Source organism: Bradyrhizobium sp. Kon10 (assembly GCF_055807395.1).
The window spans coordinates 1-57,671 of sequence record NZ_JBVVOZ010000029.1 but is presented as its reverse complement, the minus strand read 5'-3'; the positions used below and the strand labels follow the sequence as shown (position 1 = coordinate 57,671).

Sequence of the window (57,671 nt, the reverse complement as noted above, 5' to 3'; positions counted from 1 at the left end):
TAGCCATTCAAATCTGTTCTTCATCATCAGTGGAACATCTGCACGGTTGTCGGTTGATAGCCCTGACCCTGGGTCAGAAAGCGCCGCAGCTGCTCCCTGCCCTGATCCTGAGCGACGGCCCGCTGCGCGGATTCTAGCGATTGCGCACGCCCTTGCGCGGCAACGGTCGCCGTGAGGTCCGCAAGCTGCTGGGCTTGCAGTGCAAGGAGCTGGTTGCCGGCCTGATTTGCCTGCAGAGCACCTGACGCGCCCTGGCTCGCCGTGACCAGGACCGACATCTGGGTCCGGTTGGTATCGAGATTGCCGACGACGGTTGCCTGCACCCGCATGGCGTCCTGCAGGCCGGCAACCGCATTCTGCCAGCGTGTCTGGGCGTTGGCGACGAGGAGCCCATTGGACATGCTCCCGGATGCCGGCGCATAAGTTGTCGAGAACGCGCGATCGATCTGCTTGACATCGTAGGCAATGCGCTGCGCTTGACCGAGCAGCTGCTGCGTGCGCTGGATCGATTGCTCGAGCTGCTGCAATGACGAATACGGCAGGCTCGCCAGGTTCTTCGCCTGATTGATCAACATCTGCGCTTCGTTTTGCAGCGAGGTGATCTGGTTGTTGATCTGCTGCAACTCGCGCGCGGCCGTGAGTACATTCTGCACGTAATTATTGGGATCAAACACGATCCACTGTGCTTTCCCTTCCCGCGGCGCTTGAACTACGGCAATGGCGATCATACTGGCCGTTAGAAACGAACGGAGACGGTTCATGACAGACCTCCTTCCTTGGCGAGCTGCGGAATGAGATTGCAGGCCCAACTGATGTCTCGCGCCTTGAGCCAGCCGGTGACGAATTCGTCGCGTCCATACTCGGCAAGCACCCGCTCGATGAGGGCCTGATCGGACTTCGACGACGCGGCCGCAAAGGCGAGCGCGATCTCGCCAAGACCGAGCTCGAACAGGCGGTTGCCCCGGCGCGACTGGCAGTAGTAGTCGCGCTTTGGCGTCGCGCGGGCGAGGATCTCGATCTGCCGGTCATTCAGTCCAAAGCGCCGGTAGATCGCCATGATTTGCGGCTCGATCGCGCGATCATTGGGAAGAAGGATCCGGGTCGGACAGCTCTCGATAATGGCGGGCGCAATTGCGGAGCCATCGATATCGGCCAGCGACTGGGTCGCAAACACGACGGAAGCGTTCTTCTTGCGCAGCGTCTTCAGCCATTCGCGGAGCTTGCCGGCAAAATCGGCATCGTCCAGCGCAAGCCAGCCCTCATCGATGATGAGAAGGGTCGGACGACCGTCGCAGCGATCCTCAATCCGGTGGAACAAATAGGAAAGAACCGCCGGCGCGACACCGGTCCCGATCAACCCGTCAGTCTCAAACACCTGGACGGAGGTCTCGCCCAGCCGCTCACCTTCCGCATCCAGCAGCCGCTCAAACGGACCGCCGAGGCAATAGGGTTGTAGCGCCCGCTTCAAGGCATTGGATTGCAGAAGAACGGACAAGCCCGTCAGCGTCCGCTCCCCAACTGGCGCCGAGGCGAGCGAGGTCAAGGCCGACCAGACATGATCCTTGGTCTCGGGCGTGACCTCGATGCGCTCGCGCGCAAGGATCGATGCGATCCAATCGGCTGCCCAGCCCCGCTCCGCGACGTCCTCGATGCACGCAAGCGGCTGGAGCGCCACGAATTCTGCCGAGTCTCCACCAACCACGCCACCGAGATCATGCCAGTCGCCACCCATGGCGATCGCCGCCGCACGGATCGACCCGCCGAAATCAAAGGCAAAGATCTGGGCTTGCGGATATCGCCGGAACTGCAGCGCCATCAGCGCGAGCAGCACCGATTTCCCGGCGCCGGTCGGTCCAACGATCAGAGTGTGTCCGACATCGCCGACATGGAGCGCAAAGCGGAAAGGGGTCGATCCTTCCGTCTTGCCGAAGAACAGCGGAGGCGCCTTGAAATGATGGTCCCTCACCTCTCCCGCCCAGACCGCAGAGAGCGGGATCATGTGGGCGAGATTTAGCGTCGAGACCGGCGGCTGGCGCACGTTTGCATAGACCTGTCCCGGCAGGCTGCCGAGCCAGGCCTCAACGGCATTCACTGTCTCGGTCATGGAGGTAAAGTCCCGGCCCTGGATCACCTTTTCAACAAGGCGTAGCTTTTCGTCCGCCGCGTGCGGATCCCTGTCCCAGACCGTGACGGTTGCCGTCACAAAGGCCTCTCCGATCTGATCCGAGCCGAGCTCCTGGAGTGCGTGATCTGCATCCATCGCCTTGTTGTGGGCATCGGTGTCCAGAAGCGTGGACGCCTCGTTGGTCATCACCTCCTTCAGGATCGCGGCAATCGACTTGCGCTTGGCAAACCATTGCCGCCTGATCCTGGTCAGGAGCTTTAGAGCATCCGTCTTGTCGAGCATGATCGCCCGGGTCGACCAGCGGTACGGGAATGCGAGGCGGTTGAGATCATCGAGGATCCCGGGCGTCGTCGTCGTGGGAAACCCCACAACTGTCAGGACACGCACATGCGCGTCACCCAGCATCGGCTCAAGCCCGCATGTCAGCGGCTGATCGGCAAGCAGCGCATCGAGATACATCGGGATTTCCGGCACCCGAACGCGATGCCGCTTGGTCGAGACCGTCGAGTGCAGGTAGGTGAGCGTTGCCTCGTCATCGAGCCAGCCGCATTCCGGCATAAAGCCCTCAACGAGCTGCAGCACGCGGTTGGTCCGGTCGACGAAGCCACTCAGCACCTCGCGCGCATCCGCTCCCGCGCTGCGATGGCCGCCCTCGTACAGGAGACGCTCTGCCACAGCTGCACTCTCTGCAGGCGGCAGATAAAGGAAGGTCAGGTAGTAGCTCGATTCATAATGGCTGCCGGCCTCCTCGAATTGCGCTTTCCGCTCCGCATCAACCAGGGCGGATGCGACATCCGGGAATGTGTCGGGCGGATAGCGCCCTGCCGAATGGCGTTGCGCCTCGACGAAAACCGCCCAGCCCGATCCGAGACGCCGGAGCGCATTGTTCAGCCGGCTTGCGACCGCAACAAGCTCGGCCGGCACGGAACTGTCGAGGTCCGGTCCCCTGAACCGCGCCATCCGCTGAAGTGAGCCGTCCTTGTTCAAGACAATTCCCTCGTCGACCAGAGCAGCCCAGGGCAGGAAATCAGCAAGGCGCGTATTCGAGCGGCGGTATTCGGCAAGATTCATCATGGGACTATTCTCAAGCGCTGAGATGACCGGGAACACGAACGTGCCGGCGTACGACTTCGACGAATTCCGGATCGCGTTTTGCGGCCCAGACCGCGGCCATGTGGCCGATGAACGCCAGCAGAAGGCCGGCCAGCCACAAGCGCAGACCAAGGCCAAGTGCTGCAGCCAATGTGCCGTTGAGAATGGCAACCGATCGCGGTGCACCGCCCATCAGGATCGGCTCGGTCAGCGCACGGTGGAGGGGGGCGACAAAGCCCGGGACTGGCTCATCCATCAGATCACCACCCCGCCGCCGAACGAGAAGAACGACAGGAAGAAGCTCGAGGCGGCAAATGCGATCGACAGACCAAACACGATCTGGATCAGCCGCCGGAAGCCGCCCGAGGTGTCACCGAATGCGAGCGAGAGACCGGTCACGATGATGATGATGACCGCGATGATCTTGGCGACGGGTCCCTCAACCGATTGCAGGATCTGGTTGAGGGGCTGCTCCCAAGGCATGTTCGAACCGGCGGCCCAGGCCGTGCTACTCACCAGGTACAGACAAGCGAATGCCGCAACTGACGTGAAACCTCGCCCGTAAGATGATCGTACGTTCATGACTGATCTCCGATTTTCGAAAGGGTGTAGTCGCCTGATGAAGCAAGCCCGGTGACAGAAGCGAGTTCGCTCAAACGCCGTTCGGCACCACGGCCAGAGAGCACGGCGATGACGTTGATGGTCTCGGCGATCAGCGCGCGCGGGACCGTGACGACGGCCTCCTGGATGAGCTGCTCGAGCCGGCGGAGCGCGCCAAGCGCGGTGCCGGCGTGAATCGTGCCGACACCGCCGGGATGTCCAGTCCCCCAGGCCTTGAGCAGATCGAGCGCCTCGGCTCCGCGCACCTCGCCAATCGGGATACGATCAGGGCGCAGGCGAAGCGACGAGCGCACCAGATCAGACAGCGAGACCACGCCGTCCTTGGTGCGCAATGCCACGAGGTTCGGCGCCGTGCACTGAAGCTCCCGCGTATCTTCGATGAGAACGACGCGATCCGAACCTTTGGCCACCTCCGCCAGAAGCGCGTTCGTCAGCGTCGTCTTGCCCGTCGATGTGCCGCCCGCGACCAGGATGTTCTTGCGTGTAGCGACCGCATCGCGGAGCGCGTTCGCCTGCTCCAAGTTCAGGATGCCGGCAGCGACATAGTCGTCCAACCCAAACACGGCAACCGCAGGTTTGCGGATCGCGAAGGCCGGCGCGGCGACGACCGGCGGCAACAAACCTTCGAAGCGTTCCCCGGTCTCCGGCAGCTCAGCCGAGATTCGGGGCGAGCCGGCATGAACCTCAGCGCCCACATAGTGCGCGACCAGCCGGACAATTCGCTCGCCGTCGGCAGCGGACAGACTCTCGCCGGTATCGGTAAGGCCGCTCGACAGCCGATCGATCCACAGCCGGCCATCAGGGTTCAGCATCACCTCAACGACGGACGGATCTTCCAGAAAGCCCGCGATTGCCGAGCCCAGCGCCGTGCGGAGCATGCGCGCTCCGCGCAGCTCGGCTTCCGAATGAAATGAATGGATCGCCACGACTGCCCCCAAGTTGACTGAGGCAGCTAGCGTTCAGCGGCCTCACATGAGGACAACTAGAAAAAGCAGAACCTGCGCTAGAGCAACAATGGGTCCAAATTGATCGTAGCCTGGCGTAGAAGAAGAAAGATTCGGGACGAACGTTTTGGCGCGCCGAACATCATGACCCGGGACATCAGCCCGGCGACAGCAGGCTTCACCACTCCGCATGGTCGTCCGCCTCCAGGATGGCGAGCTCGGCTGGTGCAATAACGGCCTCAACCGAGTTCCAGCCTCCCGCCGATTGATGTGTGACCGAAGCGCCAGCCTTCCGTTTCCGGCCCTCGAGCCACGGGACGGCGAACCAGACCAGCGCCGCCAGCTGCAGCAAAGCGTTCACACCGAACGCGCTCTGATAGGCCGTTAAAGGATAGTGCCCGGCCTCCAGCGGCCATTGCTCCAGAATCAGTCCCGTCCCGTACTGCACGACGAAAGCCCAGCCAAACTGCAGGACATTCAGACCGCCATTGGCGCGCGCAACCAGCTCGGCCGGGAAATAATCCGCTATGATGGCGTAGGTCAGCGCAGTGGCTGATCCGGCCACCGACACAACGCACCACGGCAGGAGTGATGGCCAGGGCGGATGCAGGATCAGCACAAGCTCCGCCACGACAAACATTGCCGCGACCAAACCAAACAGAGCCTCGGTCTTCTTAGCCCGACGGCGCACCCAGTTGGCAAGGACGCCCAAGACCAGAGCGCCGAGACTCAGAGCGACCGCCATCACGAACAATTCGTTGACGAGCCTCGTTCGATCCAGCCGCTCCACATCGGAAAGCCAGGGCGCCGCCCATAAGGATTGCAGTGCCCAAGCGGAGCCGATGCAGGTCGCCGATAAGGGCGCCATTCTCCAGAACCGCGCATCGGAATAGACTGTTTTCAGAGTGGCGGACTTCGTGCTGCCTTGTGGGCCCGCGGCTCGTTCGGGAACCACGAGATAGATCAAAATGGCAGCAAGCGCGCTCGTGGCGGCCAGCACGCCGAATAGACCCCGCCATCCGATCCAGTCCAGCAGCACCTCGGCAGGAGCCGTTGCGGTAACGGCCCCCAATGAGCCCAGCATGATCATATAGCCATTGATCAGCGCCAAACGTTCTCTTGGAAACCAGAGGACAATGATTTTCAGCCCGGACATCAGGGCCGCTGCACTCCCAAGTCCGACCATCGCGCGAGCAAAAAGAAGGGACAGGAATCCGGTCGATAGCCCAAAGAGCGCGGCCCCCCCTGCAGCAACAGCCAAGAGCACGCTCTGGACCCGGCGCGGCCCGAAGCGATCAAGCAACATGCCGAGCGGAATCTGGGCCGCCATAACGACCAGGAAATAGATTGACGTGAGCAGCCCGATATCGGCAGCGCCAAGCCCGAGATCAGAGGCGAGGCGCCCAGCAATGAGCGTATTGATGGTCCGGAACAGGTACGAAAGGTAGTACCCGGCCGCGAAGGGAAGAAACACGCACGCGATGAGCCGCCACACTGGAAGTGGCTCAACTCGTGCCACAGGCAATATTTGCGACCCAAGCTCCTTCCGCACGCTTCTGGCGGCTGGCCTAACAAAAGGAGTTGGGCAGGTTTCGAAAGTTCGGATTGCTGCCGCCCTCCTCGGCGGCAGCGCTCGGCTCGGAGTTTCCATCCGCCGCGACTGCGGACAGACCTTCCTTTCTCGGCGGTTCTTCTGCCGCGAGCTGTGACGCGCCAGCATGAGCTTCACCGGCAGGTTGACTGCGCCTGCCCAGCCGATCGATCGTCTCCTGGATCAATGGCTGACCGAGCCGGACCCGCCGTTCGACCTGCTCCGCCAATACCTTGAAACGCTGCTGCCCGAGCAGGCACGCCTCCCGCTGCCCGGAGGGCAGCATGGGCGGCGTCACGGTGAGGTGATAGCGCGCATGCAGGGCTACCGTCTCGGCGATGATCGCGATCTCGTGTTCGAGCCTGGCCATCTGGCCACTGATCCGGTCCAGAGCCTCTTGAACGAGCCCCTCGATGGGCGGTGCATTCAGGAATCGTTCAAGCGCCGTCTCGACGACCATGCTCTTGCCGAGGCCCGGGCGTTCGGTCGCAAGTTCAAGCCGCTGAAACATGCTCTCGGACAGCTGAACGGTGACCTTCTTGGTTCGCGCTCCTTCGTTCGAGCTCGGCTGCGCATCGCTGTCGGCTTGATTCACAATCGAGCTGGGCTGACCTCCAAGCTCTCCATCGATTTGCATTGCTTGTTCACTCCCAACTTGCGGCCGCGACCTTTCCGCGCACCGCGGCACGCGCGGCGTCGATTTCGGAATCGAAACGGCTGAATCGCCCCCAGCGATTACGACTTGACACAAGGGCCGATCCGAACGTCAGTTCAACCGCACCAACATCTGCGTCGTAGTCTGGCGTAGCCAAAGAAAGACAAGGCGGTCTCAAGAAGAGCTGGATTTGTAAGCCTCTGTCATTCGCGAGCAGCTAACGGCCTGTTGCAGCGGGCCGGGGCGCCTTGAGTGACGCGCCGATCCCTTGCGTGCTTCGTGGCGTGCTGCCGACCTGCAGTCGGCTTGTCTGACTCAGCGCCGCACCCATTGCCAGGAGCTGCCAGAGCATTGGAGGTGCGTACTGATTTACTCGTGCTTCTCAGAGGCGTGCATGTCGATGCTTACCTCTTTCAGGACGGTGGATCCGCTTGCAAGCCGCCGTCCGAGCGCCTCAACAAACCGATCGTAACGCTCCGCGCCCTTGGCGCGCGCGGCGGGAGTCGAATGTTCGGGGAGCGCCGGCGTTGAGGTCAGCCAGAAACGGATGAAGAGCGCGATGGTCTCAAGCGTGATGCCATCATTGCGCTCGAGGCGCTCAAGCAGGCGCGCGATCCGGTCCAGCCGCTTGGCGATCGCCGCCTCACGCCGATCGGAGTCATCGGGAGAAAGAAAGGCGGCAATCGCGGCCTCGGCGACCAGGGACTTGGGCTGACCGCGGCGTTGTGCGAAGGCCTCCAGCGTTTTGAAGCTTTCCGGATCGAGATAGATACTGAGCTGGATCTTTTTCACGCTGCCCGCTCACAGATCCATCCCATCGTCCGCGTCGAGGCTGACGGTCCGCGCAACACCCGAGCGGCTCAGAGCTTGTGCCTGGACGGCATCGGCATCACCCTCATCGAGGTCGGTGTCGAACTCGTGTTCGCCGAGCGGCGCCTTGACCTCGATCTCCTCATGTTCCGGCAATTCTGGCTCGCGACGCAAACCACCGTTCGCCTCGTCACTCCTGCGCTTGCGTCTGGTCAGTAGCTCGACAGATGGCGGAATTGGGGCGCCGGCCGACCAGTCATCCGGTCCTGCCGACAAGGTACGCGGATCGAAGCGGGCTGGCTTCAGCACACGTCGCTGGAACTGCGGATCCTCATAGTAGCGGGCTTTCGTAGCGCGGACCGGGTGCACCCCGGAAATCATCACAATTGCCTCTTTAGGCGAGAGTTGCATGACCTCGCCTGGCGTCAGCAGCGGCCGCGAGGTCTCCTGACGGCTCACCATCAGGTGTCCAAGCCAGGGGCTCAAACGGTGCCCAGCATAGTTCTTCATGGCACGCAACTCGGTCGCAGTTCCGAGCGCGTCGGAGACGCGCTTGGCAGTACGCTCATCATTGGTCGAGAAGGCGATCCGGACGTGGCAATTGTCGAGAATGGCATGGTTCGGCCCATAGGCGCGTTCGAGCTGATTGAGGCTCTGGGTGATCAGGAAGCTGCGGATGCCGTAGCCCGCCATGAAGGCGAGCTGGCTCTCGAAAAAGTCGAGCCGGCCGAGCGCTGCAAACTCATCGAGCATCAGAAGGAGTTTGTGCCGGCGCCGGTCTGGATCCAAGCTCTCGGTCAACCGCCGCCCGATCTGGTTGAGGATGAGCCGCATCAAGGGTTTGGTGCGAACGATGTCGGATGGAGGCACCACGAGATAGAGTGAGACGGGCTCGGCGCCGTCGACGAGGTCGCGGATGCGCCAATTGCTTCGCGCGGTGATCTTGGCAACCACCGGATCGCGATAGAGCCCCAGGAAGCTCATCGCGGTTGAGAGCACGCCGGAGCGCTCGTTCTCGCTCTTGTTGAGAAGCTCGCGCGCGGCCGAAGCGACAACGGGATGAACGCTACCTCCAAGATGCGGGGTTGCAAGCATTGCGGTGAGCGTAGCGTCGATCGGGCGGGAGGGATCGGACAGGAAATTGGCGACGCCTGCGAGGGTCTTGTCGGCTTCGGCGTAGAGGACATGCAGGATTGCACCGACAAGGAGAGAGTGGCTGGTCTTTTCCCAGTGGTTGCGGCGTTCGAGTGCCCCTTCCGGGTCGACAAGGATATCGGCGATGTTTTGGGCATCTCGCACCTCGCAATCACCACGACGGATCTCGAGAAGCGGGTTGTAGGCGGCGCTGGCCGGATTGGTCGGGTCGAACAAGAGCACTGGCCCAAATCGCGCGCGCCAGCCGGAAGTCAACTGGAAGTTTTCGCCCTTGATGTCATGAACAATCGTGGAAGCCGGCCAGGTCAAAAGAGTCGGTATGACGAGGCCAACGCCCTTGCCAGAGCGCGTGGGAGCAAAGCAGAGCACGTGCTCAGGCCCGTCATGCCGCAGATAATGGCCCTTAAGCCGGCCGAGCACGATGCCGTCAGATCCCAAGAGACCCGCCCGCCTGACCTCGCGCGCATCCGCCCAGCGTGCCGAGCCATAGGTGGTGACGTCCCTCGCCTCTTGCGCCCGCAAAACGGAGAGCATCATCGCTAGCGCAATTGCTGCGATGCCACCGCTCGCGGCAATGGCGCCGCCCTCCAGGAAGATCAACGGTGCGTAAGCGTCGAATTTGAACCACCAAGCGAAGAAGGCTGCCGGCTGGTAAATCGGCCAATGCCCAATCCTGAACCAGGCTGGTCCAAGCTGCGGTTGGAAGGCGAGCCGCCATGCGGTCCATTCGGTAGCCCCCCAAAGAAAGGCGAGCACGACGAGACAAACCAGGATGACCTGATGCCATATGATCTTTGTTGCGGACATGGATTGGAGATGTGGAGGCATTCATGGGGTGCGCACAAGCGGTGCCGCCCGTGAATCGTACTCGCGCGCGTCAGGGCGCAGAAATCAGCGGGTCAGGCGAACGGTCGCATTCGTGAAAGAAGATCCCCAGCGGTCCGGTACATACCGCTGATACTAGCCACAACATGCAATGATCCATGTCGCGCTCCGAAAACGACTGGAAGAGCCGGCGATTATCCTATCGTTGTCTGACGCCGCGGCTACGGCGTCAGCGTTTGCTCGATATGGCGGATTCGCCCTTGCTCCGATCAACCGGCGCTGGTGGCGCTCTTTCGGAAGTTGTTGTGCTCGACACGAGCGACTTGGCTATGCCCAAGGTCGGGCCAGGATGCTTCCCAGAAGAGAGGGCACGGAAATAAGTTCAATCATTAAGAACGCCGCGTTCATCGCATCAGCCGGGGCCTAACGACGCTTTTTGGCCCGATATGCCATTGATGCGCAGAAATCCCGCCAGCGACATCGAATATCGTACGGCGCGCACGGGTTTGCGCAGCAAGCAAAGTCGCGCCGGGGACGATGGCAAACAGGCGTCTGAACAGATTGGCATCATGGCTTGCCGGCGCTGCGACCGTGGTGTTTGCCTGCAACGGCATCGCTGGCGCGACCGACTGCCCGCGGCAGGACGCATTGGGAACGTCGCGCGTACTCGCTGTCGATCCGAGGGCCTATCCGCGCGTGGGATCGAATGAGTTTCCGACGACCCTTCCTCTGGCAGATCACGAGGTCGTCCTCACCTTCGATGACGGTCCGAGGCCGCCGAATACACAAAAGGTGCTGGAAGCACTCGCGCAGGAATGCGTGCGGGCCACATTCTTCCTTGTCGGCAGATCCTCGGCAGAATTTCCCGAGCTCGTCCGCCGCATCGCCTCACAGGGCCACAGCATTGCGCACCATAGCTGGTCGCACCAGATGATGTCCAAGATGCCGTTCGAGCAGGCAATGGACGACATCGATCGCGGCATTGCGGCTGATGAACTGGCGCTCAAGGGCGTGTCGACCAACGTCCCTTCGACGCCATTCTTCCGCTTTCCCTATTTCGACTCGTCGCCTGCAATGCTGGACGCGTTACAGTCGCGCGGAATCGTCGTGTTCGGAACCGACCTTGGGGCGAGCGATTGGGAAGACATAAGCTCAGACCAAGAGCTCATGAACGTGATGGTGCAGCTAGAGAGCGCGAGAAAGGGCATCATCCTCCTGCACGATGCCCAAGCCCGCACTGCCGCGATGATGCCGGCGTTGCTGCGATATCTGCACAAGAACGGTTATCGAGTCGTGCATTTGGTATCGGCTGCCCAGGCCGAGAAGACAGCTGAGACGCGCCATTAGCATGCGCCTTTTCGACATCACCTGTGGCAGCTTCCTGATGATGTCCCTTTTGAGTTCGCTGCAGGCTGGTGATGGCCGAGAGTGGAAGCTGCTCGATTTCCGATCCTAAGGGGGATTCGAATCTCAATTGGTGCAATGCATGCTGAGTTGACAGCTAGATCCTGCGTCCGAATGGCAATATCCGTTGCATTCTAGCTGGTGAGCTGATCTCGGCGTGTACAAGGGTTGGCCTAAGGTCGTCTGCCTACATTCCACTGTACGAATTGATGAAGCCAACCGCCTCAACATTGAACGGGTAGGATGGTCTCAAAACCTCATGAACTCTGCCAGCTCTCGTTGAGAAATGGAGATCCAGTCGTCAAGCCGGACCCTCAAGATTGCCCCTTTGACGCGAACAGGGTTCGGGTTGAATAGGAACGATGTGCGGCTCAATGATAGCCCGTCGTGCCCAGCAACTGCCGGCGGCCCCAAAGCAGAAATCGACGGGTCAGAGCGCGAGCCCCCGTTTGCGTCCAAAGCTCCACTCGACATTGGCCGGTCCCGCGATGCCGCTTACTTGTTTTCCCAGTTGGTGCTCAAGTGAAGGCGTCCACGGCACGAGCTGGAAACCAAGCCCATTGTCGATCATGGCGAAACGCCCAGAGGCCAACGATAGGCGCCGGCGATAGACCCCCGAAATCTGCTCACCTGCCTCAGTGGGCAAATGCGCAAGCCCTGATTCCTCGGCCAGACGTCGTCCGACGGCTGCCAACTCACGGCGGCGAAGGGTCTCGACCAGGTTACGACCGAGCGTGACCTTTTCGCCGTTACGGCGGGTGAGTCCCTGCTCTGCCAGGACGTCGATCCGCCGCTCGAGCGCGGTCCGCACCTCGGCGCCAAAGCCAGCGCGTGAGAGATCGGTAGGCTCGCGTGCCACAAGCTGTCGGTCGAGCCAGGTCGCTCCCTCCGCCGAGACCTGCTGCTCCAGCGCCACCTCCGAGCGCACAGCGAGCGCGATCCGTGCTCGACCGCGCGCATCGTCAAAGCGCCGGACCTCCACAATGGCGCCGATCGGCCCCTCGCCAGCCGACTCGATATCGGGGAGTTTCAGGTGATGCACGCGCCCGTCGATCCCGTCGATGATGGCAAACGCCGTGCCCCTGAGCTCGTCGTCGAGCCCGCGCGCCATAAGACGCCCGATGACCGGTTCGCCATGGCGTTCGCCTTCGAGTGCCCAGGACGAGGGTGCGCGTGCCGTGCCCTCTTTCGCGATTGTATTGTGCAGCCGCTTGATGATGTCGCCGCGCTCACCGAGCGCACGCAGCCGCGGCTGGGCGTCTGCGGCCAGTACCCACTGCGCAGGACCGGCGGGCGCGGCTACGCCGAGCCGCTCGAGTGTCCGCATCCGCCCGATGCGAATCTCCCCTAATGGGTCGCCCCCGGAAATCCCGTCTGGCCTCAGATCGATCACCCCGTCCGCCGCACCCGCTTCCCGGGCAAGCGCCCGGTCGAGCCTGGTCCAGCGTTCTGCCGTCACCTCCGCTTCAAGGGAGTGGCGGATCTCGAGCTCCGATCGCGGGCCAAGCTCGCGCGTGAGGAGATCGCCGGCCCGGGCGCGCAAGCCTGTCGAGATATAGTCACGGCTGATGACGAGGTCATTTCCGTCATCCGCGCGGCCGCGCACCAGGATGTGGACATGCGGGTGCTCGGTGTTCCAATGATCGACCGCAACCCAATCGAGCCGGGTGCCGAGGTCGCGCGAGGCCTGATCCATCAACTCCCGGGTAAAGATTCGCAAGTTCGCGAGCTCGCCAGCATCGTCGGGCGAGACGATGAACCGGAAGTGATGCCGGTCGCCCTCGCAGCGCTCGGCGAACGCGCGGCCGTCGGCGTCATCGCCTGCGGCGTCAAAGAGCTTGCCCGGTGTCCCTTGGCGGGTGACCCCGTCGCGCTGGAGATAACCGATATGCGCGCGCAGCGCGCCCGGCGAGCGCATCCGGCGCACGACCCGCGCCTTGACCATGGCGGATCGCGCACGGTTGTTGAGGAGCCGCGTCGCGGCAAGGCTCGCCGCGCGACCGCGCCCAAACTTGCTGCCACGGCTGCGGCTGCCCCGCGAGAGACCGCCGGCCTTCTGAGCAGCCTTGAGCGCCTGCGCCAAGAACGGCTTTGTCCGAGGCGCGCGCGTCGAACGGATGCGGCCTGGGCGGATGCGGAAATCGTCGTGACCGGTCATCTTGCCCGCTGAAACGTGTCGAAAACCGAACGAGAACAGGGAGTTGCCGCAAATCGCAAGTTGCGGCGGCCATTCGCAATGTTGTCCGGATCATTGAAATCGATGCAGTTTCGCCCACAACCGACCGGCCGCACCTTGCGGCTTTTATCCTGCCCTCCCCGGTCGCTCACTCCCGGCCCTCTGCCGACCACACTCAACGTTGCGACGAGCTTCGACATCATGCGACGAAATGCGATTGCGATCATCGGGACTGCACCTCGTCTGATCGCCGCGCAAACAGGCCCGTCCCGCGAGGCACGAGTGCAGTTGCACCCGCCCTAGGCGCTGCTTTCGACGAATTCATCGTGCGGATACCGGATGCCGAGTTGGTGTCAGCCGATAAGCTCTTGGACCGCTCAACAACGAGTGGCGCTTGCTGCCACGCGGCGAAGCGTCTGGCAGCCGAACCACCGCTGTTGCGCTGCTCAATACCGATCAATGGTGCAAGTCGAGCGATGTAGATCTGTGTTTCATCCGGAAGCGCTCGACCGGTGGCCAAGTGCTCCTCGTACCGTCTTGGTCCAGCATTGTAGGCTGCGAGAAACCCTTCCGATCCGAAACGATCGAGCATCTCGCGAAGGTACGCTGCCCCAGCCATAATGTTGTCGTGGGGATCAAACGGATCGATACCGAGATCGTGACGAACGCTCAGCTCGACCCAGGTCGCTGGCATGATTTGCATCAACCCGAGCGCTCCCCAAGGCGATATAGCGTGCGCATTCCCGCCGCTTTCGGCCTGCATGACGGCACGAATCCAACGCTCCGGGATCGCGAATCGATGCGAGGCTTCGGTCACGAACGCGGTGTATGCACCGCCTGGAAGCAGGTTTGAGGAGCGCGCTGCTTGTGCGCGCGATCCAACCTCCGCTCTGCCGGCCGATGTCGCTCCGAACGTCAGCAGAATTGCCAAAAAGCAAGCAGCGGCTCGAGATAGCAATGTGCGGACAGCCGCCAAGGACAGAGCTCTTCCCGGCCGGCACTGAGACGGCGCGAGAGGGCCGCGAGGCGCGCCGAGTGCCGACAATTCGGCCGGGATGGAGGAATGACGGCGCGATCGGTCGACTAGAGAGACCGCAAGCCATTGGAGCAATGCCGCCATTTGTCAGTCCTCCCTGGTCCACACCGGAACCGCGTGCCCTATGACGGCCGATCTCGGGAGCGGTCCGAAATATCTGCCGTCAAAGGATTCCGCCGACTGCCAGTTCATGAGAAAGACCTCGTCCTCAGCGACGACCCGGCAGCCCTGCCAGGCCGGCAATGGCCTGCCACGGCGGTCGCGCTCGCGTGCCTGGCCCATTTCGATGCCGTCGACGACGATTGTTAGTCCCGTTCTGCAGACGGTTTGCCCGGGCAACGCCAGCACGCGCTTGAGCATTGGAAGACCGCTCGGCAAATAGCCGTTGAAGTCGAGGAAGCTCGCAAGCGGCTCCGGTGCCCGAACGGCCACGAGCTCAGTGATGTGCAATCGTTCGGTCCCTTGCAAACGGTAGAGACCGATCGGCACACTTCCGGAAGCGTTCCAGATGTACGACGGTGAGGTGTCGGTGACCGGCCAAAGCGCGAGCGTTGTGGCCCCACATATCGCAAGAATGATCCTTAGCCGCCCCATCAGAACACCACCCTCCGCCGGTGGAGCCACGCCTGGTGGCGCGCACGCGTATAAGGTCGTGGCGTTTCGTTGACGGAAAGACGATTGTGGATGTGATGCCAATACTCGGGCGCTGCATCGGCAGGTTCGATGCCGAGTGACTCCACTGCGTCGATCAACTGGAGAACGCGCTCGACCTTTCGCCAGCCCGCCAGTCGCAGTAGGCTTTCGCCGCCGGGGCTGACCCAAGGCACAGTCGAATACCGCTGCCCCGGTGTGATCGCGCGCAGAATGTCGATGCGAGACAGGATGGTTCCAAAGTCATTGGACGACCAGCGCACGAACGCAAATATGCTGCCCGGCATAAACGAGAGAATGCGCCGGTGCTGGTCAATGATCTTCTCCGATACAGGCTTGCCGAACCGGATTCGGTTCTCGATCCGCTTCTCGAGCCACAAGAGTTCAACACTTGTGAGATCGCTCACCCGGCCACTCCATCGTTTTGAGAGGAATTTCGGACATGCCAACGGGTGCGCTGTCGCCAGCGCATCGACGTCAGAGCCTTGGTTTCGGCAGAACGGTTGCGATGAAGCGTCGATGATCGGCGTTGTCCAAGCGTTGCAGCGCTCCTGCTGCTGCCAACGATCGCAGCCGAGTGGCTCCAATTCGTTAGAAGAAATCTGAAGTAGAGCGGGTTAGCCGGGGTGCTGACCAGTGGCTCCTCGCCCGTCGCATTGCGACGATGATGCCTCGCGAAGATTCGCGAATAGAACGCGCGGCGCGCTCCGGCGGTCGGCAATGGAGGCGTATGATGGATTTCTATGCAGGGCTGGACGTGCCGCTGGAGGCGACGAACATTTGTGTGGTCGGCGGCGACGGCGAGGTCATCTGGGAGACGAAGCTGGACACCGATCCGGACGCGATCGAACTGTTGCTGGCGGAGTGGGGAATTCATCTCAAGCGCGTCGGCCTGGAAGGGCTCTCGTTCAGCGCCTGGCTGTTCACGGCGCCTGCCGAAAAGGGGCCCACGATGATCTGCATCGAGACCGGTCACGCCGAGGCGGCGCCGAACGCGATGCTGAATAAGACCGCCCGCAACGATGCCAAAGGCATTGCGCAGATGATGCGCACTGGCTGGCTCCGTCCGGTGCATGTCAAGTCGGAGAGCGCACAGGCGTTGCGCGCGCTGCTGGTCGCGCGCAAGGCGATGCTCGGGAAGGTGCTGGACATGGAGAATTTGATTCGCGGCCTGTTGCGGCCGTTCCGCCTCAAGGTCGGCGAGATCTCGGTCGGCCGTTTTGACGCGCGGGTGCGCGATCTCTTGGCCGGGAAGAAGGAATTGGAAGCGATCGTCGCGCCGCTGTTGAACGCCCGTTGCGCCATGCGGCAGCAGTTGGCAAAACTGCACCGCGTGGCGCTGACGTTTCGCGCGACCGTCGATGATCCGGCGCGATTCAAGAAGTCGACCAACGTCGGCGCCCGTTTCGGGCTGACGCCGCGGCGCTATCAATCCGGCCGGACCGGCCGGATTGGCAGCATCTCCAAATGCGGCGATGAGCTGACGCGAGCGATGCTGTACGAGGCGGCGATCGCGCTCCTTACCCGCGTTCCGAAGAACTTTAAGCTGCGGCTGTGGGGCCTGCGGCTGGCGAGCAAGAAGGTTCTTAAGCGCGCGGCGACCGCAGTGGCGCGCGCGCTCGCCGTGGTGCTGCAAAAGATCTGGACCAGTGGCACCACCTTCCGGTTTGGCGCCGGCGCCAAGCGCGGCCGGGTCGCTGAGGCGGCTTAAGGGCCTCCGCGACCCGGCCGCTTCCACGCGCGCCTTCTCCTTCCGCCACGGCGGAGCGGCGTCTCCCGCGACGGGGATGTGGGTGAGATCGCAACTTTTCTTGCCGGCGACTTCATGGACACCTTTGAAGCCATCATGCACGACGCTGGCTAGCCTGACCGCCCATTCTCCAGATTCAGGCATGTGATGACCGTCGGGCCGACCACGGAAGTTAGCAAGTTCTCCTCGACGAGCGAGCTGCCGCAAAGCAAAGCGACGATCGTGATGCGGCGCTGCCGATGCTGGTGATTGCGTGGTTTTGCGCGCGATCGCGCACGCGCGCGAAGCTTGGAGAACGGATTCGCATTGCAGGAAGGTCTTGCGCGTGACAGCATAAGCGCATGAGGCATCCTCGTTGCACGCACGACCGACTTGTTCACAACGCACTGATTCACAACAAGAAGTTAGTGTCAGTACGTTAGTAAAGTTACGGGAGCAAAAAGTCTCGACGCCGCGGAAACTTAGCTGTGATTCCGGTCCCCGATAGCACGAGCATCGCGTCCCCGATGGCACGAGGGTTCTGGTCCCTGATAGCACGAGCGAATTCACAGCTTATCCCCAGCAGGAAGGACGACGCCGCGCTTGCGCAGTCGCTTGCTCGACGGGCCGATGAGGACTGGTGCGAAATTCAATCGCTCTGCGCCATTCGGATGATGCGTGATGATGAGCCGATAGCCTGGCAATGTCTGACGACGGACGATCTGACGCAGGTCGTAGGCAAAGTGTTTGAACGGGGAGAGGCTTCCGGACTTCGCATGCAAGTGCACGAGATCGAAGCTCCAGCCGCCATTCTGACGGCCGCCGTGCTTGCGGACGAGGCGATAGAGCCAGCGCTCCAATCCACCTGTCAGATCGAAATAGGCCCGGTCAATCGTCAGCACGAGCGCTTCATCGAGAACGCCCGTGTAGAACCAATCGGGCAGGATCAGCTCGATTCCACGGGCATGCCCGTGCAGATCGGCTGTCTCTTTCCATTCGTTGATCCAGGAGAAGCGATGCCGCCGCCGTTCGCTCGGCTGGCGGATCGATGTCATCACGGTGGTCGATTGCAGCCGGTCGAGCGCAGCCTTCAGGCGGTCGTAGTCGCGCACGCTGGTGCCGCGGCCGATGAAGCTCAGGATCTCGTAAGGGGTCGCTGCCATCAGCCGTGACGTTTTCAGGCCGGCATCACGGGCTTCGACAATCTGCGAGGCAGCCCAGATCAGAACGTCCGCGTCCCAGATCGTCGCCATGCCATGTTCCGGCACGGCTTCGACACGAATGGTGATGGTGCCTGCGCGGAAATCGATGGGAACATTGCGCCTCGATTTTGCCAGCGAAAAGAACGGGTAAGCCATCAGGTCTTGTGCGTCCCGGGGCGCCAGATCGCCAGGGAGCGCACGAAACAGATCGAGTTGGGCGCGCTCTGACCGCCGCCTGCTGCTCGCAGTAGAGTTGCTGTCCGGCATGGGTCAGCGCCGCTCCTTGCCGGCATAGGGAACGGGTGTGTGCCGTTTCGCGGGCAGGACCGTGCCTGTGCCGGGATCGCTGGTGGACGTTTTGGCGCCGCGGTCAACCCACGCCTTCAGGTCCTCGAGCGCATACACAACGCGACCGCCGAGCTTGCGGTAGGTCGGGCCTGTCCCATAGGTGCGGTGCTTTTCCAGGGTTCGGCCGGAGAGTCCCAGAAAGCGCGCCGCTTCGGGCGTGCGCAGGTATCGCGGCGGCAGGCCGGCGTTCGGATCGGGCATTTGCAAGGCTCCGTGCTCGTCTGGAGCGCGGCCGGCTCGGGCCGCGCGTCGACGGTCACGATGGCGCAGTCGGAGTGCTTAGGGGGATGCCGAAGATCAAGCGATGATTTTCGGCACCCCTGCTCTACTCCTTACGAGACGAGGGACGTAGCAGTGCGCGATAGCCACCGCGCATCAGAGCCAAGCCAGCCTGCACCAGGCGGATGGTCCGGCTGCGCAACTCGTGGGTTTTCCAGGCGCGCTCAGGGATGCGTTTCCGGCCGAACAGCACCTCGGCGATGACGCGATAGGAAGCACCTTCCATGCGTCCATCGAGCGCTCGCAGCACCAAGACGAGTCGTGCGCGCCGCTGCGCGGAAAGCTGATGAAGAGGAGGTCCCGGCCGGCGGCCCTTGATTGCGCGCCACAGCCGATGTGAGGCATGGGCGCGGATCTCAAAGTCCGCATCGAGCGGCAGTTCGGCAGCATAAGTGATGCCAAACTGCGGCGCCTCTTTCAGCCAGAGATGATGTTGTGCCCCTTGAATGCGCAATACGGCATGCCAGCCGTCAGATGCCTGTCTGATGGTGCCCGATGAAAGGTCGGTAAGCCGTAGCCTCGCGCCGACCGCTTTTGAGCCGGACGTGCTGCGAACGAGCGGCACCACGGTAGGCAACGCCTCAGGTGCCCAGAAGATTGTCTGTTGGTAAAAGGACCCCTGAGGGTCATGAGCGAAAGCAGACGCCCCATCTCCTTCGGAATTCGGAGGTCATCTGCGATCGATTTTCACGATAGGAAGCTCGATAGTTAGGGCTGCGCCGCAGTGACTCCCAGGCGAAATCCGCCATCTCGCCCGACTTGATAGCGTGCTGATACGCCTCCGGTGATCGCCAGTCGAACTCGGACATTGCTGTTATCCCCTGCCGTAACTCGATTGCCGCGCAATGTTTATGAAGCTTGGGATTGTCGGGGAAGTCACCAATTATGCATTGCGTGATGCATGCAGGCGATCACGCGTCAGCGAGGAAAATCTGTTCTCGAGCGCGAATTCTTCATGACAGATTTTTCTATTTAGGCGCGCCGCCGCGAAGCAAGTCGCGGTAGCCGTGGTCTGCCATCCATTTTGCGCGGGCCAGATGACTATCAAAGGCATTACGGGCGCGAGCAGGTTCGCGATCCGGATCGATGTGCAACACGATCCGGGTCACTTCTTTCCAATCCGAGCCATCGGCTTCGGCATCAAGAAGTCGCCAGTACGTCACGAGATGCTGCTCGTCATAGGTCGTCAACACCGGCTCATGCGGCGCGACATCCGCGACATCGGGATCTAACGGTGGCTTCGTCATGTAGGCTTATGCGCGCACTTCGCTAATCTGCATTGTAAGCGAAACTTACCAAAATAGTTCGGTTATAGCCAGTGGTTTGATGGTCTGCCTAATGGCTGTTTGAGCGCATGAAAGCTCGTGCGCTCGTGGCCTGGAATGTGCGCCGGATCCGCGTGGATCGCGGTATTCCGCAAGAGCAACTGGCCTACGACGCCGGGATTGACCGCTCATATATGAGCGGCCTTGAGCGGCAATCTGAGAATCCGACAATTGATCTTCTCGACCGAATCGCCGAGACGCTGGGTGTTCATTTATCTGAGTTCTTTGTTCAGCCACCCAAGGGAGCGGCGACACCCAAGACATTGCCTAAGGGTCGCAAGTCAGCGCGTCCACGTTCCAAGAAGCAATAGCGTTGGGCGAGTTCAAGCCACGCGGACAAGCGCCACGTAAGTGCGTGTCTTAAACTCGAAAATCAACTGACCAAGCCGGCCCAGCTGCAGCTTTGCTCAGTCGGCATTTCTTCAAGAGGAAGCCCCGCCCGAGCAGTTCGGGCGGGGCTTGGTGGAGAGATTCTTACTCGCCGTTCTTGCGGGGCCGCGACCAGAGCAAGGTGTAGCCTTCGCCGCCTTCCTCATCGAACAGGTTCGCGTAGATCGGCGCGTTGAACGAGGGGTCGTCGAGCTTGAGCGAGAGATAGTCGCGTCCCTCTTCGGAGCGCTTCGACCAGGCTGCCCCGATCTCAGCTCGACCCACGTAGATGCGGTGGCTGGGAGCGTTGTCGTTGGAGCGGTTGGTCTCGGCGACGATGCGGACGCCCTTGGCCTGGAGGCTCAGGGTGATGATCTCGCCCTGGAAATCGTTGCCGACCTTTTTGAAGGAACCGATGTTAGCCATGTCTCTTCTCCTGTTGTGTTTCGAGCCCGCGACCACCGCGGCCTCGATGGCGATCTGCAGGCCGAAGACGATCGGCGACGCACCCGCTCGCGGGCCGCAGCGCAGCGGAGGACGCCGTTGTGGCGACTTTCTTGTCTCGCGAGGAATGGGCGAAGCCCAGGGGAAGAAAGTCGCATCAACGGCGTTGCGGCTCAGACGATCGAGGCGCAGCCGGTCTTCGGCCAGATCAAGCCATCAAAGAGGCCGCGTGGTCCGCGTGCTGAACCGCAATCTTGAGAAGACTGGCGAATCTCGGTTGCGCTGAACAAGGGTTTGGTACGGTTCGGCGCAGAAAGAGAAACAATCTGCCGCAAAGGGCGGTATCGTCCCGGAAGGAATGATCGAGCGGAGCGCGCCGCTCCACCGCAGCTATGTGGGCCGGACAGAGACCGGTACGGCTTGCTTAAGCGCCCCGAGGAGGGAACGCGGTTGCCTCTCCCTCAAGCTCGACGACTCCTCGTTCAACGTGACGCCTTGTGCCGTCTTGCTCGGCCGATGATGGCGACGAAGCCTCACCGCTCGTGGGCGGCGGCTGTGAGAACTGGTTCAGGCGCGTTCTCCACCACCCCGGCCGACTCCGACGGGAGGGTCCCCGCGAAAACGGTCAAGCGCGCCCATGCCGTGCCGCCGATGCAAACCGCACCTCCGCAAGCGAAGGCCTCGCGCCAAGCCAGTGAAGGCACCCCGATTTGCGAAAGGGCAAACACCACATGATAACCAGCGATTGCCGCAGGGACGGCGAACGCGGTTGCGATAGCGACGCGCAAGGTCAAGGACCGACTGACGGCGACGGCGACCTGACCGGCGGCAAGCGTCAGCGCACCAGAAGCAATTGCGATCAGCAGTGCTCCGAAGACGCCCGCGCCATCACGAAATGCCGACATCCCGACACTGAGTGCGACGAAAAACGGCAAAGCGTACACCGCGAGCGCAAAAATCGCCCAGCAGAACAAGCCGATGCCGAGTGTATTGAGAACAAGCCCAAGCGCGAGCATGGTGGTGGCTCCATGTGCATAGATGTACCGGTCGCGCCTTCCACCACCACCACGGCGCGGACTCGGACGTAAAATCGAAACGAGGCGGAGTTGCGGCGTGCAACTCCGGCCTGGTTGTCTCCAAGTCAAGCGCGACGGCGCTCACGCGCCGCCGAACTTCCAAACGGGAATGCCGAGCCGCTTCGCCTTGTCAGCGAGGTTGTCCTGAATTCCCGTGCCCGGGAAATGCATGACACCGATCGGCAGAAGCTCGAGCAGTGCATCGTTGCGCTTGAACGGCGCCGCCTTCGCATGCTTCGTCCAATCGGGCTTGAAGGCGATCTGAGGCACCTTGCGATTGGTGGCCCATTTCGAGGCGATCAGTTCGGCGCCTTTCGGCGACCCGCCATGGAGCAGGACCATGTCGGAGTGCTTGGCATGAACCTTGTCAAGGCGATCCCAGATCAAGTGGTGGTCATTGAAGTCGAGCCCGCCGGTGAGTGCGATTTTCGGCCCCGGCGGCAACATGACCTCGGTCTCAGCGCGGCGTTTTGCTGCGATGAAGTCACGGGAGTCGATCATCGCTGCGGTTAGCGTCCGGTGGTTGACCAATGATCCCGACCGAGGACGCCAGGCCGAGCCGGTGTGGACCTCAAATCGCTCGATGGCGTGATCCCGGAACAGTTCCAGGCAATTGCGGCGCTCGATCAGCGTGATGCCTTCAGCCGTAAGGCGCTCGAGTTCGACCGATCGCACTTCGGAGCCGTTCTGCTCGCGCTGGCTCTTGTGCTGTGCCTTCTCGTTGCCGTCGAGCTCGCGTTCGATGCGGTCGAGGGCCCGATGGAACAGGTTGACGGTCGACCAGAGCAGATCGTCAAGGTCCGGCTCAAGCCGCGTGTCGTTCAAGGTCGCAACCAGGGCGTCGAAGATGTCAGAGACAGCGCCGGCGATGATTTTTCCCTCGGGCAGCGGCCGTGGATCGGGCTGGTCGTCGAAGGGGCGGTAGCCGAAGAGCTGAAGTTCGGTGAGGACGTGGTCGATTGGGGAAGAGGCATGCGGCGGTTCGATAGCGTCATGGTCGGTCATGGGAAGAGGTCCTTTGCCGAATCGGCCGCGACCATCGCGGCCTTCGTGGCGATCCTCTGACGGCGGGCGGACCGGGCCAGAACCCGACAGGGCCGAAGCGACAGCGAAGGATGGCGGAGGCCGGCTATTTTGCTTCGCGATGCAAAGCGCGCGGCCAACTGCATGATGTTTCTTCACATCGCGGGCGCGCGGCGGAAAATAGCCGGACGCAGCCATTGCCGGCCCGGGCCGCTTGCCGTCCGATCGCCCTCTAGAAGGCCAAGGTCGCGTCCTTTTCCGGCAATGGCGTCACCTATGATCGGTCTATCAACGTCGATCGAACACCGGGAGCTATTCCGCGGCCACCGTGGACGAATGCAGGAAGCGAACGACGTCCTCTGGCACGAGCTGAAATCGCAAGGCTGCTCGGAGGGCATCGAGACCGAAGATGTGCAGATCTTCGTTGAAGTCGCCCAGCCGCGGTGACAGCGGGATCGCTTCAACGCCGGCGTCCTCCGCGCGCTGGGTGAGAATCGCCTTTACGGCATCTCCGGCCGCATCGTCGTCGCGGGCGATATAGAGCCGTCGCAGGCTCGAGGGCAGCAACATGGCCGAAAGGTGATTGGCTGAAAGCGCGGCCGCCATTGGCATAGTCGGCAGCACGTAGCGCAGCGACAGCATGGTCTCAATGCCCTCGCCAGCAGCGACCACGTCGTCCACTACGCCGAAGCGAACGGCGTTGCCGAGCAGGTCGCCCATGGCCCGACGTGGCGTGTCGATCGGAGCCTTACCAAGCCGCACGCGATCAAAGCCATCCGGGTCGAGCCAGGTGCGGTGCACGCCGGTGATCCGGCCATCGAGGTCTGTGACGCGGGCGATCATCGCCGGCCAGGTTTCGGTCGCTAGGTGTTCGTCGGGCCGATAGTAACAGCGTGGGTGGAAGCGAAGGCTGCCCCCATGGTGGATGCGGACGATGCCACGACGCCGCAAATAGGTTTCGGCCAGCGTGCCTTCGATAGGGCTGGACGTCGCAAAGAGCCGACGGGCGGATTCTTGCGACCCGGTCGGAATTGGCGAACGAACGGGTTTCGGAGCCGGCTGCTGCGCTGGACGAGGCAGCCTCAGAAAGCGCCTCGCTTCCTCGGCGACCTCACGAAAGTCGCGCAAGGCGAGGCTTTCGCGAATGACGTCGAGGAGGTCGCCATGCTCACCGGTCGCAGCATCGGTCCACTTGCCCGCCGGCCCCTTCGGCGATTCCTGGAGCCGCACGAACAGTGAGCGGCCTGGGGTGTTGTGGACGTCGCCGACCACCCAGTACCGCCCGGCCCGCTTGCCATTGGAGAGATAGTGTCGGCACACCGCCTCCGCCTCGCGCGCGAGGCGGCGTGCCAGCTCAGAGGCATCGCGGGACATCACGCGGCCTCCCGCTCGCTGATGCACGCGACGGGATAGTGGTCGAGCACCTTCGCCAGGATCTCGACGCCCCTTGCGTCCGTCGGCACGAACATGCGGAGCTTCCAAGAGATGATCTCGCCAAAGAGGCCGTAAGCCCGCAAGCGATCGCGCATCGTGTCGATGAAGCCCGACAGCTCGATACGGTACGCGCCCATCACCCGGGCGCGGCGAAGCTGGAGCCCCTGCGCAAGCTCGAGGGAGGTCCGTCCTTCCATCAGCGCGGCAAAGGCAGCCTCCGGCGTCAACACCGGAGCGTCTGCCTCAAGGACGTTCGCAACCCAGGTCGCTGAAACCTTGCGGCCGATGATCCGCTCGCCCGCATCGGTCTGAAGCCAATAGACCCGTGTCGACTCGTTCGGCAGCCGCTTCCAGATGGGCAGCAGCAAGCCGGCCACGACGTGGATCGTGCCTTCCGTGAACTCGGGGACCTCCGCCAGCTCTGCCAGCCAGGCCGCGGCGAAGCGTTCGCGGTCAGCTTCGCCCCAATGGCTCTCTGCCATCATGTTCAAGGGGACGTTGTGCTGCTCCATCGGCCGGATCAGGCGGACGCGCCGCTCGATCTCGCCATCGTCGAGCATTGCGCTCGCCGCCGGAACCTGCACGGCGGCCCGTCCCGAGCGCTCATTGATCAGCAGGACGGCACGAAGATCGGAAAGACGACCAAGAGCGTCATCCAGGCTCACAGGATGATTGCGCAGGCGCTGGGTGATCGTGAGAAGCCGGGTCTCGGCGCCAGTGCCGGGATGAACGTAAATCGTCCGCCGGTCGGTGACGACAAAGCTCTCGGCCCGGAGCGTTTCCAGCCCGAGGTCATAGGTGCCCGATGCAACCGCCCCCTCGATCCGAGCCGTTAGCAGCTGCTCGAAGACGGTGAACAGGATGTTCTGAAGATCGATCGTGAGCGCGAGCAACCTGTTCAGGAAAGTCGTGATCGGCGGCAGGTCGTCCCTGAGCCCATTGGCATCGGTCAGTTTCAGGCCGGTCGCATCCTCAAACCGCTCCAGCGAGCAGCCGCCGACCTTGCCGCGCGCCAGCAGTGTGTAGAGCTGACGCAACGCATCGCGGCCGTACTGGCTTTCGAGATTGTCCTCGGGCCGGAACAGGCCCTGCCCTCCCGTCTGACGCTGACCACGCGTAATGGCGCCCAGCGTATCGAGCCGGCGGGCAATGGTGCTGAGAAAGCGCTTTTCGGCCTTCACGTCGGTCGCGATGGGGCGAAACAGCGGAGGCTGCGCCTGGTTGGTCCGGTTGGTACGGCCGAGCCCCTGGATCGCGGCGTCCGCCTTCCAGCCGGGCTCGAGCAAATAGTGGACCCGCAGGCGGCGATTCCGCGCCGACAGCTCGGCATGGTAGCTCCTCCCCGTGCCGCCCGCGTCGGAGAACACGAGGATCCGCTTGACGTCGTCCATGAATGCGGACGTCTCAGCGAGATTGGCCGAAGCGGCCCGGTTTTCAACCACCAGCCGGTCACCCTTGCGAATGATGCGGCGCGAGCGGCCGGTCACCTCAGCGACCATCTCGGTACCGAAGCGCTGGACGACCTGATCCAGCGCCCCCGGCACCGGCGGCAACGAGGCGAGCTTCTCGATCAACCGATCGCGACGTGCGACCGCCTCCCGGCTCTCGACCGGCTGGCCATCGCGATAGACAGGCCGAGAGCAGAGGTTGCCTTCAGAGTCGGTGAACGGCTCGTAGAGCTGGACCGGGAAGGAATGGGCGAGATAGTCGAGCACATACTCGCGTGGGGTAATATCAACCCGAACGTTGCCCCACTCCTCGGTCGGCATCTCGGCGAGCCGACGCTCCATCAGCGCTTCGCCGGTCGAGACAATCTGGATGACGGCGGCATGGCCGGCGTCGAGATCACGCTCGATCGAGCCGATCAAAGACGGCGTTTTCATTGAGGTCAGGAGGTGGCCAAAGAAGCGCTGCTTGGCGCTCTCAAAAGCAGATCGCGCGGCCGATTTGGCCTGGCCGTTCAGCGTGCCGGTCGCGCCGGTGATGTTCGCGGCCCGCATCGCCGCATCGAGATTGTTATGGATGACGCTGAACGCACTGGCGTAGGCGTCATAAACGCGAACCTGCTCGGGCGTGAGCTGGTGCTCGACGAGCTCGTACGCGACGCCCTCGTAAGAGAGCGAGCGGGCCGCGTAGAGACCGAGCGCCTTGAGGTCGCGCGCCAGCACCTCCATGGCCGCGACGCCTCCCTCCTCGATCGCCTCGACGAACTCGGCGCGGGTAGCGAACGGGAAATTGTCACTGCCCCACAAGCCCAACCGCTGGGCGTAGGCGAGATTGTGGACCGTCGTGGCACCGGTCGCGGAGACATAGACGACGCGGGCATTCGGCAAAGCGTGCTGGAGTCTGAGCCCCGCACGCCCCTGCTGGGAGGCCGGCTGGTCGCCGCGCTCACCCTTCTGGCCTGCCGCGTTCTGCATCGCGTGGCTCTCGTCGAAGACGATCACTCCGTCGAAGTCGGAGCCCAACCATTCGACGATCTGCCGAGCGCGCGAAAGCTTCTCGCCACCCTCATCGGTGCGCAGCGTAGCGTAGGTGGTGAAAAGGACGCCTTCCGCGAGCCGGATGGGTGTGCCCTGCCGGTAGCGCGACAGCGGCGTCACCAGCAACCGCTCCATGCCGAGCGCGGACCAGTCGCGCTGCGCATCTTCGATCAGCTTGTCGGATTTACTGATCCAGACGGCACGGCGGCGGCCCTTGAGCCAATTGTCGACAAGGATGCCTGCGACCTGCCGGCCCTTGCCCGCGCCGGTGCCATCGCCCAAGAACCAGCCGCGGCGAAAACGCACGGCGTTTTCTGCGTCGTCGCGTGCGGCCGCCACAACGTCAAAGGTCGCATCCACCGTCCAGGAGCCCGCAAGAAACTCGGAATGCGCCTCGCCGGCATAGATGACGCTTTCGAGCTGGGCGTCGGACAGGATGCCATCCGCCACGACATTGGCCGGCAGATGTGGCCGGTAAGACGGCTTCGGCGGCGCGACCGAGGCCATCGCGGCGGACTGCACGAGTTTGGTCGGATGCGAATGCGCGTCCGGAATACGGATCGCCTGCAGCGCGTATTCCTCGTAAAGCGCATCGGTGAGCCGCGCACCTTCCGGCGACAACCATTCGACGGTCTCGTAGGTGAGTTCAACGCCGTCTGGCGCACCGTCTCCCGAAGTGGACGACGGCCGTGGCGCAAAGGCGCTGATCCGCCGCAGCGTCGCAGGGCGCCTGGTGGCGTCGACCATGGCGGGGGCGGCAACAGCCAACCTTGGTGGCACATGCTGGCTCACCCAGTCGAGCAAGGTGGCGACATCGCCCGCCATGCCGAGCGAGGCCGGAAAGACTTTTGGGTCGCCGGCGGGCCGCTTCTCGATCACCAGCAGTCGTGTGTCGGTCTGCGTTCCGTGCTTGGCATAAACGGTGCCATCGATAGCGGCAGAAAACATCACCCTGCCGCGCTGCTGGAGGCGAACGAAGGCATCTCGCCATGCCGGATTGTCCGGCGTAAGGCTCGCGCCGGTAATGGCAACCAGACGCCCGCTATCGCAAAGACGCGCCAGGGATGAGGCGATGTGCCGGAAAGCCGCGTCCGCCATCCGTCGATCGACGTTCGCCAACGCGGAGAACGGCGGGTTCATCAAGACGACGCTCGGCACGACAGCCGGATCGAGGTGATCATCGATCTGGGCGGCGTCGAATCGCGTCACCTTAAGGTTGGGAAACAGTTCATCGAGCAAGGCCGCGCGGGTCTCGGCCAGCTCGTTCAATACCAATGCGCCGCCAGCAAGCTCGGCGAAGATGGCGAGCAAGCCGGTCCCCGCGGAAGGCTCCAAAACCCGATCGGACCGCGTGATGCCCGCCGCGGTACATGCGGCAAGCCCCAGCGGGATCGGCGTCGAGAATTGTTGAAGGGCCTGGCTGTCCTCCGAGCGGCGTGTGTGGGTGGGGAGAAGACTGGCGATCTTCGCGAGCATCGGCAGCATCGCGGCCGTCGAGCCAGCCTTGGTCCGGATGGCCGGGCCAAACTTGCGAAGGAACAGAACGGTTGCCGCCTCGCAGACATCGTAGGCGGCCTTCCAGTTCCAGACGCCAGCGGCGTCGGAAGCGGCAAAGGCAGCTTCCATGGCACTACGCAGGACAGCGGCATCGATGCGACGGCCGCGCTCGAGATCAATCACGAGCTGTCGCGCGGCCCTGACGGCGGCGGAGGTGCGAGTTGCAGCTGCACGCACAGAGAGCGGCGCGTCGGCAGCGCCGCCGGCGAGAGATTCGGTCATGACAGGGTTCTTTCGGAGAGCAGGAATGGGTCGAACCATCAGGCGCTCTCCTTCAGACCCGACGGCTCAAACCCTTCCAGGCCCGGCTCTCCCTCTCAGCCCTCGCCCATAAGAATGGGGACCGGCGCGACACACCGGTCCCCAAGCAATTGCCGGCACGGCCGGAGCCGTCCCTTCTACGATGTCACTCAGCTGCGTCGAGTTGTTGTGGATCATCTTCGCTCGCGTTGTTCCGATCCTCGTCATCGCTGAGGAATTCGGGCAGCGAGCTCGCTTCACTCTCCTGCTCCCCTGACGCCGCCTTGGGATCGACAAGACGCAGCGGCTCCGGCAGCCAGCCCGAGCCATCGAGAAGGCGCTCGGCCTCCTTGGCCATGTCGGCCTTCTTCAGGTGGTCGATCAGTTCCGCGGACGATCCGCCTGTTGCTTCCCGCACCGCCTCCAGAATGCGAGGCTTGGTGACACGGCCGAGATAGTTGTCGACGGAGGGCTTCCACCCCGCTTGAACCATGTCGAGGCCGACGGCGCGTGCCAGCACATCAGCCTGGCGAAGCCGGGAGCCAACCCCATGGGCGGAGACGCGGCCCTGATTGTAGCGGTTGGCCGGCTCATAGAGAGCGTTGACCGCAAATGACGCACAGTGGGCGAACAGGGATGCCTGTGCGGCGCCGTCGAGGGCTGTGAGCGCATCCCAGAGATCGTTCTCGCCCTTCGGCAACCGTGCTTTCCAGGACTCGTGCCGCGCCTCGACGGCCTTCGCCGACGCGCTTTCCCTCAGGCCAGGCGCTTGAGCCGGAAAGGCTGGCGTCCGAAGGCCGATCTCAAGACAGCTTCCGGACGATGCGAACCGGTAAAGGGCCGTCAGCACGAAGTTGTGCAGCACCGCCTGGAACGCAATCGCAGGATTTTCTGCCAGCGCATCCCGCAATGCCAGCGTGCGGTGCGCCGTCAGCTCGGTGATCAGCCGATCCGGCAGCGGTTTGGTCGCGTCCTCATCATCTTCTTCCGCGTCAGCGGCGCCACTCGCGACCGCGATGACCGTGCGTTGGACGGAAGGACCAGCCGCCTTCCCCTCGACCCATTGTGGGTCGGTGGCCTGCCCGACATCAGGATCGTCTGCCGGCACGTCATCCTCCGGCCGGACGTAACCCCGATCGACCGAGAGGCGCCCTTCGGAATCGATGCTGACGAAGACGCCAGCGCGGGCGATCTCCGCCGGATCGTAAATCATCGGCCGGTCCTCGAACGCGATCAGTGCCGTCTCGATTTCGCCGAGACGCTGATCGATCTCGTCGGGCAACTCGTCGGCATCCTGATAATCGGATTCAAGCTTGGCTTGCTCCGCATTGAGAGCGTCGAGGGTAGCCTGCTCCTCCGGGGAAAGATCGACAGGTTTGCCCTCGATTTCGCGCAGGCCCTCCGTGTGGCCGTAGGGGAATTCGACGGCAAGCGAAATCCACTTCCAGCCTTCCGCCGCAATCGTCTCGGCTTCGGCTTTGAGCTTTTCTGTCACGAGACGGTCGAGCAAGGCGACGTCCTGGAGCCAGCCGCCATCATCGTGCTCGAACAGGTCCCGCAAAACGCCGCCACCAGCCTGCTCGTAGGCATCCAGCCAAATGAATTGAACGCGGCGATCGGACGCGCGCACGGTATTTTCCGTGAGCATTCGCCGGATCTGATAGGGCTCGTCATAGCCGGATCGGCTGACGTTCTCCCAGACCTGCTCCTGCCTGGCCTGGTCGGCGGTAACAGAGAAGGCCATGAGCTGCTCGAGGGTCATGCCCTCTTCGGCATAGACCTCGTGCAGCTTTGGCGACACGGACGCCAGCCGGAGGCGTTGCTTCACGACGGCCGGTGTCACGAAGTGCCGGGCCGCGATATCCTCGTCGGATAATCCAGCCCCACTCAAGGTCTGGAATGCCCGGAACTGATCGAGCGGATGAAGCCCTATCCGCTCGTCATTCTCTGCAAGCGAGTCGTCTTCAGCGATGCCTCCCTCGCGCACGACACAAGGAACGGCCTGCGTCTTCGCCATGCGCTTCTGCTTGACGAGAAGCTCCAGCGCGCGATAGCGCCGTCCGCCGGCCGGCACCTCGAACATGCCGGTCTCATTGCCTTCGGGATCCACAACCGCCCGCACGTTGAGACTTTGCAGCAGCGTACGCTGCGCGATGCTTTCGGCGAGCTGCTCGATGGAGATGCCCGCCTTCACGTGCCGGACGTTGGACTGGCTGAGCACCAGTTTGTTGAAGGGAATGTCACGCGAGGGGGACAGCGTGATCTTTTGGACAGCCTTCGTCATATCGATTCTCCACGACGGGCGGCCGTGAGCCTCTCTCTCGGCCTCCAACCCGTCGCGAAAACCGCCGCTCCCCTCTCACTCTCTTACCCGCGGTTAGCGAGAAGAGCCTCACGCCGCCTCCTGCTCCCCCGCTCGGTCGTGATGTCGACAGTCACTTCCGGCAGAAAGCCAAGGAGATAATCCGCAACCTTGCTGGCTTGCGAAGCAGCTCGCACGATCGCGCGATTATCCTCTCGCAGCACCTCCAACCAGGAGCCGATATAATCGGCGTGCCGCACCGTCGGCACGATACCGAGTGACGCGCAACCGAACGCAGACGCGATTTCCGCAACCAACTCCTCAAAGGCATACTTCCTGGTACCAAAGCTGCCTGACAAGTCGCGGTTGAGACGTGACGGATGACCGCTGGCATGCGCCAGCTCGTGCAAGGCCGTTCGATGCCAATTGATCGGTTCGAAATAGGCTTGCGGCGGCGGCACCTGCACATAATCTTCCGTCGGCGCATAGAAGGCGCGGTTGCCGCCGATGCGGAAATCGATGCCGGTCGCCTTGATCAGAGCATCGACCGTCGGCTCGATCATGCCGGGTGGCGGTGGTGGCGCAGCGGTTACGATGTCCGAAGCCAGCCCAGCGCATTGATCGAGATTGAAAACGGTGAAGCGCTTCAAAAATGGAACAGCTTGTGCCTCCTCGCCGGTCTCGTGTGCGCGGCGCTTTTCGTCGACCGGCACAAAACGGTCGGCATAGACGACGATCGTGCCGCGCTCGCCCTTGCGGACGTGACCACCGAGCGACAGCGCCTGGCGGAAAGTAAGCCAGCTCTGACCGGTGAATCCACGTTCCGTGGCGGCACCCCAGAGAATTAGAATGTTTATGCCGCTGTATTGGCTGCCGGACGTGGCGCTTTTCGGCATGGCCAAAGGCGCCTTCGCCGCCGCGGTACCCCAAGGCTGCACCCACGGCACGCGGCCGGCCTCCAGCTCGGCGATGATCTTGTTGGTGATGTCGTCATAAAGGTTTGCCCGGTCCTCACCGGTGCGCGCCCGAGAATATTGCCTGGACATCGCGGATCTCCGCGACGGGGACCGCGAGCCTCTCTCGCAGCCTGTAACCCGTCACGGCAAAACCCGGCCAGCACTCTGACTCTCGCCGCTACCTGCGAGAATGCGACACTCTGCGAGGCAGCCCGCCTTCCATCGGAAGTTCATGGGAATTGCGTTGAGCTACCCAGGGCCGCAGGCCCGACCAGGCGTGCGCCAGGGGCGCATCGCCTCAAGGGAAATGGCTCCCGGAGAGCGTGAGCATAGCGACCCGAAGGGGCACGCGGGTCCGAGTGCAGCGACGAGACCGGTTCAATAGCGGCACCCGGGAACGGGGCAGTGATAGCGATCGCCGCAGGCGAGCCCCTTTTCCGAGTGCCCCCGGCGAGGAGCTCCGCATCCCCTGCGCGAGGGATCGACGCCGCACGGCCGAGACGCAAAGCGGCTCGGTTTACGAGAGCCCGGTGCGGCGACAGCCGCACGCGCGCAAGGGGAAGAACTCCGCTAAGGCTCGAGTCGGAGTCAGATTTCCTCGCGCGCATGCGTCTGCACGTCATAGATCCTGATCTGAAGCATGGGAAAACGTTTCTTCAGTTCTCCGCCACCTGCCCTGGCGCCGTCTCTGGTTGTAAATTCGGCTTTGAGCCGGCCGTCCACTTCAAGCGCGTAACCAGAGGCCGGCAATTCACGGTTGGCTGCAACCATTTCATTCCCATTGTGTGGTAAGTATCGGGAATGATGGATACCGTGAGTCGCCCGAACCACGCTAGAGCCGTCTGCCTAAGCGGCGTGGATCAGCCATTGCACGTTATGGGTTCGTCGATATCCTCGTCACCTGAATCTAAACGCGAAAAGCATGCCTTGCCTCTTTCCGGCCGCCGCAAGCAGTCCGGCACAGCCGGGCTCACGATTTTCCTTTGAAATTAAGCTCTTCAGGGGCCGGCTCTGCGTCCATCGACCGCCAAGCGCCATAGTGACGAGGACCGTGACTCAGGCCGCCGCATAAAGCCCCGCCTGCGCGACGGTTCAAAAAGCGTCGGAAGCAGGAAGACTAGCGCATCGAGCACGCCTGTCAGCAGGTCGTGAGTAGCTGGACAGGACCGATGGGGGTGGAATCCATTGCGGTAAAAAACATGTCCGCTTGCCGCAGCACGTGAGGGGCTCCCACAGCATGGCATCGAGCACCATCACGGCCAGCGGGCTGCCGCCTCCAAGCGAATGAACAACAAAACAAGGCAACAGCAGGTTTTTAGTCTGGATCACCGCAAATGCCAGTCCCACCGTGACCGCAGCGGACAGACTTTGACGCTCCTCGAGCAGATGGCGGGACGCTTCACGCGAACCGAACTCTAGGAACGGTTTCAGTTCGCCCTGACCCGGGGAGCACACGCAGAATGCGTCGAGCCAGGCAGGCCCAATAGGCCGGCTACAGCAGCGCTGCCGAAACGATACATGGCCATAAACACCTGTCCACGGGGAGACCAGCCTTATTGAGGAAGGACGAGCGGGTGAATGCCATGCGCCAGTCGCGCCAAGACCTGGCTGGAGGAACCCACTCCCTCCGGCCAGCAACAGACGCTCTGCGAGGCCGACAAGCCATCGCGCTCCAGGCTTACGTCCCGGTCGAACCGAGAGCGCGACCCTACTCACGCGGGATGTCAACCGGGCAGAAAGCTCAACGCTTAAGCTGCACAGCCGGCGCATCCATTTCCATGAGCAATAGCTCGATCACGCTTGTCGATCACGCGTCAGCGCAATTGCTGTCCTTGTCGCTGGAATGCGTAGGTTGGATTCATCCCGCAATAGGCCAAGGTACCGGATGCCGTGGCCATGCACTGGTCATAGGTCGAGAACTGGCAATTGCCCGGATATCCCCAGGCGCGTCCCTGCAAGCAATAAACGTCCTGCCGAGCCGGTGGAATGTACGAATGCCCCCGCGAAGCGGCAAGCGAAGGCGATCCGAAGCCGGCGAGGATCGGAAGTGCAAGCATACAAAAAACGAGAAGGTTGCGCATTGGACTGTAGCCTCCGTTAGATCTTCGAACAGAGTCTAAATGTGATGTTTTTAGTTTTGGTCAATGCCAAAAACACTTGGTGCACCGCTTGGCCGATCGCGTTCGAGAGAACTCCGATCCTCAGAGAGTCCGAGATTAGAGCAGGATTCCTGCGGCTTCTTAAAAAGCAGTGCAGCTTTCAGGCCTCAGAGGAGCGAAAACCCTGAGGGAATAGTCGACCCGAGCTTGCAAATTATCGGTTCGGGGTGATCCAACTCTAGGGCTCGGTTATCTCGAACGCCGAAATATCCCGCCCGTTTGAGCATGTATCACTTGAGAAGAGGCCCTCGAGCGGATCTGGCGGGGCCAGGAAGATTCAGCGAGCTTGAACTCTCCTAGGGCTTCGTCATCGGCCTGATCCGACGCAGCAGCGACTCGGCATGTTCCTCGCGCTCGCGCATGAAGCGCTCTTGATGGGCTTTGAAGCTCTCGATCCGCTTCCTGATCTCATCGCGCTCGCTGCCGCCATAGTTGGGAAAACTGAGCTCATGCGGCACAACGTCTTTTTTCAGCTCAGGCCTCGGCCTCTCGATCTCCACCTTCAGCGATTTGGTGAACGCCATCGTTTCAGCGACCAGCGCGTCGAGTTCCCTCTTCCAATCGTGCATTAACGCCCCCCGTGCGGCACCGCCGGGCTGGCGGGCCAATTCCGTAAAACCAACCAGCGACTGTGGCGCCGAGGCCGATCGCATCTAGATCGGCCCAATTCTATCCGATCATCCCTGAAAAAGGCCGCCGACGATCTCGCCGGCGGCCTTCCGGGTTGAAAATGCCATCGTGAATAAATGTAGTCCAGCCCCGGTGGCAGCGAGGATAGACTCGTAACGCGCCGTTTTCTAGTTCTACAGATTAGGTTGCTTAACGCAGCTCTTGCCGGATTTATTCAAGTCGGCCACGCATCGAGTGTCCTATCGCGGCCATGCCTGCAGTTGCAGGCGCAGTCACGCACCCGGAAAGATTTAAGTCGGCGTCTGTTACTCAAAGTTTGTTGTTGCTGACAACGTTCGAGAGGACAATTTGCCGGGCCGATCCTGTTCAACCGTCACGCGCTTACTTCCGTCACTTATTGAGAATGCCGCGACGTGGCCCGAAGTACGTGACTTCCAGCAAGACCCGCCCTACAGGTCGGCCGCTGTTGCTTGCCAGCCTAGTGCCTCTCACCAATGAGAGTGGGGTCGCCAAGATTCACGTTCAAATCAAGCTCGATCGTGGTGTCGTGCACCGGCGCCGCACCAAATCACTTAGCTCCGCCGACACGCTGCTCCCAGATCTGGGAAGATCGGTTCTCGGATCGGAGCAACGGGCTGAAATCTCTCTGACGCACACGTCCGCTGCTCCAAAGATCCCAGGTTTGCACAATCAATGCGGTGGAATTCATCGAAAAAGATCGCCCGAACGCCGAATTCGAGCGCCATCGCAACTTTGCACGTCGTGTGCTGCCGGCCACGAGTGGGTGTTACCCAAATCCGCTGGGTGTCGCACCGCTGTTTTCGCTTTTCTACCATCGAGTCGAAGTCGACGGTTCTGTGATTCCCGGTTTTGACATCAACTCGTGGCTGGCCCGGATAACAAGCCGATTTTCACGTAACCACGCATCAACTGCTGGTGCTGCACGGGCGCGAAACGCGCTCTGCACTTCCCAACAACCTTGCAGGACAATATGGAAAGATTTCTCCGGCCCGCCCGGACCGATCAACTGGTGGTAGATTGACCAATTCTGTTGATTATATCGTTTGGTGTGCGATGTTCCCGGAAAGCAAACCGGGGGCACAATGCTACGAGGCAATCAGCGATTCATCCTGTTTTTTGATCTTGCCATGACACCTCATCCATCAGATGCGCCGGCACTATCGTTGGCTGAGTTCATTCCTTACCTGAAGAAGAGGCAGGCGAGCGATCTTTGCTTCCAGGTGATTGATAACGAACGGCGCGTCATCAGGCTTTCGGCTCTGAAGGAGATCAAGCTCTCGAATGGCGCTGCGGCGATCGCGCTATTGTTTTGCCTTGGGGATCGGGACAAGGCCGATCCAGGCTTCACGAATTTCAAGACCGGAAAGGTCAGGATCCCAAAGCGCGCCGATGACGAAGCCGGCGGCCTTTCCGTCCATGCGGTGATCTCGCTGAAGCCTACCCAAAAAGGCGGTCATCTGTACCGCATGGTCTACGAGGATGTCTCGGGCTTTGGCCGTTCCTTGATTCAAGGATTTTTGCGAGCAGAGTTCAAAACGATCTCTGATGATCAGGGGCTCACGTTCAAGCGGGAGGGCTCAAAAGAGCCCTTGAAGACACGTCCGATGGTCGACTTGACCGGACACGCCTCTGACCGCCTGAAGGACTCGATCAAGGAAGGTCGGCTGCTCCACGTCGAGTTGATCAACTACCGCGAAAAGAACCTGGGTTTCGACGAATCCCAGTTCATTCGATCCGTGCGGCGTGACCTTAGCCTCTCGATCGCGAAGGCATTGCCGAAAGGTGAAGCGCTGAACCTTATTGAAAAACTGAAGGAATATGCGCGCAAAAACGACTATGAAGCGATGCGCGTCCGATGGAAAGAGCCGCAAGCAAGCAAAGCTCACAGTGCCAAAGTGGACACCGCCAGGGTCGATGCTGGAGAGGCCTTGTTTGTCAAGTCTGCTGAGGTCACACTGCGGCAGGCTCTGCCGGACATCTCCGACACGATGAGCGATGAACTGATCTCGAAGATCAAAAACTTCGTTGGATAGACAGCCATGTGGCGGATCCTCGTTCCTCTGCAGTATCTGAGGATAGCTCACCCCGAGAAGTGGAAGTTCGACTACGGCCTGCCGATAGTTCTGGGGGCGTTCTTTGCTCTGCCTGCCTTCTCATCCGAATTCGTGAAGGACGCTGTTGGGTCGCTGGACATCATCGGGAAGCTGAGCAACTTCCTCGGCGTACTGACCGGGTTTTTCATCGCTGCGCTGGCCGCAGTAGCGACTTTCGGCAAGCAGGAGATGGATGACCCCATGCCTGGCGAACCGCCTGTTCGGCTCGAGCACACGGTCAACACGGAGAGCTATTTTGAGAACTTGAGCCGTCGCCGCTTTTTGTCGTTCTTGTTTGGCTACATGGCGTTCCTGACGCTGGTGCTCTACGTGGTTGGTTACGTCTATCTCCTCACCGACAAATATTGGTTGTCTGAAGCGGCCGCGACTTGGCGCCCAACCATCTTCCGGGTTTTCTGGTGCGTGTACGTATTGGCCTTGGCGAACCTGCTATCGAACACGCTTCTCGGTCTTTTCTACCTGACGGATCGGATTCATCGACCGAACCGGGTCGCTCGATGGGGGGCATCGGACGGCCCCCCAAAAGCTGAGCCTTGAAGCGGGATGGTCGCAAAACCGGTGAGCTTAAGACCGCTCATTTGTTCGCCCTCAGCCGATGTTTCCAGGCGAGCGGAGCCATGCTCACGTGCCGATCGCGCCAAGCCTACCGGCGCCGTTACTTCACCTTCTGCAGCTCTAGGGCCGGCCCGCCTTTCGCACAGCGATCACGCCGTTGTTTAGCGATCTGCGGGTCATTCCAGCGCGCATGGTGTCGCGGTGCTACAACCTCATTGACACAGCTGCGAGAGCTGCCGGCGTAAAATGCGAGAACCATCGCAGCCTGTCCGACCCGGAACATCCCTCCCGGTACTCGAGGCTCGTGCTCGCATGATTTTCAGCTCTCGACCCGCGCCAACACTTGGCCTGGACGACCAGCTTCTCCGCTATCTCGCTGCCAATGTCCCGACGCGAGATCGCCGACGATACTGGTTTGGACAATCGAAACCGTGTCGCATGCACCATCCCGATTCCATCATGAGCTGTGGTCGATTTCGTCGGCAGCACGCAACGCCTGAACATGATCCTCGACGGGCGGCGCCTCGCGAGCTTCCACCTGCGCTAAACGTGATCTGCGAGCCGCCCAGTTCGCCTGAAGCGATATGGGATTGCCGAAATGCTGGTCGACCTGTAAACGATCCTGCGCAGACACCTTTCGGGGGTGGGGCCCGTAGCTCAATGGTTAGAGCCGGCCGCTCATAACGGTCTGGTTGCAGGTTCGAGTCCCGCCGGGCCCACCATTCCTCGAAAAATCAAAGCCTTGGTTCCGGGATGCCCGCAGGTGGGACATTTCGGTGAGGCATTTCGTCGTGTTTGTTCCGTCCTATCTGGCTGTGTCACGTCACGGCATCTACTATTTTCGATGGCCATTGCGCATTGCGGCTTCGCTCAAGCACAGGTCGTCGAGCGTAAAGGTTTCGCTACTAACCCCCGATCCGAAGGAAGCATTGCGCTTGTCACGGGCATCAAGCTATTCCGCTCAACAACTCGTTCATTACGGCACCGAGCGCGGAATGACATTTGAAGAGATACGAAGGCTGCTGACTACACACTTCAGTCAGATGTTAGCACAGCGCAAGCTACAGATACCCCCCGCAGCGCCCCGACAACTGTCCCGCATCAGCCAGCCACCAGACCTTCTTTACTATTCATGGAAACAGCACAACCGCGCGATCCGAGGGGCGAATCAGTTATAGTTCGCATATCTCATTCTAAGGGGAAGACAGGAATGTCGGATCACGTGAGGCATATTGGCGTTTCGCCGCCACCGCGCCCAAGCAGTCCCAATCCGGGCACTCACGTTCCTATTCGCCCCGCGCCGGCCCCATCATCGCCGCCACCGAAGAAGTGAGCGAAGGGACGGACTTATCGCTTGAAGCTACGACGGCGGGCAACGACGCGTTGCCCGATACCGAAGGTTACGTTTTTGGTCCAAAGTTTGATGCGCTTCGCTGCGCAATATATCACGTGGCGCGAAGAAATTTCTTCGACCTTTCCAATAGGCTTCTAAACTTCCTCGTTATCGTGCTTGGTGCAGGGGTTGCGGGAAAGGCAGCGAAACTGATTCATTTCGAAGAAGGCTGGCTGGAGTTTGGAGTACTTATATTTGCCACGGCTCAACTCACGTTCGACTTCGGGTACCGCGCGCGAACACACGAGTTTCTACAGAAAAAATACAACGATATGCTGGCCGAAATCGAACTTGATCCCAAGCCAAGCGAGAAGCGCTACAATGCAAAGCTCTTCACCATTGCAGGTGACGAGCCGATGCCGCTCCGGGCCTTAGATGCCCTTGCTTACAATGCAGCCTTGGATGCGACCACAAGCGACCCGGACATGAAGCGTCGCAACCGAGTGTGGATTCCTCCTCATCAGCGCGTACTTAGACACTTCATCGCGTTTCATGCCTATGAGTACAAGTTGGAATCTGAGCACGTTTCCATTTGGAAAAAGCTGCTCGGAAGGCGCAACCTCGAGAGCGCTGTATGACCCGTAGAGGCCCAACACAGGTCGACGAGCCGAAATCTCATGCCAGCGTTCGTCCTCCGCCAAAACGATTTAAAACAGCCAAGAAGACCAAGAAGGTCGCCAAAAAGAAGAAGTAATGGCTCACAGCATTGAAGGTCCCAATGCGCATAGCCTTTCTTTCTCAAGGGCTGAGAGATGGTGAAACGTAGTTATCGGATCAGACCGCCGCCTCGTCCCACGCGGCCCAAGCCTAGCACGCTGCCACTGCTCCCAGCAGGACCGCAGGCTAGGGTACTGAGCAAATCACAGCTGATCGAAAAGATTGCTGTCAGTACCGAACTTTCCAAGAGAGACGTTAAGAGCGTCATGGAGACGCTGACCGACGTCGGCCATAGGGAACTGAAACGGAGCGGCGTGTTCCTCGTCCCCGGCTTCGCGAAATTCGTGGTGGTCAAGAAACCCTCCACCAAGGCGCGCAAGGGCACCAACCCCTTTACGGGCGAAGAGATGATGTTCAAAGCCAAGCCGGTCCGGAAGATCGTCCGCGTGCGACCGCTGAAGGCCACTAAGGATGCGCTGTAAACAGATCCCCACGATCTGACGTTTTCGTGCAAAGAACCCGTCGAGCGGGAAGCTCGGCGGTTTTTTAACCACCAACCATACCTCATGCTCGGGTACGGCTTTCCGATTCCTCGCGACTTCGTCGATGATCGTTCAAAAGGCGATTAGTCCAACAAGCCGAAACTTCTTCGGAGATGCCTTCTTATGCGAGGCCTTCCAAGATCCTGGAAACGCCCATTTTGACTGCATTTTTGCGGTCGCTGGCGCATGCGGCTTAGGGGGCATACTTTGCCTGGTAACCACCCTTCGGACCTCGCCAATATCTATTTTGGATCAAATGATTTCAGGAGTTTAGCGGCGCCATAGGGGACGAACTATGCCCGGTGCCGCACCCAACGAGATTGTGGTCGGCTCGAGGCGACCGTTGCACCCCGTCCACTATACGCGGACACTTTCACGACGGCGTTTTGCTAGCATTATGCTAGTAAAACACAGCGCGATCAAATTTTCGTTTATCTTTTCAGAGGCTTACGTGGCACCCCAGGTGTGGAAAGGTAACCCAAGTTGGCAACCCTGTGCGCCCTTCGAAATTGATGCGGACCGTTTGGCCTGCACGTCCGGCTCGGCGCATCCTATGTTGCTTTGTGCAGCAGTCGCGATCCCTTCGTAGGCGGAAAATGCTTTCGCTTGCGTTGGCCTAGAATAGCAAACGGTCGATCTCGGCGATCCGGCGCTGCTCCACGTCTGAGGTGGAGAATTGGAGCCTGTCGCGAACGCGTTCCAAGTACTTCGATCCGCGCCAACTCTTCGCCATCGAGGCAGCCAATTCGCGCCAGATTTTCGGATCGTCCACGAGGTGGGCGAACTCCCGCGGATCTAGTTCTCGGTCGACGAATCTGTCGATCACAGCTTGCCGAACTCGCCAGCACCGATCCCATTCGTTCCACGGGGCGACCCACGGCAGTTCTTGATAAAGCAAGCTCCACCCGGCAGAAGGCAACCGCCCCTCCGCCAAAGCTCGATATACCGCCTCGAAGGAAACCTTGATAAGCGCCGCTTGAGCGCAAGACTGCCAGCCGAGAGCACGCGCCAACAGGAACGCCTTCAGATAGTCTTCATCCTCGCGGTTGAGCGATCCCCTCGCCCGCGTGAATGCCTCCAGCCACGGGTCTATCCCGCCTGCACTTCTAATCGCATCCGGATAAGTGACCCGCGCGACAAGCAGGAGGAGCGGCCTGAAACTCACCCTCCCAGTCGACAAAGCATGATTCAAGTCGTCGCGACGACTGCCGAGCGCGCGCAGCCACGCTTCGAGCTTGGACTGTTCGACATCATCCGCGATCCGCTCGATGGCCTCGATCACGGGACCCGCCCCGAATTTCCGGATGCAGTCGTGGGCGCGATCGACGCCGCCGGCGATCATGCCGGCTACGATGGCCGCGGCACCGTCTGCCGACGATGAAATCGACAGAGCCTGTTCTACATTCAACCCCGGAATCGACCAGAACTTCGGATTGACGAGTAGGTCTTGTCGCCGGTCGGCGATCACTAGTGCGACCGACGGCTCACGATTGATCCCGGCCAAGAGCGCTTCGTCGTCCATGGACGCAAGCTTCGCTTTGGCCGCCTGTGTCAAATGATCTTCTGTCGCAAGGGCGCTCGCAAACATAGAGGGCTGCCTTCGCCAGAGTTCTTCGCTCGTCTTTTGCGCGATCAGGACGTTCGTGCCATCCGAGCGAGCCTCGTTCAATACGAGCTCGAAGCTCGCATCGTCGATGCTTTCGATATCCTGGGCCAGCCTCTCGACGATGGACTTTCGTGCCGTCACCGCCTGGGATGAACCAATTTCGTCCAATGCCGCGACCGCGTCGGAGATGCCAGTCAAGAACGGCTGTCCCTGCACGAAGTTAAAAATTCGACTTAAGGGACGCATCGCGGCCCGCGCGCCCGCGATCTCACCACCGCTTCCGCGCAAAAACCGACGCAGGCCTCGAGCATCCGGATTCATGAGGTCTTCGACCACAAGAGCGAAGTCGGGATCGACAACTTCCTGTGACGGAACGACCGCATCCGGAATCCTCATACGTGGTATCCGGCTTGCACTCGACACCAGCTGCACGTCGAACATGTCCGACGGCGTGGATCGATCGCTCGTCGTAAACGTGCAGAAGCGGAAACTTCTGCGCAGTCGGGGCCACTGTTGCATCCATAGCCCGACGACCAGATCTTCGTCGAAGCCCGCATCAAGGCCGGCGACGATCTTCTGCATCGGATGACCGTACACGGCATCGATCAAGCCGGCCGCCGCAGCCGTCTTCGAAATGGCATGAACCGACGAGGAAGAGCCCGGGAGCAGCAGGTCGCGCCCATAGGATTCGCGCTCTTGCGTTCCGGGCCGGCGGAACGAAGACAATATCGACGAAGCGGAACGCAACGCCGCCAGATCGGAGAAATCGATCAAAATCGAATGCGTCCACACGCAACCGGGACGCGGCATTTCGGGCGCCGGCCAGGTTCTCGCGACTACGTACTTAGCTGACTCGATCAACGAATATCCGGTCAGATATCCTTCGGCCGGTAGCGTCCCGCCGCCGGCGGCATCGCTGAAAACCAGCATGGTTCTGACGTCCCGAGCCGGAAGCGATGCGGAACCGGCGAGTAGCCGATGCCCCTCGCCGTAGCCGTGCAACGTCTGCTGACACTTGAAAGCGGACGCTAGTTCATCAGCCATTCGAGCGGCTCCGTCAGATCGTGCGTTTCGGACCCGTCGCGAAGGAGTCTTATCCGCTTCGACGCCAAATCGATATCGCGCAAACGCTCCGCATCCTTGCGGCGTTTCGCCTGCGGATTGCCTTCATCGTTCTGATCGTACTCGCCGCCTTGCGCACTAAGACCATAGGTTCTGAAGGTCCAGACGTCACGGCCACTCTTGAGATACTGATCGAACATCGGAAGTTTCGCAGCCAGGAAATCGTCTGGCGATTTACCCTCCCCCTCGGCCTTGTCCCAGACTCCGATCATCACGGCAATCCGACGCGGCCCGCGATCGAGCGGCGCTCGCCTGAAATGCTGCAGCAGGTCGACCAATTGGATCTGAGTTGGCGCATGCTCGGGCAACCACTCTTCGGGTTCTGCCTTTGCAGCCCCGTCTCCTTCGACGTTCGCCTTCAACGCCTCACGCTCGGTGATCCAGGCGGGAGCACGTATCCTATCGCCGTTTACCAGCAGCATGATGTTGCTAGAATCAAGGTTCGGCACGAGACCCTCATCGAGTTTTCGCTCTTCCCACATCCGGCGATACTCCTCACCCGGGACATCGGGAAACGTTATGCGGACCTCCCTCCCTTCATTGTCGCGTAGGTTCATGCTTACCGACTTCACTCCGGCGATCTGGGTACGCCCCTGTTCCTTCGCGCTACGCCACAACCGGACGATCTTGTTCAGATAGGCGTAGTCCTGATTGCTCATGGAACCGTAACGTAGTTTCGTCGCCATCTCCCCGCTTTGAATGAGGTGCCAAAGGGCAGCGAGAAACGTCGTCTTGCCCGAAGCCGGCAAACCGACGATCGACACCCCCAAGCCGAATTCCGCGGCGGCCATCATTCCTCCCTCAGCGCGAGTTTCGAGAAAACACGGTCGTCGGAAACCGCAATCGGCGTAAAGGGCTCCGGTTTTGGCGCCTGTAGCCAAAATTTCAGTAGCTCGCCCAGACCATCGCCTCGCTTGACCTCCATGTTCTTAGGCGAGGCGGTCGTCACGAAGTGGCAGATTTCTCCAAAGTCGCTCTCGAACCGCGTCTTAAGCAGCGCGACCAAACGGTCGAAGTCGGAAGCTGCAACGGCCGCCTTGCCGGAAGCCAATACCTCGTCGTTCTTCGTCAGAACGACCGCCATCTGCGGACGACGGACGAACGTTTCTGCTTCTCGAAGCGACTGCACGATCGGCGGGATCGCACCCAACACGTCGTGCCTAGTATCCGGATCGCACAGCCGGCTGCCGTCGACGAGAACCGTCACTGTGTCCGCACGGCGCAACTCGAACAACGGCTGAGCGTTGGAGATATCGTCCGCCACTTCTTCGTATTCTTCTCCCGATCGATCTGCGAGCAGCAACGACGCAAGTCCGTCGTCTCCGGGCATCTTCACGTCGAGGTGGTAGAACGCCACCTCTCCTCGCTTAGTCCGCTGCGAGTGCGCGATACCACGCTTCGAAGCTACCCGAGAGTCGTGACAGATTTCCTCGAAACCGTGCAGTGTCGACGAGCCCGCAAAAGAAATGCCGTGAACCTCTCCTTCCTGAAACGCGTCGTATATGCCGGCCAAAAGACTAGTCTTCCCGCAATCGTGCATCCCGATGATCGCGACGACTCTGGAAGGCATTAGGCGCAACACAGAGCCGGCCCTGACGGAATTCAGCGTCGTTCCCGCCTCGAGATCGACGCCCGACTTGGCCGGCTCCGCCGCTTGAGCATCTCCTCCCGCTTCTTCCGAGGGTTCCTTGCCGTAAAATTGGCATTCCTTGAGCTGGAAGCCTTCGACGCACTTACCGTCGACTGCCACGCGGCAGTCCGGATTCGAACAGGTCACCTCCACCGGGGCCATCGACCGACACGCCTCACTCGTACTTCAGGAACAACCGCTCGCGGTAGAACAACTCGCCGAGCATCAGGGGCGAAACCGCTTCATTTTCGCTCAGTCCAGTCACCGCTGCCCAGCCTTTCGCCCAAGATTCCGGATCCCCGGTCTCGACACGCTTGTCCAGCGCGAAGTGAATTGGCGTTGTGATCGGCGATGCCGATACCGTTTCGATAGTCTCGGTCGCCCATGTGTCGGAGACTGCGTTGGTGGCCGTTACGACAGCCAATTTCCCACGGGATTTGAGGCCGGCCCGCGACAACAGAGCCGGAAGCGCCAATGGGCCGGGGCTGGATGCCGTTCTGCCAATGAGTTCTCGGGCGAAGATGAGCGGCTGCATCGCTTGGTCGACCTTGTCGAACGGCACATTCAGATCCAAGCTGCGTTCGCCGAGCAGCCACCAAAGCATCTGCAATTCCTCGTCGGCGACGCGCATGTACGCGCCCATCTTGTCGATCGACGAATTGACCTTCGCGACGGACGTTTGGAGCGCGGCTTCTACCGCATCCCGAAGGCCGCTCAGCGTCGGCTCGAGGGTCTGAGGCGCATTCGGTTGCACCTGCGACAAGTCGGGCTTCCAATCGATCTCGGGGGCAGCGACCTGGAGACCTGCAAGATCGGGCCGCTGGCGGCGGGTCGATCCTAACTTCTTGATCGCCTGTTCGGCGATGCCGACCAGATCCATAGGCAACTGCGTCGCGCGAGCGCCGCCGAACGCGGTCGTAGTGACCGCGAGAGCCGCGATCGAATAGGATCCGAACAATTGCACGAGCGCACAGGCCGCAAGGATTTGGTTTTCCCTGCCCGCCGCCGGATCGTAATCTCCCGTTGCCGCGAAGGCCTCATGGAATTGCTTGAGCTTGCCGGCCAATACCGGATTCTTGTGTCCTGCGGCACCGGCCTTGGTGTCGAACGCCAATCTCGTTAAGACCTCGACCGTCGCGCGATTCCGCGTGGCCACGACTTGATCGACGCCCGCCCATCTGGCCTGCGCCAGTTCCTCGTCGAAGGACACTTCGCCATACCAACGAGCGAAATCCGGATGCATCGGAACGACCTTGCGTTCAGCCATCATCTACCCCTCTCTCTCCGCAACCAATTGGGCCAGCCTCTCCAACAGGTCGCGTTCCTTTGCTCTAATAAGCGCTTTCCCGTATCGCTCGGGCTCCGGCAACGCGATTTCTTCCTCGCTGATCAGCCGAAGCTCCAACGCGATCCGCCGTCTATCGCTCGACGCCAAATCCCAAAAGCGACTAACTATGTTGCGAGTGACTTCGCTTCCCATGGCAGCCTCTGCGTCGGTGGCGCTGGAAATCATCGCTACCGGCGACACTACCGCAAGTCCGGCGGTAACGGCAGGATCATCGAATACCGGAATCGTATCCTCCGGAAATGCAATGGTGTGCCGGAATACGTCTTCGTCTCCCGAGGTTTTGATGGGGCGGAAGCCCTCCGGATTCGACTGATAGGTGAACTGGTGTGTCTCGACCGACAAACATCGGTCCTTGCCTGCTCCCAGCACGTTGATCTTGACCAGGTTGTAGCCCGGTTCGTATTGGTTCTCGCTCCGCGACGGATTGACCGCGCCTGCGGCCCATCGCACGAAGTTCGTTTCTTGCAGCAGGCGTTGCCTGTGCTTGTGACCGAATATCTGGAAAGTCGCCCGTCGATTCAAGGCGTCTTCCACCTCATCCCCGTCTATCAGCCAATCGAACGGATGATGGCACATCACCAGGTTCACCACATTTGGAACGGGATCCAAGGCGGTCTGCAGCGGACTGACATAGAGCGAAGGCCTTTGATCGTCCTTGCCGTCACGACCCGACAATATCGTCGACGTGAGGCCGTGGATCCGGAGTTTGACGGTCGGCGACAGATCCAAGTCCTGCTTCCAGCAAATGCGACCTGGCCAAACCTGACAGTGCATCGGTGCGGCGAATTCGTTGTAAGCTCTATGTCCATGAAAGAGCGCCTCGCCAGTCGAAGCGTCGCTCAGTTGCGCCGAAAACACGCTCTCCCGCCACTGCTTCTCGTGCGCGATCGCGCGCTGCGCGTTACGGGTGTTCATCGCCTTCGAGATCGCGTCGCGGTCGACGTCGTGATTCCCAGGAATGACTAGGATCCGCTCGACCTGGCAACCGGTGTCCTTGGCGAGCTTCAGCAGCCAGGCTTTCGCGACACCATACTCCGACGGATCACCCTTGAAGGCCACGTCGCCGCCGACCAGAATTGCGTCCACCTTGCCCAACCTCGCGATCTGGGTCGCAAGGTGCCGTTCGAGACGGGTGCGCACGCCGCGATCGGGATCCATGTCCGGGTTCAAGCATTGCGGGGCCTTAAAATGGATATCGGATATGTGAAGCAGCAGCATCTATTGGTTCCCGGCAACTCGGCCGATGGTCGGAGCGAGAAGAAATTTAACGATCTATATGCCGAACAGGCAACCGTCCTGTGTCTAACTCTTTGTTGGGCTTGACAGATTTTGGAATTCGACTCGAGGCCGAGTGAGAGATAGCTCAAAATACTATATTCCACCAATACAAGGCATAGGCAACTTGGCGAGACTTCAGGTTGTCGCAGTCGCAAAGCGTTTTATGAACGCTTACCCGTGGGTGTAAATAGCGCAGAACTTTGACCCATCGGCTTTGCCGTCCACCCCAACACGAGAGCTCTACAAACGCCCAATTAAAAAGTGTGGCCAGTCAAAAATCCAATCAGCATCAATATATCTACTGTCCTTTTGCCACCCCAATCTTCGTACCTAGCCAGGAGAGCAGTGTAGTTATAGACGAAGCAGAGCGCTAACCAACCAACTATTATGCCTGCAGCGAACCACACAACACTCTTCAGGCTGTTCATGTGCGCGGTGTCCGTCTTGATCGGCAGTGCGCCGAGGGCCCGTACCCGAAACCGTCGGGGCCTTGAGTGATGACCGCTTTGGTCCAGACACATGATTTGATGAAGACCATGAAGATAGCGATTAACCACGCGGCTGCGGCGATTTCTTCGGAATGGGCTTCCGCAGGGACAGTGGGGAACAAGCTGAATCTCACAAACAACCAATCGAACCTAACTGCGTGCCCCGTCAGCTTCCGCACCAGAAAAAAAACACGCGACTGAGCAGTCCCGTTGCAATCAGACTGTTGAAGGCAGCGCTGAGGCGAGCTCCGAAGGTCTCCGAAAGCGGATATGTCCTGTGCAAGGGCTTCGGCGCGGGCATTCCGAGCGGCGAGAGGAGGAGAATGAGACCAACCGCAGCAAACATCGATGTTGTTTGAGGCGAAAACGACCCTGCCCCATAAACCGGTAGCATGACAATGATCGGACGGACGAAAGACCACCATGCCTTGGCTGGATGGACCGACAGCCCCACACGGTCGGCCAAGTATTGCTCATTGAAACTCTCGCGCGGTGTAAAGAGCGCGCGCCAGAGCCGATAATGCGTAAGTCGTTCACCGCCCACCAGGCGAAAATCGAAGTATCGGAAGTACGCGTAAAGAAGAATAAACTCAAAAAAAATCCATGCGCAGATCTGCCGGTTGACTGGAACTGGGACGAAGCGGATGCAGTGCTAGGTGCGCACTGGCGTTCTAGATGCAAGCACGCTTTCATTGTGTTGTAATTTGGTAACAACCAAAGATTTTAACTCACCAACTTCGGCAGTGACTTGCGACCCCACCCGCTCCGTGGCCTGATCGTATCTATTGCATGCAGGGAAATGATACTCAGGAGACGAATATGCCCCCACACCCTCCGCCATGCCTACCTGATGAACGACTGTGGGGAAGCCTGTGCTACCCCAAGATCGATGCGCTGCGCATTATGAAGTCCGGCGAAAATTTTGATTTCGTGCTCGGCGACGTACCAAGCGAACTGCTACCCGAGCTCGCGAAGTCTGCCGGTGACCAGGGCCACTTTGTCGTCAAGAAGGCGGATCCGGGTTTCGAAGTGACAATCAAGGCCTTGCCGCGTGGAGAGGCAACCGAACTCCTAAAGCAGATCAGGCCTGATTCCGGCGTTCAGCTACCCGAGTAAGGCACCAAACATGTCTCGTCACTCCTCGAGGGTCACCGCGATGGCGCTCGTCCTAACGCTGCCGCTCGCCGGCTGCGGCTTCACACCGCCCAAGCTTACCGAAGGTTGGGAGGCTCAGGACATCGGCACGGACATGGTGTTCAACATCAAGCGCAATATCTTCTGCGAGACCATCAGGGCGATACGCGAAGTTAATAAGATCCACACCAACTTTGGACCGGCGATACCGCCCGACTATGGCGTCCAGTTGCAGATGACGCTGACGATCGCCGAAAGCTCGGCCGTCACCCCTAGCCTCACCTACAACCGCACGCTGACGGATGGAATGGAATCCGGCAATTCGATCGGCCGCAGCTGGGGCGTCGGCGTTTCAGGAGAGCTATCGTCGACGGCGACGCGCACAGATACGACCTATTCCTATTGGGGTGTCGCCAATATCGCTGGCCCAGGCAAAAACAAGAAAATGTGCGATATGGAGGACTGGCCGATCAATCAGAATGTCAGCTCTTTGTTCGTGAAGTCCGACCTGGGGATCGAGCGCTTTTTGCGCGATCACGTGATGGCGGCAGATCTACTTTTTTCATCGAAGCCGACGGGAGACAAGAAGCCCGAAAAGGTCGACGTCTATAGCTACGATCTTAAGTTCGTTGTGGTATCGAGCGGTGGCGTAAGTCCGCAATTCAAGCTTATCCCGCTCTCGGGCGGCGGGACGCCAATACTCAACGTGAACCGAACGCGGACGCACGAGCTGCTTCTGACTTTCGGGCCAACGGGCCCCAACGGGTTTACACCATCGGATATCTCGTTCAGCCAGCACCTTACGAACCAGCTCAATTCCTCGCTGGGCCGGAGAAGGCTCGTTCCGTAGCAGCGATAAGGAGGCGCGGTTAGGCGCCCCCTCTTCTGCTAGTCGGCGGCTTTTGCCCTCGCATCATCGTTAGGAGTGCCCTGATACAAAAAGGATGGTTCTGATGCTGCCGCCTTTAGCGGTGCCCTCGAGCATAAGCGTGACCGCAAAGCGATTGCTAACCGGGTCGACGCCGGTGCGATCGAATGGCAGGAAGAAGTTCGGCTGCGACGCACGCATCTGGTACTGCACGTCATCGTCAGCCTTGTCGAGCCGCGCATAGACCGCGCCCTCGAGCAGCGCTCGGGCAATAGCCGAGCGCCCCCCCTTCGACGCCGCGCCGGGGACAACGCTGCCGTCTTCATAGGTAAAGGTCGCCCAACCGTAGAACAGGGTTTTCGTTACCGAGCCGAAGGCCGGCGAGATTGCATATGGATTGGAGAATTCCATGCTGCTGAATTCAGCGCCAGCCTCCGCCGCCATAAGGTAGCCATCACCGGTCAGGATATTCGATCCCAGGGTCTTGCTCAGGAACGCGCAGCCGCCTGTCGCAATCACGACCGCCTTGGCCCGCACCGTCCAGCGATCATGCTTCTGCCGGCGCAGGCCGCTGGCACCAGCAACGGCGCCATTGTCGTCCACGAGCAGTTCGAGCGCAGGACTATGATCTAGAATGGTGACGCCAGCCTGCTTGGTCCTCTTGCGCATCAGGCGCATGTATTCTGGGCCCTGCAGCGAGGTGCGCTGCGACTTGCCCTCGTCATCGGTGGGATAACGATAGCCCCAATCGGCGAGCCGGCTGCTCTGCAGGTAGGTTTGCTCGAGGACGCGCGCCATCCAACGTCGGTCCTGGAGCTGCCCGCCCAGCTTCTCGCGCTTGGCCATCGCCGCCTCGCGAAGCGCAGGAGCCGGGTCGACGTACCACACGCCCGTGCCGGCGGCAGCGGTAGCCCCGGACGTGCCACAAAAACCCTTGTCTGCCAGCACAACGCGCGCCCCGCGTTCCGCCGCACTCACCGCAGCCCAAGTGCCCGCAGGTCCGCCGCCGAGGACCAGCACGTCGGCGTTGAACTCGACCGATCCCGGCGGGGCGGACACGCACTCGGCGCGATGGGTTGGCTTGTCATCGTGCACTCCTCTGAGCGGAACAATCTCAATCGCGCGCTGCGTCGGCTAATCATCACATGTGGAGCTGACGGATTATGCCGTGACTAGCGCCTTCCAGCGCATGAAACGCCGCTCCAGCGCTTCGAGAACGGCATTGGACGCCAGCCCGATGACGGTGATCCCGAGGATGCCGAAATACATCTGCGGGATCAGGAAGCTGTATTGGCTGTTGATGATGAGATAGCCCAGGCCGGCCTTCGCGCCGACCATTTCGGACGCCACCAGCACCAGCATGGCCGACGCGCTGGCGAGGCGTATCCCGACAAAGATGGTGGGAAGCGCTGCCGGCAGGATCACCTTGCGAAACAGCTGCTGCGGGGTTGCACCCATGGTCCGCGCCGACTTGATCAGCAACGGATCGACCTGTTTCACCGCGGCAACGGTGTTGAGCAGCAGCGGCCACGCGCAGCTATAGACCACCATCGTGATCTTAGACGTTTCGCCGATGCCGAGAAGCAGGATGAAGACCGGCAGAAGCGCGAGGGGCGCGGTATTGCGGCAGACCTCGATGAACTGATTGACGAGATCACCGAGCCGGGCATACCAACCGGCGACCAGGCCGAGCGGGACGATCAACGCGACCGAAATCAGAAATCCACTCAAGGCGCGCAACAGGCTGGCGGAGACGTCATCGTAGAGCTCGCCGGATTGCGCAAGCTGCCAGCCCGCAGCGATGACCTCCGAGAAGGGGGGCAGGAACACGGCATCGATCAGCCCGAGCCTCGGAGCTGCCTCCCAGACCGCCAGCAGGACAATCAGCAGCATTGAGCGGTGCCCGAAGGCAGCCAGCCCGCGGACCGCGGCGCGAATGCGGTCCGCCACTGGCGATCCCGGTCTTTCCACGCTGGCGAGCGGCTCTCGGCGCCCGTGCGCAACCTCCAGCAACGTCAACATTTCGAGACTAGACATGTGCAACCTCTTCCACTTTGCGGGCGGCACCCCGCGAGTCAATGGCGCCGGCCAACTGTCGCTGCTGGGCTTTCAACACTTCCTCGCGCAACAGACTCCAAACGTCGTGACGCACGCGGCCGAACTCGGCTAGGGAGCGTACGTCGCCATCTTCGCTGCGCAGCACATCTGGAATGTCGAACACCTGCTTGATCCGGCCCGGGCGCGACGTCATCACCGCCACCCGCTGGCCGAGCACGATCACCTCGTCGATGCCATGGGTGATGAAAACGATGGTTTTTCCGGTGGCACGCCAGATCCGGAGCAATTCTCCTTGCAGCGTCTCGCGGGTCTGAGCATCGAGTGCGGCGAACGGCTCGTCCATCAGCAGCACCTCCGGATCGTAGGCGAGGCTCCGGGCGATCGCGACGCGCTGCTTCATGCCACCGGAGAGCTCGTGCGGGTAGCGGTCGGCAAAGCCGGACAGGCCGACCAGGTCAAGGAAATGCCGCGCGATGTCGCGCCGCTGCTTGGGCTTGAGCCCGGCGATATCGAGCCCGAACTCGACATTCTCAACGGCGGTGCGCCAAGGAAACAGCGCATACTGCTGGAACACGATGCCGCGGTCGCGACCCGGTCCGGCAATCGGCCGCCCATCGAGCAGAATCCGGCCGCTAGTGGGCAGCGTGAGACCGCCCAGCAGATCGAGCAAGGTGGACTTTCCGCAGCCGCTGGGGCCGACAAGAGCCAGGAACTCGCCGGAGCGAACATCGAGCGTGGTGTCCTCAAGCGCGGCAAAGTGCTTTCTTTGCTCGCCCCCTTCGCCACGCAGGAAAAACTCCTTGCGGACTTGCTCGATACGGATCTTGACCGAGGTCATCGGGCCTCCGCCGTCTTGCCGGGACGGAAGAAGTTGAAGGAGTTGGTATAGGTATCAGATGCCTTGACCTGAGCCGGTTTGAACAGGCCGTCCTTCTCCAGCCAGTCGATCCAGACCTGGACTTCGGCGTCCGAGATCACGCCCCCTTGGAGGCAACGCCCGTGCTCTTCCAGTACTTGATGGAGGAGGCATCCTCATTGCGCTTGCGCTCGGCGATGATCTTGTCGAACCGGGCCCTGACCTGTTCCGGCGGTGTGGTCTGGGCCCATGCGATCGCCTGCGAAATCCCCTCCACCAGCTTGCGCGAGGCATTGGGATTGTCCTTGATGAATTTGTCTCGCAACACGTAGGCACCGCCGGTGAACTGGCCGAACAGATCGGTGTCATTGAAAAGCGAGCGGATGCCCCCGCGCTCCAGGGCCTTGTCGCGCAAGACGCCGCTGAGCGCACTCACCTCGACCTGGCCCTGGCGCAACGCCTGCTCGCCGCTCACCGGTGGGATCGCCACCAGCGTGACCTGCTTGGCCTAGCTCGCGCTGAGGCCGGACCTACCCAGGTACTCGCGCAATACGAACTCCAGATGTGCGCCCAGCGTATTGACCGCCACCTTCTTGCCGATGAGGTCGCGCGCGGTCTTGATCGGACTGTCGTCCTTGACGAAGTAGCCATAATAGGTATTGGCATCGGAGCCGTAATAGCCGACCACCGCCTTGATCGGCGCTTTCGCCGCGATCAGCTTGAGGATCGCGCCATAGAACGCGCCGCCGATGTCGATGTCACCGGTGACCACGGTCTGAATATCCTGTGGCCCGCTGATGGTATTGCCGACCCATTTCAGTTTCAGCGGCGCGAGATAGCCGAGGTTCTCGGCCAGCTCGGTAAACGTCACCTGTCCCGCCCAACCCTGGTAAGGATCTCGGCCTTGTCGAGCGGCGGCTCGGCGAACGCCGGGGCCGCAAGGCCGAGCGCGACGGCGCCGGCCAACAGAACTCGCGCGGCCCTGCGCATGGTCTGCCTTGTCGGGTGGAGGATTCGACTTATCGCGTTCATTTCATGACTTTCCTGGAGTGGACTTGAATCAAGCGGCTTTTGCGGCGTGAGGTTTGGATGTCTTGACGCGAGTCACGCTGGACCGGCCGTCCACGCTGAGCGGCACGTCGCCATCGATCGTGGCGCGACGGACGATGCGGTGCTGATCGCCGTAGTCGTTGACCGCGTAATGCTGCGTGGCGCGATTGTCCCAGATCGCCACGTCGCCGGTCTTCCAGCTCCAACGCACGGTGTTTTCCGGCGCGGTAATGTGCGACTGAAACAGCTCGAACAGCTTCTGGCCGTCATACTTCGGCAGCCCAACGAAACGCTGGACGAAATTTCCGAGCACGAGGGTGCGTTCGCCGGTCTCCGGATGAACACGCACCACCGGATGCTCGGTTTCGTAGATCGTTCCGGTAAACACCTCGTCGAAGTGCTTCCTATCCGCTTCAGTTGCCTGCGTCTTCACGGCGTAATCGTAGGCATTGCTGTGGATCGCCCACAGCTCGTCGGCGAGCTTGCGCAACGGTGCCGGCAGATCGAGATAGGCTGCCGCCGTGTTCGACCACACCGTGTCGCCTCCATAGGGCGGGATCACCACGCCGCGCAGCACCGAGATCTTCGGATAGGCATCGACGAATGTGACGTCGGTATGCCATTGGTCCGCGCGGCCACCGCCTCGACCGGAATCCAGCTCCAGGATCGACGACGTCCCCTTGGTCGCCCCGACCGTCGGATGGGGGACCAGCTTGCCGAGCCTGGTTGCAAAGCGCTCCTGCTCCGCATCGTCGAGATGCTCCTGGTTACGAAAGAAGATGACCTTATGCTCGAGCAGCACCTGGTTGATGGCACGGACGGTCTCGTCGCCGAGATCGCCCGATAACTTGATGTTCCTGATCTCCGCGCCGAGCCGCGCCGCTCGCTTGACGATGTCCGCGAGCGGAATGACGTTGTCGATGGTTGTCGTGTTGCTCATGATCGTTTCTCGTCATGCTATCCCCAAGGCAATGCTCCGCCGAACGCCGGTCGCAAGAGCGACGGCGGAGATAAATCAGGTCATTTCAGGCTGAGGGCCTATTCGGCCGCAACATGCTCCCGCACACGGCCGGAGCCGCAACATCGATCGCCGGGGTCAAATTGGAGCATGACGGGCCCTTGTGTTCAGGTTCTGAATGGTACGGGCGATCTGCCGCCAGTCAATGAAACGAAATCAGCTTTGTTTTTGGCGATAGGTAACGAACGCTTTGCGATCGATGCTCACGCCGAAAGATTTGCAATGATGACGCCTCGTCGGATCGGAAAAGGGATACAATCTTGACCGAAGCAACGCACCAATGCTCGGGATTAGTGATGAAGTTGCTGCAGCTGTCACCCTTTCTCGTGCTGGCGCATGCCCTGATCTTCGCTTGGCGCTCCGCTCGCAAGGTTCATGCTTGCATCCAACTCAACAATGCAAATTCATTTCATCGACATCAAACCGGATGCAGACGTAGAGTTTCGCTTCCTACAGCTCCCAATGCATGCGGATCTCAGACATGAGCGAACGAAGGCAGCTTTCGCTCAATTTCTTCATCTATCCTGACGGTCATCACGAGGCTGCCTGGCGTCACAGGGATTCAGCATCCGACCGTATTCTCGACGTCGCCTACTATCAGGAGCTGGCGCAGCGCGCCGAGGCGCACAAGTTCGACGCGGTCTTCTTTGCCGATGGCCCGGCGCTGGCGGACAATGTCCGTTATGCCCAGCGGTTTCGGCTCGAGCCGATCACCCTGCTCACGGCGATCGCATCGGCTACCAGTCGGATCGGCTTGATCGCGACGGCGTCGACGACCTACACCGAGCCGTACAATCTGGCGCGACTGTTCGCCTCGCTCGATCATATCAGTTCTGGCCGCGCGGGTTGGAACATCGTGACCACGAGTTCGCCGCAGGCCGCGCAGAACTTTGGCCTGCCCGAGCATCCTCCGCATCACGAGCGCTACGAGCGGGCGCGGGAGTATCTCGACGTGATCACACGGCTTTGGGACAGCTGGGAGGACGACGCGCTTGTCAACGATCCCATCTCGGGTGTTTTCGCCGACACCGGCAAGATCCACGCAATCAATCACGTCGGAAAGCATTTTCGTGTACGTGGGCCGCTGAACATCTCAAGGACGCCTCAGGGACGGCCGGTCTATGTCCAAGCAGGGTCGTCCGACGATGGACGGGCCTTTGCAGCACGTTTCGCCGAGGCGATCTTCACCGCGCATCAGACACTGGCGAGCGCCCAGGAGTTCTACGCCGACATCAAGCGCCAGGCTCGCGCCTTCGATCGCAGCCCGGATCAGATCAAGATCTTGCCCGGCATCAGTCCTTTCATCGGCAGCACACAGCTTGAGGCCGACCGACTGCAGGCAGAGTTCAACGACCTGATCCAGCCAGAGTATTCGCTGACCCAGTTGCGTCAGATGCTCGGTCTCGACCTTTCAGGGTTTGACCTCGACGATCCCTTTCCCCGTCATTTGATCGATACGGGCGGCGCGCGCGGCGTCGCCAGCCGCTTCAAGCTGGTGGTCGATATCGTCGATCGCGAGAAGCCGACCCTTCGTCAACTGGTACATCGGCTGGCGGGGGCACGCGGCCATTGGGTGATTGCTGGTCCGCCGGAAAAGATCGCCGACAACATCCAGACATGGTTCGAGAACGGCGCGGCCGACGGTTTCAACGTCATGCCGCCTTGGCTACCCGGCGGATTCGACATCTTCGCCGAGCAGGTCGTGCCGATCCTGCGCAAGCGCGGTCTGTTCCGGCACGACTACGCGGGCAAAACGCTGCGCGATCACTACGGCTTGGATCGGCCAGCAAGCGTTTTCTCGAATTCCATTCAGGCGATCGCGTAGCTTGCCGGACCTTTTCCCATGTCCTTCAGCGCCGGCTTTCTCGAACTCTCAGGTCGATTGTAGCGGATCGACCTAACGCCTTCGGGATTTAAGCTCGCAGCGACCTTTCGAAACCGCAGCCGCATAAATCAGTTTCAAGCTTGTGCTTGTCGATCCGAACCGCGGTGCAGTACGCCAATTCACCCCTTTTGCGTCCGCCGTGATCGCGAGAATCATGGCATTCGGGAAAAGAACGTCGCTCCCGGCCCAGCGACAGCCTTTAAGTGGGCCCTGATCTCCGATCGCTGGGATCCTTCGATGTAGCAGCCGGCCGAATGCTTGATGCGGGCAATATTGCAGCGAGAAGGGGTGATGATGGCGGCCAGCATTCGGCCTGCAAAATTTGCAGGCTGATTGACTCTCTCCGGACCTGTCGCAGCCCATGAGCACGTGAAAGCATGTCCTCCCAAGGCATGAAAACACGCGATCGGCAGCGCGTACCCGCCGCGGGCGCCCGCCTACCGAATGCGACGGAACGGGCACACCGAGGGTCGTTGGGGTAAACCCGCTGATCGTTCGCGATGGCGCGACACGTCGGAATAGTGATTCCTTCGCTCAGTCTGACCCTGGCGTTGGAAACGTCGCCCGGAGCGGCGGGCGCCCCCCAACAGTCCACCTTGTCACAAACCGCAGCGCGACTTCCTGCCCGTTCAGTCGAACCAGTTCGCAACGCCGGAATGCCAGCCCGGTCGTGGACAGCAATAGGAAAAACCGACGCTATTGCAGGACATCCGTCGGTCCACTTATTCGCAGTCTCGCGCCAGAAACATCGATGAATACGCAATCGCGCCACCATGTTCCATCAGCCCCCAAGAGAGTGGCTCTGTGCTCATGTCCAAATTGAACACGCCTCGCCTTCCGCTTATCCCAGGTCATACGCTCACGCTGTTCAATAACAGCCAATAGCGATTGAAAACCTTAGACGAAATACCTCGGCTCAGAGGGAGCGCTTCTACGGAGACACAGTCCGTCAGCAGCGGGTAACCGAGCTATCGCCAAATTTTGGTGACGGCCTGAGCCGGTCAGGCGGCGGCGGTTATGGGCTGACGGTCAGTCGGTTTAGCGACGACCTCGATCCCGTCGTTGAATGTCACACCAAGAACGAGTTTTGGCAACTGGTTGTGGCCATCGAGACGACGCCAGCTTTTGTGCGCGGCCTCAAGCAGTTTGAAGACCATCGCGAGCGCCGTCCTGTTGGATAGGCAGCCCTTCGATCGGATGGTGCGGTGGCGCACGGTGGCGAAGGTGCTTTCGATGGGGTTGGTCGCGCGAGTGTTTCCAGTGCTCGGCCGGGAAGTCGTAGAAAGCCAGCAGCGTGTCCCGATCCTTGCTCAGGCAGTCGGCCGCCTTCTCGTATTTCAGCGCGTAGCTCTCGATGAAGGCGTCGAACGCCAGCTCGGCGGCGACCTTCGTTTCAGCCATCCAGAT

At 61.0% G+C, this 57,671-nt stretch carries 51 protein-coding genes, 1 tRNA gene and 1 pseudogene (1 of these 53 running past the window's edge); 11 read left to right on the top strand and 42 right to left on the bottom strand.

Annotated elements, in window-relative coordinates:
- The 10 genes from trbK-alt to AC0L2O_RS28985 all read right to left on the bottom strand — a co-directional run.
- Window positions 1-27, bottom strand: the 5' portion of a protein-coding gene (gene trbK-alt, locus AC0L2O_RS29030; RefSeq protein ID WP_473372140.1) for a putative entry exclusion protein TrbK-alt. 345 nt of this gene lie to the left of the window's left edge; the window shows 27 of its 372 coding nt (coding positions 1-27); the start codon lies at window positions 25-27; the stop codon falls past the left edge of the window.
- Window positions 27-761, bottom strand: coding sequence for a P-type conjugative transfer protein TrbJ (trbJ, locus tag AC0L2O_RS29025; protein WP_473372139.1), 735 nt, complete (start codon window positions 759-761; stop codon window positions 27-29). Before trbJ ends, trbK-alt begins: the two co-directional genes overlap by 1 nt.
- Entirely contained in the window at window positions 758-3,199 is a 2,442-nt protein-coding gene (gene trbE, locus AC0L2O_RS29020; RefSeq protein ID WP_473372138.1) for a conjugal transfer protein TrbE, read from the bottom strand. Before trbE ends, trbJ begins: the two co-directional genes overlap by 4 nt.
- Before the next feature lie 10 nt (window positions 3,200-3,209).
- Window positions 3,210-3,473 (bottom strand): VirB3 family type IV secretion system protein, encoded by a 264-nt coding sequence (locus AC0L2O_RS29015; protein ID WP_354266586.1) that lies wholly within the window; start codon window positions 3,471-3,473, stop codon window positions 3,210-3,212.
- Entirely contained in the window at window positions 3,473-3,799 is a 327-nt protein-coding gene (locus AC0L2O_RS29010; protein WP_473372137.1) for a TrbC/VirB2 family type IV secretion system protein, read from the bottom strand. The genes AC0L2O_RS29015 and AC0L2O_RS29010 overlap by 1 nt, the downstream gene beginning before the upstream one ends.
- Entirely contained in the window at window positions 3,796-4,716 is a 921-nt protein-coding gene (trbB, locus tag AC0L2O_RS29005; protein WP_473372163.1) for a P-type conjugative transfer ATPase TrbB, read from the bottom strand. Before trbB ends, AC0L2O_RS29010 begins: the two co-directional genes overlap by 4 nt.
- 244 nt (window positions 4,717-4,960) lie before the next feature.
- On the bottom strand, window positions 4,961-6,277 hold the full coding sequence (locus AC0L2O_RS29000; protein ID WP_473372136.1) for an MFS transporter: 1,317 nt from the start codon (window positions 6,275-6,277) through the stop codon (window positions 4,961-4,963).
- Between the two features lie 73 nt (window positions 6,278-6,350).
- Window positions 6,351-7,010, bottom strand: coding sequence for a ribbon-helix-helix domain-containing protein (locus tag AC0L2O_RS28995; protein ID WP_473372135.1), 660 nt, complete (start codon window positions 7,008-7,010; stop codon window positions 6,351-6,353).
- A 387-nt stretch (window positions 7,011-7,397) separates the two neighbouring features.
- Window positions 7,398-7,820, bottom strand: coding sequence for a CopG family transcriptional regulator (locus AC0L2O_RS28990; protein ID WP_473372134.1), 423 nt, complete (start codon window positions 7,818-7,820; stop codon window positions 7,398-7,400).
- Between the two features lie 9 nt (window positions 7,821-7,829).
- The gene (locus AC0L2O_RS28985; protein ID WP_473372133.1) at window positions 7,830-9,800 is read right to left on the bottom strand and encodes a conjugal transfer protein TraG; all 1,971 of its coding nucleotides are present in this window, start codon (window positions 9,798-9,800) and stop codon (window positions 7,830-7,832) included.
- Between the two features lie 555 nt (window positions 9,801-10,355).
- On the opposite strand from AC0L2O_RS28985, the gene AC0L2O_RS28980 reads away from it, so the two are divergent.
- Complete coding sequence (locus AC0L2O_RS28980; RefSeq protein WP_473372132.1) at window positions 10,356-11,165, top strand: polysaccharide deacetylase family protein; 810 nt, start codon at window positions 10,356-10,358, stop codon at window positions 11,163-11,165.
- Between the two features lie 487 nt (window positions 11,166-11,652).
- On the opposite strand, the gene AC0L2O_RS28975 is transcribed toward AC0L2O_RS28980, so the two are convergent.
- The 4 genes from AC0L2O_RS28975 to AC0L2O_RS28960 form a co-directional block, all read right to left on the bottom strand.
- Window positions 11,653-13,380 (bottom strand): relaxase/mobilization nuclease domain-containing protein, encoded by a 1,728-nt coding sequence (locus AC0L2O_RS28975; protein WP_473372131.1) that lies wholly within the window; start codon window positions 13,378-13,380, stop codon window positions 11,653-11,655.
- A 241-nt stretch (window positions 13,381-13,621) separates the two neighbouring features.
- A complete protein-coding gene (locus AC0L2O_RS28970) occupies window positions 13,622-14,215 on the bottom strand; it encodes a lytic transglycosylase domain-containing protein (protein WP_473372130.1) in 594 nt (197 codons plus the stop codon).
- Window positions 14,216-14,521: 306 nt separating this feature from the next.
- Entirely contained in the window at window positions 14,522-15,028 is a 507-nt protein-coding gene (locus tag AC0L2O_RS28965) for a S26 family signal peptidase (RefSeq protein ID WP_231190974.1), read from the bottom strand.
- The gene (locus tag AC0L2O_RS28960) at window positions 15,028-15,492 is read right to left on the bottom strand and encodes a DUF2840 domain-containing protein (protein WP_473372129.1); all 465 of its coding nucleotides are present in this window, start codon (window positions 15,490-15,492) and stop codon (window positions 15,028-15,030) included. Before AC0L2O_RS28960 ends, AC0L2O_RS28965 begins: the two co-directional genes overlap by 1 nt.
- A gap of 326 nt (window positions 15,493-15,818) precedes the next feature.
- On the opposite strand from AC0L2O_RS28960, the gene AC0L2O_RS28955 reads away from it, so the two are divergent.
- Complete coding sequence (locus tag AC0L2O_RS28955; RefSeq protein ID WP_473372128.1) at window positions 15,819-16,796, top strand: IS110 family RNA-guided transposase; 978 nt, start codon at window positions 15,819-15,821, stop codon at window positions 16,794-16,796.
- Between the two features lie 584 nt (window positions 16,797-17,380).
- Here the strand turns inward: AC0L2O_RS28955 and AC0L2O_RS28950 are convergent.
- From AC0L2O_RS28950 to AC0L2O_RS28930, 5 genes are all read right to left on the bottom strand, one after another.
- Window positions 17,381-18,283 (bottom strand): replication initiator protein A, encoded by a 903-nt coding sequence (locus AC0L2O_RS28950; protein WP_473372127.1) that lies wholly within the window; start codon window positions 18,281-18,283, stop codon window positions 17,381-17,383.
- 3 nt (window positions 18,284-18,286) lie between these two features.
- Window positions 18,287-18,565 carry a helix-turn-helix transcriptional regulator gene (locus AC0L2O_RS28945; RefSeq protein ID WP_085398892.1) on the bottom strand — a complete coding sequence of 93 codons (279 nt, stop codon included), beginning with the start codon at window positions 18,563-18,565 and terminating at the stop codon, window positions 18,287-18,289.
- Window positions 18,566-18,689: 124 nt separating this feature from the next.
- Complete coding sequence (locus AC0L2O_RS28940; RefSeq protein ID WP_473372126.1) at window positions 18,690-19,211, bottom strand: DUF2285 domain-containing protein; 522 nt, start codon at window positions 19,209-19,211, stop codon at window positions 18,690-18,692.
- A gap of 58 nt (window positions 19,212-19,269) precedes the next feature.
- Window positions 19,270-19,452 (bottom strand): transcriptional regulator domain-containing protein, encoded by a 183-nt coding sequence (locus AC0L2O_RS28935; RefSeq protein WP_204513416.1) that lies wholly within the window; start codon window positions 19,450-19,452, stop codon window positions 19,270-19,272.
- Window positions 19,453-19,611: 159 nt separating this feature from the next.
- Window positions 19,612-19,890 (bottom strand): DNA -binding domain-containing protein, encoded by a 279-nt coding sequence (locus AC0L2O_RS28930; RefSeq protein ID WP_473372125.1) that lies wholly within the window; start codon window positions 19,888-19,890, stop codon window positions 19,612-19,614.
- Between the two features lie 107 nt (window positions 19,891-19,997).
- Between AC0L2O_RS28930 and AC0L2O_RS28925 the strand changes: the two genes are divergently transcribed.
- The gene (locus AC0L2O_RS28925; RefSeq protein WP_473372124.1) at window positions 19,998-20,279 is read left to right on the top strand and encodes a helix-turn-helix domain-containing protein; all 282 of its coding nucleotides are present in this window, start codon (window positions 19,998-20,000) and stop codon (window positions 20,277-20,279) included.
- A gap of 163 nt (window positions 20,280-20,442) precedes the next feature.
- Here the strand turns inward: AC0L2O_RS28925 and AC0L2O_RS28920 are convergent, their stop codons facing one another.
- The 10 genes from AC0L2O_RS28920 to AC0L2O_RS28875 all read right to left on the bottom strand — a co-directional run bounded on the left by AC0L2O_RS28920 (window position 20,443) and on the right by AC0L2O_RS28875 (window position 34,664).
- On the bottom strand, window positions 20,443-20,763 hold the full coding sequence (locus AC0L2O_RS28920; protein ID WP_007605948.1) for a DUF736 domain-containing protein: 321 nt from the start codon (window positions 20,761-20,763) through the stop codon (window positions 20,443-20,445).
- 551 nt (window positions 20,764-21,314) lie between these two features.
- The gene (locus tag AC0L2O_RS28915) at window positions 21,315-21,797 is read right to left on the bottom strand and encodes a hypothetical protein (RefSeq protein WP_473372123.1); all 483 of its coding nucleotides are present in this window, start codon (window positions 21,795-21,797) and stop codon (window positions 21,315-21,317) included.
- A gap of 141 nt (window positions 21,798-21,938) precedes the next feature.
- Complete coding sequence (locus AC0L2O_RS28910) at window positions 21,939-22,862, bottom strand: DUF2493 domain-containing protein (protein WP_473372122.1); 924 nt, start codon at window positions 22,860-22,862, stop codon at window positions 21,939-21,941.
- Window positions 22,863-23,192: 330 nt separating this feature from the next.
- Window positions 23,193-24,254, bottom strand: a complete 1,062-nt coding sequence (locus AC0L2O_RS28905) for a DUF7146 domain-containing protein (RefSeq protein WP_473372121.1) — start codon at window positions 24,252-24,254, stop codon at window positions 23,193-23,195.
- Window positions 24,254-28,576, bottom strand: a complete 4,323-nt coding sequence (locus AC0L2O_RS28900; RefSeq protein ID WP_473372120.1) for a strawberry notch-like NTP hydrolase domain-containing protein — start codon at window positions 28,574-28,576, stop codon at window positions 24,254-24,256. The genes AC0L2O_RS28905 and AC0L2O_RS28900 overlap by 1 nt, the downstream gene beginning before the upstream one ends.
- A gap of 184 nt (window positions 28,577-28,760) precedes the next feature.
- Window positions 28,761-30,878: a ParB/RepB/Spo0J family partition protein gene (locus AC0L2O_RS28895; RefSeq protein WP_473372119.1), complete on the bottom strand. Its 2,118-nt coding sequence runs from the start codon at window positions 30,876-30,878 to the stop codon at window positions 28,761-28,763.
- Between the two features lie 83 nt (window positions 30,879-30,961).
- Complete coding sequence (locus AC0L2O_RS28890; protein ID WP_473372118.1) at window positions 30,962-31,942, bottom strand: ArdC family protein; 981 nt, start codon at window positions 31,940-31,942, stop codon at window positions 30,962-30,964.
- A gap of 498 nt (window positions 31,943-32,440) precedes the next feature.
- On the bottom strand, window positions 32,441-32,623 hold the full coding sequence (locus AC0L2O_RS28885; RefSeq protein WP_473372117.1) for a hypothetical protein: 183 nt from the start codon (window positions 32,621-32,623) through the stop codon (window positions 32,441-32,443).
- Between the two features lie 1,043 nt (window positions 32,624-33,666).
- Window positions 33,667-33,933, bottom strand: coding sequence for a DUF3551 domain-containing protein (locus AC0L2O_RS28880; protein ID WP_204513406.1), 267 nt, complete (start codon window positions 33,931-33,933; stop codon window positions 33,667-33,669).
- 374 nt (window positions 33,934-34,307) lie between these two features.
- Entirely contained in the window at window positions 34,308-34,664 is a 357-nt protein-coding gene (locus AC0L2O_RS28875; protein ID WP_473321641.1) for a hypothetical protein, read from the bottom strand.
- A gap of 1,125 nt (window positions 34,665-35,789) precedes the next feature.
- Here AC0L2O_RS28875 and AC0L2O_RS28870 point away from each other — a divergent pair.
- From AC0L2O_RS28870 to AC0L2O_RS28850, 5 genes are all read left to right on the top strand, one after another.
- Complete coding sequence (locus AC0L2O_RS28870; RefSeq protein WP_473372116.1) at window positions 35,790-36,695, top strand: hypothetical protein; 906 nt, start codon at window positions 35,790-35,792, stop codon at window positions 36,693-36,695.
- A gap of 6 nt (window positions 36,696-36,701) precedes the next feature.
- The gene (locus AC0L2O_RS28865; protein ID WP_473372115.1) at window positions 36,702-37,313 is read left to right on the top strand and encodes a hypothetical protein; all 612 of its coding nucleotides are present in this window, start codon (window positions 36,702-36,704) and stop codon (window positions 37,311-37,313) included.
- A gap of 664 nt (window positions 37,314-37,977) precedes the next feature.
- Window positions 37,978-38,053, top strand: a tRNA-Ile gene (locus AC0L2O_RS28860).
- Window positions 38,054-38,714: 661 nt separating this feature from the next.
- Window positions 38,715-39,302, top strand: coding sequence for a hypothetical protein (locus tag AC0L2O_RS28855; protein ID WP_473372114.1), 588 nt, complete (start codon window positions 38,715-38,717; stop codon window positions 39,300-39,302).
- Between the two features lie 273 nt (window positions 39,303-39,575).
- Entirely contained in the window at window positions 39,576-39,863 is a 288-nt protein-coding gene (locus tag AC0L2O_RS28850; protein WP_473321630.1) for an HU family DNA-binding protein, read from the top strand.
- A 676-nt stretch (window positions 39,864-40,539) separates the two neighbouring features.
- On the opposite strand, the gene AC0L2O_RS28845 is transcribed toward AC0L2O_RS28850, so the two are convergent.
- From AC0L2O_RS28845 to AC0L2O_RS28825, 5 genes are read right to left on the bottom strand one after another with little or no spacing between them, the layout of a single operon-like run.
- Entirely contained in the window at window positions 40,540-42,573 is a 2,034-nt protein-coding gene (locus AC0L2O_RS28845) for a GAP1-N1 domain-containing protein (protein WP_473372113.1), read from the bottom strand.
- Window positions 42,558-43,445 (bottom strand): TRAFAC clade GTPase domain-containing protein, encoded by an 888-nt coding sequence (locus tag AC0L2O_RS28840; RefSeq protein ID WP_473321628.1) that lies wholly within the window; start codon window positions 43,443-43,445, stop codon window positions 42,558-42,560. Before AC0L2O_RS28840 ends, AC0L2O_RS28845 begins: the two co-directional genes overlap by 16 nt.
- Window positions 43,442-44,401, bottom strand: coding sequence for a TRAFAC clade GTPase domain-containing protein (locus AC0L2O_RS28835; protein ID WP_473321626.1), 960 nt, complete (start codon window positions 44,399-44,401; stop codon window positions 43,442-43,444). The genes AC0L2O_RS28840 and AC0L2O_RS28835 overlap by 4 nt, the downstream gene beginning before the upstream one ends.
- A gap of 55 nt (window positions 44,402-44,456) precedes the next feature.
- Window positions 44,457-45,551 carry a GTPase-associated system all-helical protein GASH gene (locus AC0L2O_RS28830; protein ID WP_473372112.1) on the bottom strand — a complete coding sequence of 365 codons (1,095 nt, stop codon included), beginning with the start codon at window positions 45,549-45,551 and terminating at the stop codon, window positions 44,457-44,459.
- Window positions 45,552-46,847 carry a metallophosphoesterase gene (locus AC0L2O_RS28825; RefSeq protein ID WP_473372111.1) on the bottom strand — a complete coding sequence of 432 codons (1,296 nt, stop codon included), beginning with the start codon at window positions 46,845-46,847 and terminating at the stop codon, window positions 45,552-45,554. It abuts the gene before it with no gap.
- A 1,367-nt stretch (window positions 46,848-48,214) separates the two neighbouring features.
- On the opposite strand from AC0L2O_RS28825, the gene AC0L2O_RS28820 reads away from it, so the two are divergent.
- Together AC0L2O_RS28820 and AC0L2O_RS28815 are read left to right on the top strand one after the other, a co-directional pair.
- Window positions 48,215-48,511, top strand: a complete 297-nt coding sequence (locus AC0L2O_RS28820) for a hypothetical protein (protein WP_473321619.1) — start codon at window positions 48,215-48,217, stop codon at window positions 48,509-48,511.
- A 40-nt stretch (window positions 48,512-48,551) separates the two neighbouring features.
- On the top strand, window positions 48,552-49,379 hold the full coding sequence (locus AC0L2O_RS28815) for a hypothetical protein (RefSeq protein ID WP_473321618.1): 828 nt from the start codon (window positions 48,552-48,554) through the stop codon (window positions 49,377-49,379).
- A gap of 69 nt (window positions 49,380-49,448) precedes the next feature.
- Here AC0L2O_RS28815 and AC0L2O_RS28810 read toward each other — a convergent pair whose 3' ends face one another.
- The 7 genes from AC0L2O_RS28810 to AC0L2O_RS28780 all read right to left on the bottom strand — a co-directional run bounded on the left by AC0L2O_RS28810 (window position 49,449) and on the right by AC0L2O_RS28780 (window position 54,301).
- A complete protein-coding gene (locus AC0L2O_RS28810) occupies window positions 49,449-50,492 on the bottom strand; it encodes an FAD-dependent oxidoreductase (protein WP_473372110.1) in 1,044 nt (347 codons plus the stop codon).
- A 66-nt stretch (window positions 50,493-50,558) separates the two neighbouring features.
- A complete protein-coding gene (locus AC0L2O_RS28805; RefSeq protein ID WP_473372109.1) occupies window positions 50,559-51,347 on the bottom strand; it encodes an ABC transporter permease in 789 nt (262 codons plus the stop codon).
- Between the two features lie 79 nt (window positions 51,348-51,426).
- On the bottom strand, window positions 51,427-52,293 hold the full coding sequence (locus AC0L2O_RS28800; RefSeq protein WP_473372108.1) for an ABC transporter ATP-binding protein: 867 nt from the start codon (window positions 52,291-52,293) through the stop codon (window positions 51,427-51,429).
- Window positions 52,290-52,433: a hypothetical protein gene (locus tag AC0L2O_RS28795; protein WP_473372107.1), complete on the bottom strand. Its 144-nt coding sequence runs from the start codon at window positions 52,431-52,433 to the stop codon at window positions 52,290-52,292. Before AC0L2O_RS28795 ends, AC0L2O_RS28800 begins: the two co-directional genes overlap by 4 nt.
- On the bottom strand, window positions 52,430-52,786 hold the full coding sequence (locus AC0L2O_RS28790) for a type 2 periplasmic-binding domain-containing protein (protein ID WP_473372106.1): 357 nt from the start codon (window positions 52,784-52,786) through the stop codon (window positions 52,430-52,432). Before AC0L2O_RS28790 ends, AC0L2O_RS28795 begins: the two co-directional genes overlap by 4 nt.
- 33 nt (window positions 52,787-52,819) lie before the next feature.
- Entirely contained in the window at window positions 52,820-53,182 is a 363-nt protein-coding gene (locus AC0L2O_RS28785; RefSeq protein ID WP_473372105.1) for an ABC transporter substrate-binding protein, read from the bottom strand.
- 189 nt (window positions 53,183-53,371) lie between these two features.
- Window positions 53,372-54,301 (bottom strand): TauD/TfdA dioxygenase family protein, encoded by a 930-nt coding sequence (locus AC0L2O_RS28780; RefSeq protein WP_473372104.1) that lies wholly within the window; start codon window positions 54,299-54,301, stop codon window positions 53,372-53,374.
- Window positions 54,302-54,860: 559 nt separating this feature from the next.
- Here AC0L2O_RS28780 and AC0L2O_RS28775 point away from each other — a divergent pair.
- Entirely contained in the window at window positions 54,861-56,204 is a 1,344-nt protein-coding gene (locus AC0L2O_RS28775) for an LLM class flavin-dependent oxidoreductase (RefSeq protein WP_473372103.1), read from the top strand.
- Window positions 56,205-57,265: 1,061 nt separating this feature from the next.
- Here the strand turns inward: AC0L2O_RS28775 and AC0L2O_RS28770 are convergent.
- A pseudogene (locus AC0L2O_RS28770) lies at window positions 57,266-57,671 on the bottom strand (transposase); the annotation flags it as partial.

Bases quoted from the DNA above. Each gene is read 5' to 3' on its own strand.
- trbJ (WP_473372139.1), bottom strand. From the start codon at position 761: ATGAACCGTCTCCGTTCGTTTCTAACGGCCAGTATGATCGCCATTGCC.
- trbE (WP_473372138.1), bottom strand. From the start codon at position 3,199: ATGATGAATCTTGCCGAATACCGCCGCTCGAATACGCGCCTTGCTGAT.
- AC0L2O_RS29015 (WP_354266586.1), bottom strand. From the start codon at position 3,473: ATGGATGAGCCAGTCCCGGGCTTTGTCGCCCCCCTCCACCGTGCGCTG.
- AC0L2O_RS29010 (WP_473372137.1), bottom strand. From the start codon at position 3,799: ATGAACGTACGATCATCTTACGGGCGAGGTTTCACGTCAGTTGCGGCA.
- trbB (WP_473372163.1), bottom strand. From the start codon at position 4,716: ATGCTCCGCACGGCGCTGGGCTCGGCAATCGCGGGCTTTCTGGAAGAT.
- AC0L2O_RS28995 (WP_473372135.1), bottom strand. From the start codon at position 7,010: ATGCAAATCGATGGAGAGCTTGGAGGTCAGCCCAGCTCGATTGTGAAT.
- AC0L2O_RS28985 (WP_473372133.1), bottom strand. From the start codon at position 9,800: ATGTCCGCAACAAAGATCATATGGCATCAGGTCATCCTGGTTTGTCTC.
- AC0L2O_RS28980 (WP_473372132.1), top strand. From the start codon at position 10,356: ATGGCAAACAGGCGTCTGAACAGATTGGCATCATGGCTTGCCGGCGCT.
- AC0L2O_RS28975 (WP_473372131.1), bottom strand. From the start codon at position 13,380: ATGACCGGTCACGACGATTTCCGCATCCGCCCAGGCCGCATCCGTTCG.
- AC0L2O_RS28965 (WP_231190974.1), bottom strand. From the start codon at position 15,028: ATGGGGCGGCTAAGGATCATTCTTGCGATATGTGGGGCCACAACGCTC.
- AC0L2O_RS28955 (WP_473372128.1), top strand. From the start codon at position 15,819: ATGGATTTCTATGCAGGGCTGGACGTGCCGCTGGAGGCGACGAACATT.
- AC0L2O_RS28950 (WP_473372127.1), bottom strand. From the start codon at position 18,283: ATGCCGGACAGCAACTCTACTGCGAGCAGCAGGCGGCGGTCAGAGCGC.
- AC0L2O_RS28945 (WP_085398892.1), bottom strand. From the start codon at position 18,565: ATGCCCGATCCGAACGCCGGCCTGCCGCCGCGATACCTGCGCACGCCC.
- AC0L2O_RS28935 (WP_204513416.1), bottom strand. From the start codon at position 19,452: ATGTCCGAGTTCGACTGGCGATCACCGGAGGCGTATCAGCACGCTATC.
- AC0L2O_RS28930 (WP_473372125.1), bottom strand. From the start codon at position 19,890: ATGACGAAGCCACCGTTAGATCCCGATGTCGCGGATGTCGCGCCGCAT.
- AC0L2O_RS28925 (WP_473372124.1), top strand. From the start codon at position 19,998: ATGAAAGCTCGTGCGCTCGTGGCCTGGAATGTGCGCCGGATCCGCGTG.
- AC0L2O_RS28920 (WP_007605948.1), bottom strand. From the start codon at position 20,763: ATGGCTAACATCGGTTCCTTCAAAAAGGTCGGCAACGATTTCCAGGGC.
- AC0L2O_RS28915 (WP_473372123.1), bottom strand. From the start codon at position 21,797: ATGCTCGCGCTTGGGCTTGTTCTCAATACACTCGGCATCGGCTTGTTC.
- AC0L2O_RS28910 (WP_473372122.1), bottom strand. From the start codon at position 22,862: ATGACCGACCATGACGCTATCGAACCGCCGCATGCCTCTTCCCCAATC.
- AC0L2O_RS28905 (WP_473372121.1), bottom strand. From the start codon at position 24,254: ATGTCCCGCGATGCCTCTGAGCTGGCACGCCGCCTCGCGCGCGAGGCG.
- AC0L2O_RS28900 (WP_473372120.1), bottom strand. From the start codon at position 28,576: ATGACCGAATCTCTCGCCGGCGGCGCTGCCGACGCGCCGCTCTCTGTG.
- AC0L2O_RS28895 (WP_473372119.1), bottom strand. From the start codon at position 30,878: ATGACGAAGGCTGTCCAAAAGATCACGCTGTCCCCCTCGCGTGACATT.
- AC0L2O_RS28890 (WP_473372118.1), bottom strand. From the start codon at position 31,942: ATGTCCAGGCAATATTCTCGGGCGCGCACCGGTGAGGACCGGGCAAAC.
- AC0L2O_RS28885 (WP_473372117.1), bottom strand. From the start codon at position 32,623: ATGGTTGCAGCCAACCGTGAATTGCCGGCCTCTGGTTACGCGCTTGAA.
- AC0L2O_RS28880 (WP_204513406.1), bottom strand. From the start codon at position 33,933: ATGCGCAACCTTCTCGTTTTTTGTATGCTTGCACTTCCGATCCTCGCC.
- AC0L2O_RS28875 (WP_473321641.1), bottom strand. From the start codon at position 34,664: ATGCGATCGGCCTCGGCGCCACAGTCGCTGGTTGGTTTTACGGAATTG.
- AC0L2O_RS28870 (WP_473372116.1), top strand. From the start codon at position 35,790: ATGACACCTCATCCATCAGATGCGCCGGCACTATCGTTGGCTGAGTTC.
- AC0L2O_RS28865 (WP_473372115.1), top strand. From the start codon at position 36,702: ATGTGGCGGATCCTCGTTCCTCTGCAGTATCTGAGGATAGCTCACCCC.
- AC0L2O_RS28845 (WP_473372113.1), bottom strand. From the start codon at position 42,573: ATGGCTGATGAACTAGCGTCCGCTTTCAAGTGTCAGCAGACGTTGCAC.
- AC0L2O_RS28840 (WP_473321628.1), bottom strand. From the start codon at position 43,445: ATGATGGCCGCCGCGGAATTCGGCTTGGGGGTGTCGATCGTCGGTTTG.
- AC0L2O_RS28830 (WP_473372112.1), bottom strand. From the start codon at position 45,551: ATGATGGCTGAACGCAAGGTCGTTCCGATGCATCCGGATTTCGCTCGT.
- AC0L2O_RS28825 (WP_473372111.1), bottom strand. From the start codon at position 46,847: ATGCTGCTGCTTCACATATCCGATATCCATTTTAAGGCCCCGCAATGC.
- AC0L2O_RS28820 (WP_473321619.1), top strand. From the start codon at position 48,215: ATGCCCCCACACCCTCCGCCATGCCTACCTGATGAACGACTGTGGGGA.
- AC0L2O_RS28815 (WP_473321618.1), top strand. From the start codon at position 48,552: ATGGCGCTCGTCCTAACGCTGCCGCTCGCCGGCTGCGGCTTCACACCG.
- AC0L2O_RS28800 (WP_473372108.1), bottom strand. From the start codon at position 52,293: ATGACCTCGGTCAAGATCCGTATCGAGCAAGTCCGCAAGGAGTTTTTC.
- AC0L2O_RS28780 (WP_473372104.1), bottom strand. From the start codon at position 54,301: ATGAGCAACACGACAACCATCGACAACGTCATTCCGCTCGCGGACATC.
- AC0L2O_RS28775 (WP_473372103.1), top strand. From the start codon at position 54,861: ATGAGCGAACGAAGGCAGCTTTCGCTCAATTTCTTCATCTATCCTGAC.